We start from the raw sequence: 57671 nt of genomic DNA on the forward strand, positions 1-57671 counted from the left end.
CCACCGTGATGCCGTCGCGCTCCGACTTCAGCACGATCGGGCTCGCGACCAGCGGTGCCTTGTTCCGGTCGAGATAGCGCACGAAGGCCTCGACGCCGCCCTCGTAATAGAGTTCGACGGTCTTGTGCACGGCATGGCGCCGGTCGCTCAGGAGGATGCGGACGCCCGAATTGAGGAAGGCCAGCTCGCGCAGGCGATGCTCAAGCGTGGCGAAATCGTATTCGACATTGGTGAAGGTCTCGGTCGAGGCCAGGAACGTCACTTCCGTGCCGCGCTTGCCATCGGACGGTCCGAGATGCGCCAGCGGCGCCACCGGCTCACCATGACGGAACTCGACCGAATAGGCCTTGCCGCCGCGCCAGATTGACAATTTGAGCCAGGACGACAGCGCGTTGACGACGGACACGCCGACGCCGTGCAGACCACCGGAGACCTTGTAGGAGTTCTGGTCGAACTTACCGCCGGCGTGCAGCTGGGTCATGATGACCTCGGCCGCCGAAATGCCTTCGGTGGGGTGGATGTCGGTCGGAATGCCGCGCCCATTGTCGGTGACGGTCACCGATCCGTCGGCGTTCAGCGTCGCGGTCACCTCGGTCGCGTGGCCGGCCAGCGCCTCGTCGATGGCATTGTCGATGACCTCGTAGACCATGTGGTGCAGGCCGGAGCCATCATCCGTGTCACCGATATACATGCCGGGGCGCTTGCGGACGGCATCGAGGCCCTTCAGCACCTTGATGCTGTCGGCGCCATAATCGGTGTCGGACGTGTCGACGAGGGCAGGTTCGGCCATACGGGCTTCTTCTCCATGCAACCGGGCTGAGGGCACGTGCCGTGCCTCTGCGATTCGGTCGGGCATTGTAGCTGGAAGCCTCTATATAGTCGCTCGCACACGCACGCGCGAGCACAACCTTGTCGATCCCCAAGGCGGCTCCGCCACATCCGCGCTATCTTCGCCTGCGAATCAGGACATCTGCCGTCCTCACTGCCGGACCAGATCGGAGGCCCGACATGCCCATTCTCACCCGACGCCAGATTCTGCTCGCCGCCGGCGGCCTTGCGGCGCCAGCCCTCATCGGGCGGGCTGAAGCTGCGACCTTTGCCGGTTTCGTCGAGACCCTGTGGCCGGCCGCATCCGGCGCCGGCGTTTTGCGCGCAACCTTCAACCGTGCCTTCCAGGGCGTGGAGCCGAACCCGCGGGTCATCGAGCTTTCCCAGCGCCAGCCGGAGTTCCGCCGCACGTTGGGCGACTATGTCGACGTGCGCACCTCCAACAAACGCACCACCAATGGCCGCGCCGGGATTGCCGAGCACCGCGCGACATTCGCTGGGGTCGAGAGCCGCTATGGCGTGCCCGGCGACATCGTCTGCTCCATCTGGGGCAACGAGACATCTTATGGGACGGCGCGCGGCGAGCACTATGTCATCCAGGCCATGGCGACGCTTGCCCATGCTGGGAGGCGCGCCGACTTCTTCCGCCGCGAGTTGATCGCGGCCCTGCGCATCCTCCAGTCCGGCGACGTGCAGCCGCAAGCCATGACCGGCTCCTGGGCCGGCGCCATGGGTCACGTCCAGTTCATGCCGACCAGCTTCCATGCCTTTGCCATCGATTTCACCGGCGATGGGCGGCGCGACATCTGGAACTCGATCCCCGATGCCATGGGGTCGGCAGCCAATTATCTCCGCCGCAATGGCTGGACGCCGGGCGTGCCGTGGGGCTTCGAGGTCAATGCGCCGGGGATCGCCGGCGACAGGGGCTCGCGCCGTGCCATCAGTGCCTGGGCGTCAAGCGGCGTCACGCGGGTTGGCGGCGGCTCGATGGCGAGCGACGCCGGCGCGGTCTTGTGGAAACCGGCCGGAGAGGGCGGCCCCCATTTGCTGCTGACCAGCAATTTCAACGTGATCAAGCGCTACAACAACGCGGATTCCTATGCGCTCGCCATCGGCCACCTCGCCGACCGGATCAAGGGCGGCGGACGGTTCTCGAGGCCCTGGCCGCCAGGCGAAGGCGGCCTGACCCATGCCGACCGCGAGGACATCCAGCGGCGGCTGAATGCTCTGGGCTTCGATCTCGGCGATGTCGACGGCATTCTTGGCGACAAGTCGAAACAGGCAGTCCGCACCATGCAGGGCCGCTTCGGCATGCCGCAGACCGGCGAAGCAGACCGGGCGTTCCTCGAGCGGCTCCGGCGCGGCTGATGCGGTCCTTGGCATGGCGCTTGCCCTGTTGAGGCGCAGGGAGAAGGTCATGCCGCCGCCGCTTCACGTCACCTTTGCAGCAGGCTCAGCCGGCGCCTGGCGCATCGACCGGATCGACGCGGTGCGGGGTGAGCCCTTGCCGGTCGCCGAGCGCCTCGCTGTGATCGAGGCGGCCTCCGCAGCTGAAATGTCGACATGGACGCTTCGGGGCGTGGTCAGCAACACCCGGTACACGAACCGAGACGAGGTGTCCGATCTCACGACCCGCCAGGAGGGTCTCGGACGCCCGGCCTCAACCCGCGCGGCTCTGATCCCGATTTCCAAGAGCGAGGCCTGGTGGGCTTTGGCCCAGGACGAACGCCGCGCCATCATGGAAGAGCGCTCACACCACATTGCCATTGGGCTGGATTACCTGCCCGCCATCGCAAGGCGCCTTCACCACAGCCGCGATCTCGGCGAGCGCTTCGACTTTCTGACCTGGTTCGAGTTCGCGCCCGAGCACGAGGGCGACTTCAATAAACTCGTCGCGCGCCTGCGCCAGACCGAGGAATGGCGCTATGTTACGCGCGAGGTCGATATCCGGCTGACCATGGCCGCTGGCGGCCCGGCATCCTGATACTCATCGGGGTGGCCCTTCTGGAGATGCCTCGTGAGTATCGGACTTCTCGCACTGCTCGACGACGTTGCTGCTCTCGTCAAGATAAGTGCGTCGACGCTGGATGACGTCGCGGGACAGGCCGCGAAGGCTGGCGCCAAGGCCGCCGGCGTCGTCATCGATGATGCCGCCGTCACGCCGCGCTATGTCGTCGGCATGCGGGCGGACCGCGAATTGCCGGTCATCGCCAAGATCGCGCGGGGATCCCTGCGCAACAAGCTGCTCTATCTGCTGCCGGTGGCGCTTGCACTCAGCGCCTTTGCACCCTGGGCGATCCTGCCCCTCCTCATGATTGGCGGTGCTTTCCTTTGCTACGAGGGGGCCGAGAAGGTCTACGAGGCCGTCGTCCCCCACGATGCCAAGGCCCACGTGGCGGCTCTGGAGCCGCTGGCGCTTGGTGCTGCCTCGCTGGAGGACATCAAGGTTGCCAGCGCCATCAAGACCGATTTCATCCTGTCAGCCGAGATCATGGCGATCACGCTGGCCGCCATTCCGACCGGCAACATCTGGACGCAGGCGGCCGTCCTGGCGGCGGTCGGCATCGGCATCACGGTCTGGGTCTATGGCGGCGTGGCCCTGATCGTGAAGGCGGATGATGTCGGCATGGCGCTCGCCAGCACCACATCGTCCTCGCTGATGGGAACCGTCATCCGTGCCATCGGTCGCGGCCTTGTGCGCCTGATGCCATCGTTTCTCGCCGTACTGTCCGTGGTCGGCACGGCAGCGATGATCTGGGTCGGCGGCGGCATCGTGGTGCACGGGCTCGCCCATTTCGGACTGACTGGCGTCGAGCACGCGATCCAGACGATTGCCGACGGCGGTTCGCGCGCTCTGCCAGCCGTAGCGAGCGCCATCAACTGGCTCCTGTTCGCAGCCGGCTCAGGGCTCGTCGGCCTGCTGATCGGTTTTGCCCTGATCCCGGTCAGTGAAAGGCTGCTGTCACCGGCCTGGCGAGGCCTCAAATCCCTGGTCGCGACATGACGACGCTTTGAGGGCGCTTAAGCCTTCGTTCACCATGGAGGATGTTCCTCTAGGTCTTCGATAGGGCGTGGTCCCGCAACGGAGGCGTTGGCATGGTGTGCTCACGTTCATGGCGCCGATTGGCGCTCGCACTGGTCGGGATCGGCTCCCTCACACTGCCGGGCGGAGCTATCCACGCGCAGGATGGTGGCTTTGCGGCATGCCTTCAGTCGCTCCGCGGCCAGGCGGCGCAGCGCGGTGTGCTGCCCCAGGTCTTTGAGCAGGCGACGAACGGTCTGACGCCAGACTCGTCGATCCTGCAGCTGCTGGACCGCCAGCCCGAATTCTCCCGCCAGCCGTGGGATTACATCAACGGCATCGTCGCCCAGAACCGGATCACCGAGGGGCGCCGGATGATGGTGCAGCATCGTGCCGCCTTCGAGCGCGCCGAACAGGCGACCGGCGTCGATCGCTACATCATCGCGGCCATCTGGGGCATCGAGACGAGCTTCGGGCGCTCAAAGGGCAATACCAGCGTCGTGCGCGCGACAGCGACACTCGCCTGCTACGGTCGCCGGCAAGAGTTCTTCCGAGGTGAATTCGTCGCAGCGCTGCAGATCATCGGTCGCGGTCATGTGGCGCCGGGCGAGTTCCGCGGTTCATGGGCGGGGGCCTTCGGCCACACCCAGTTCATGCCGTCCACGTTCCTGCGCGCCGCGCGGTCGAGCTCCAATGCCCAGCGCATCGATCTTCTCGGCTCCATTCCCGACGCGATGATGTCGACCGGCAACCTGCTCCGTGAGGAAGGCTGGGTCCGCGGTCAGGGCTGGGGCTACGAAGTCACGATTCCGGCCAATCTCGACCTGACGCTCGCCGGTCGCGACCGGCCGATGCCGCTGTCGCAATGGTCCGCACGCGGCGTCCATCGCATCGGGGCCAGGGCGTTTCCGCGCGCCAGTGATCAGGCTTTCCTCCACCTTCCGGGAGGCGCCCGGGGGCCGGCTTTTCTCATGCTGCCCAATTTCCGCGTCATCATGAAATATAACAATTCCGAAAGCTACGCGATGGCGGTCGGCCACCTGGCGGATCGGCTGCGGGGCGGCGGTCCGTTCGCGCGGCCCTGGCCCGTCTCCGAGCGTGCGCTGTCGCGGGAGGAACGGCTCGAGATCCAGCAGCGGCTGACCCAGGTGGGGCTCTACACCGGCACCATCGACGGCCGGCTGGGCGCGGGCACACGCGAGGCGCTGCAGCGCTATCAGGCGCGCGTCGGCCTGGCGGCCGATGGGTTCCCGACCGCCGCCCTGCTCCAGCGGATGCGCCAGGGCGGCTGAGCCAAGCCATCGTCCCGGTTCTATGAGGACCCGTCATTGCCGTGCTAGAAGGCAACAAGCGGACAATGGACCCGAGGCTGCCTGGTGACACGGATCGGCATATGGCTGGCATTCCTCCTGCTGGCGGGGCTCGCACTCGCTCCGGTGCCTGCTGAAGCGCAATCCGGCTATACCGACGATCGCTATCCCCATCTCTTCGCGCCGCGAAACCAGCGTCCGAGGATCATTTCGATCCCCCAACGCACCCGGCCGACCGCCGCGCGGAGCCAGCAGACTTCGGAATCCCTGCGGCCCCCATCGGACCGCAGCCGTGCGGGCAGTGCGACTTCTGATCCAGCCAATCCGGAGGCAGCAACAGTCCCCGCCGCACCGACAACCTTCGTGCTGGTGCTGGGCGACAACCTCGCGGAATGGCTCGCCTACGGCATCGAGAATGCCTTCGAGGATGTGCCGGAGCTTGGAGTGAACGACCAGACGAAGATCTCGTCGGGTCTGGCGCGCGCCGAGTTCTACGACTGGGTGAAGGCAATCCCCGAATTGCTCGCCCGCGAAGCCAAGGTCGATTTCATCGTGATGATGATTGGCTCCAACGACCGCCAGGCTATCCGAGTCGACCGCGACACGTTCGAGCCTCGCACCGACCGCTGGCGGGAGCTCTACGTCCAGCGCATCGACCAGGCGATGCAGGCGATGAAGGCGCGCGGCGTGCCCGTCTACTGGGTCGGCCTGCCGCCGCTCCGCGGCCAGCGCATCTCGGCCGACATGGCCTATCTGAACGACCTCTACAAGGAGCGCGCCGCCCAGAACGGCGTCAACTATATCGATGTCTGGAACGGCTTCGTCGACGAACAGGGCCAGTACACCCAGTTCGGACCCGATTTCGCCGGCCAGATCCGCAGGCTGCGCACCGCCGACGGCGTGCATTTCACCAGTGCCGGCGCGCGCAAGCTTGCCCTCTTTCTCGAGCAGGACCTCCGCCGCGACCTGGTCGGCCGGATCGCGCCGGCCAATCCCGAGGCAACGCCCGGTCGGCTCCCCGATGGCGGCCTGCCGGTTCCACAGGCCGCCGTACCGGGCCTGGTTGCACCCGAGATCGTCCAGCCGCAACCACGCCCGCTCGCCGGTCCGGTCTTTCCGTTGGCGGGAAATCCGGCCCAAATTCGCACCCCACCGGGCAATGCGCCGCCTGAGGCGCTTCCCGCGCCGACCGCCGCACGCACGCTCGCCGGCGACCGGCCCGCCGGCGCTCTTCAGGGCACTGCGGCGGCGGTGCTTGTTCGCGGCGAAGCGCCCTCGGCACCTCGCGGGAGGGCCGACGATTTCAGCTGGCCTGGCAGCCCGCGGAGCCCGACGTCGGACCTCCCGACAGCCCGAGCGCCCTAACTGGCTTTCGTGAGCCCAAAAGGCGTTTCTGCAATTAAATGTCGCCTGGCAGGGTTCTGACTTTTCGTTTCTGACGATCAATACGGGTCAGGTGGCAACAAACCGCCTGACTTGGTCAATTTGCCCGTGCTTTGCCGCTTGTGCCCTTGTTTGAAATCTGTCAAATAACGGGAGAGAAAGGTCAGCATCACTGCCCTTTCCGACAGGCGCCCGCAAGGACGCTCCGGGGTCGATCAAAAACCTCGGCATGGCATGCCGGCCGGCGCAGGGATTTCCCAACGTCGTCGCCGGCTCGATGTGTCACAATGACAATATCGACAGCGGTGTGAGAACAGCGCACGGGGTGGACGATGAGCACGAAGCGGACAAGTGTGGATGCAGGTCTTGGTCACGAGGCGCGGTCGCTCCGCACCACGAAAACCAATGGGCTCGTCCGCACGAAAAACCGCCAGCGCGCCGTCACACATCCGGGTCTGCCCGCTGCCCAGGGCCTTTACAACCCGCTGAACGAGAAGGACTCGTGCGGCGTCGGCTTCATCGCCGACATGAAGGGTCGCAAGTCCCACAAGATCGTCCAGGACGCGATCCAGATCCTGCTGAACCTGGAGCATCGCGGTGCGACGGGCGCTGATCCGCGCGCCGGTGACGGCGCAGGCATCCTGGTGCAGATTCCGCACGCGTTCTTCGTGAAGAAGACCAGCGGACTCGGATTCGAACTCCCGGCGCCTGGCGAATATGCCGTCGGCTACTTCTTCTTCCCGCGCGACCCCGACGGACAGGCCATTGTCCGGGCGACAATCGAAAAGGTTGTTGCCGACGAGGGCCAGGTCCTGCTCGGCTGGCGTGAGGTTCCCACCGACAATTCGTCGCTCGGCTACAGCGTCAAGCCGACCGAGCCGAAGCACATGCAGATCTTCGTCGGGCGTGGCTCCGACATCACCTCCGAGGACGAGTTCGAGCGGCGCCTCTTCGTTCTCCGCAAGGTGATCTCCAACCTCGTCTATGATCGCAACGATCCGAAGACCCACGGCTATTACCCGGCGTCCCTGTCCTGCCGGACCATCGTCTACAAGGGCATGTTCCTGGCCGACCAGCTGGGCGCCTATTACCCGGACCTGCATGATCCGTCGTTCGAGAGCGCATTGGCTCTCGTCCACCAGCGCTTCTCCACCAACACGTTCCCGACCTGGACGCTTGCCCATCCCTACCGGATGGTGGCCCATAACGGCGAGATCAACACGCTGCGCGGCAACGTCAACTGGATGGCGGCCCGTCAGGCGAGCGTCGACAGCGAGCTGTTCGGCAACGACATCTCCAAGCTCTGGCCGATCTCCTACGAGGGCCAGTCGGACACGGCGTGCTTCGACAACGCGCTCGAATTTCTCGTCCAGGGCGGCTATTCGCTCGCTCATGCAGTGATGATGCTGGTGCCCGAAGCCTGGGCCGGCAACAAGCTGATGGATGAATCCCGGCGTGCCTTCTACGAGTACCACGCTGCGGTCATGGAGCCGTGGGACGGTCCGGCGGCAATCGCCTTCACCGATGGCCGCCAGATCGGCGCGACCCTCGACCGCAACGGTTTGAGGCCCGCCCGCTGGTTCGTCACCAAGGACGACCGCATCATCATGGCGTCCGAAATGGGCGTTCTGCCGGTGCCGGAAGACCAGATCGTCAGGAAGTGGCGCCTCCAGCCCGGCAAGATGCTGCTCGTCGATCTCGCCGAGGGCCGCATCATCTCGGATGAGGAGATCAAGGCCCAGCTTTCGGGGAAGAACCCCTACCGGGACTGGCTCGACAAGTCGCAGTTGATCCTCGAGGACCTGCCGCCGGTCGAGCCGCGCGCATCGCGCACCGACGTGCCGCTGCTCGATAAGCAGCAGGCCTTCGGCTACACCCAGGAAGACGTCAAGATCCTGCTAGCGCCCATGGCGGTGACCGGCCAGGAAGCCGTCGGCTCCATGGGCACGGACACCCCGATCTCGGCGCTCTCGTCGAAGTCGAAGCTGCTCTACACCTATTTCAAGCAGAACTTCGCCCAGGTGACGAACCCACCGATCGATCCGATCCGCGAGGAGCTCGTCATGAGCCTCGTGTCGTTCATCGGCCCGCGTCCGAACCTGTTCGACCACGATGGGCACGCGCGTCGTCGCCGCCTTGAGGTGCGTCAGCCGATCCTCACCAACGAGGACCTGGAGAAGATCCGCTGTATCGGCCACACCGAGGACAGCTTCGACACCAAGACCCTCGACATCACCTATCCGACCGCCAAGGGTGCGGCCGGCATGGCGGAGGCTCTGCAGCTGCTGTGCGACCGCGCGGAAGCAGCCGTCCACGGCCGCTACAACATCATCATCCTGTCCGACCGCATGGTCGGGCCGGACCGGATCCCGATCCCGTCACTGCTGGCGGTGGCCGCCGTTCACCATCACCTGATCCGCAAGGGTCTCCGCACGGCGGCCGGCCTCGTCATTGAGACCGGTGAGGCCCGCGAGATCCATCACTTCTGCTGCCTTGCCGGCTACGGCGCCGAGGCGATCAATCCCTATCTCGCCTTCGAGAGCATGGAAGAGCTTCACGCCCGCGGCGAGCTGCCGCCGGAGGTGGAGGCTGACGAGGTCGTCAAGCGCTACATCAAGTCGATCGGCAAGGGCATCATGAAGGTGATGTCCAAGATGGGCATCTCGACCTACCAGTCCTATTGCGGCGCGCAGATCTTCGACGCTGTCGGCCTGTCGAGCGAGTTCGTGAAGAGCTATTTCTTCGGGACCGCGACCACCATCGAGGGTGTCGGTTTGGCCGAGATCGCCGAGGAGACGGTTAGCCGTCACACCGGTGCCTTCTCCGACGATCCGACCCTGCGCTCGTCGCTTGAGGTGGGCGGCGAATATGCCTACCGCATCCGCGGCGAGGACCATGTCTGGAGCCCGGAGACCGTTGCGGCCCTGCAGCACGCGGTGCGCGGCAACAGCCAGGACCGCTATCGCGAATTCGCCCGCCTGATCAACGAGCAGACGAGCAAGCTGCAGACGATCCGCGGCCTGTTCAACATCCGCACCGCCGAGCAGGACGGTCGCAAGCCCGTGCCGCTCGACGAGGTGGAACCCGCCTCCTCCATCGTGAAGCGTTTCGCGACCGGTGCCATGTCCTATGGCTCGATCTCCCGCGAGGCCCATACGACGCTCGCTCTCGCCATGAACTCGATCGGCGCCAAATCGAACACCGGCGAGGGCGGCGAAGAGGCCGAGCGCTTCGTGCCGATGGCCGATGGGCGCTCCATGCGCTCGGCGATCAAGCAGGTCGCCTCGGGCCGCTTCGGTGTGACCACCGAATATCTGGTCAATGCCGACATGATCCAGATCAAGATGGCCCAGGGCGCCAAGCCCGGCGAGGGCGGACAGCTGCCCGGTCACAAGGTCGATGCGGTCATCGCCAAGGTGCGCCATTCGACACCGGGCGTCGGCCTGATCTCGCCGCCGCCGCACCACGACATCTATTCGATCGAAGATCTGGCTCAGCTGATCTACGACCTGAAGAACACCAACCCGGCCGCCGACATCTCGGTGAAGCTGGTGTCGGAAGTGGGTGTCGGCACGGTTGCGGCTGGCGTCGCCAAGGCGCGCGCCGACCATGTCACCATCTCTGGCTTCGAGGGCGGCACGGGCGCGTCCCCGCTGACCTCGATCAAGCACACGGGCAGCCCTTGGGAGATCGGCCTGGCCGAGACCCACCAGACCCTGGTGCTGAACCGTCTGCGTTCGCGCATCGCGGTCCAGGTCGACGGCGGCCTGCGTACCGGCCGCGACGTAGTGATCGGGGCGCTGCTCGGCGCCGATGAGTTCGGCTTCGCGACTGCGCCGCTGATCGCATCTGGCTGCATCATGATGCGCAAGTGCCATCTAAACACCTGCCCGGTTGGCGTCGCCACCCAGGACCCGGTGCTGCGCAAGCGCTTCAAGGGCCTGCCCGAGCATGTTGTAAACTACTTCTTCTTCGTCGCCGAGGAAGTGCGCGAGTACATGGCCTCCATGGGCTTCCGCACGCTGTCCGAGATGGTCGGCCAGATGCAGATGCTGGAAAAGCAGCAGGCCGTCACCCACTGGAAGGCCAAGGGGCTCGACTTCTCGCGGCTGTTCCACAAGCCGGACGTGCCGGCCGAAGTCGGCATCTTCCACAGCGAGCGCCAGGACCATCACCTGGAGAAGGTGCTCGACCGCAAGCTGATCGCCGAAGCGGCACCAGCCATCCACGAGGGCCGGCCGGTCGTCATCGAGACCAAGATCAGCAGCATGAACCGCGCTGCCGGTGCCATGCTGTCCGGCGAACTGGTCAAGCATCACGGCAATGCCGGCCTCACCGAGGACTCCATCCACGTGAAGCTCACCGGCACTGCCGGCCAGAGCTTCGGCGCCTGGCTTGCCCGTGGCGTGACGCTCGAGCTTGAGGGCGAGGCCAACGACTATGTCGGCAAGGGCCTCTCCGGTGGACGGATCATCGTCTATCCCTCGTCTGAGGCGAAGGATCTCGACGTCGACAACTCGATCATCGTCGGCAACACCGTGCTTTACGGCGCGATCGAGGGCGAGTGCTACTTCCGCGGCATCGCGGGCGAGCGCTTCGCGGTGCGCAATTCCGGCGCCATCACGGTTGTTGAAGGCACGGGCGACCACGGTTGCGAATATATGACCGGCGGCATCGTCGTCGTTCTCGGCCAGACCGGGCGCAACTTCGCGGCCGGCATGTCCGGCGGCATCGCCTATGTGCTGGACGAGGCGGGCGACTTCGCCAACCGCTGCAACATGTCGATGGTGGAACTGGAACACGTGCTGGAGGAGGAGGAACTCCTCGACCAGCACTACCACCAGTCGGGCGGGCTCGAGGGCCACGGCCGTGTCGACGTGAAGAGCGACATGACGCGCTTCGATGCCGAGCGCCTGCATCAGCTGATCGCCAATCACGCCCGCTATACCGGCTCCACCCGCGCCAAGGACATTCTCGACCGCTGGTCGGAGATGCTGCCGAAGTTCAGGAAGGTGATGCCGGTCGAATACCGTCGTGCGTTGGCCGAAATGGCCGCGCAAGAGCAGCGCCCGTTCGCGCTGGCAGGAGAATAAGACAATGGGGAAGGTAACAGGCTTTCTGGAGATCGACCGTCAGGACCGGCGCTATGCGCCGGCCGGCGACCGCATCCGGCACTACCGCGAATTCGTGCTGCCCCTGAGCGAGGAAAGCACCCGCAACCAGGCGGCGCGCTGCATGAATTGCGGCATTCCGTTCTGCCATAATGGCTGCCCGGTCAACAATCAGATCCCCGACTGGAACGACCTCGTCTATAACGGCGGCTGGCAGGAAGCGTCGATCAACCTGCATTCGACCAACAATTTCCCCGAGTTCACCGGCCGCGTCTGCCCCGCACCTTGCGAGGCCGCCTGCACGCTGAACATCGAGGACACGCCGGTCACCATCAAGACGATCGAATGCGCGATCGTGGATCGGGCCTGGACAGCCGGATGGATCAAGCCGGAGCCGGCCAAGACCAAGACCGGCAAGAAGGTCGCCGTCGTCGGCTCGGGTCCCGCAGGCCTCGCCGCTGCCCAGCAGCTCGCCCGTGCCGGCCACGAGGTCCATGTCTACGAGAAGTTCGCCAAGGCCGGCGGCCTGCTGCGCTATGGCATTCCCGACTTCAAGATGGAGAAGCGCCTGATCGACCGGCGCGTTTCCCAGATGGAAGGCGAAGGCGTGGTGTTCCACTACAATCAGCACATCGGCGTCTCGACGCCGGTGGACCAGATTGTCGCCGACCATGACGCCGTGCTGCTGACTGGCGGTTCGGAAAAGCCGCGCGATCTGCCGGTGCCCGGCCGCGACCTTGACGGCATCCATTTCGCGATGGATTTCCTGCCGCAGCAGAACCGGCGCGTCTCCAACGAGCCGATTGGCACCAACGAGCCGATCCTGGCAAGCGGCAAGCATGTCGTCGTCATCGGCGGCGGCGATACAGGCTCGGACTGCATCGGCACCTCGGTGCGTCAGGGTGCGGTCTCGGTGATCCAGCTCGAGATCATGCCGAAGCCTCCGACGAAGGAGAACAAGGACCTGACCTGGCCGCTCTGGCCGCTGAAACTCAGGACCTCCTCCAGCCACGAGGAAGGCGCCGAGCGCGACTTCGCCGTTCTGACGACTGGCTTCATCGGCGATTCCGGCAAGGTCAAGAAGCTGCGTTGCACCCGCGTCGACGACAAGATGCAGCCGATCGCCGGCTCGGAATTCGACATCCGCGCTGACCTCGTCCTGCTCGCCATGGGCTTCGTCAACCCGGTCCACGAGGGCATGATCGAAGGCCTCGGCCTGTCGCTCGATGCCCGCAAGAACGTCGCCGCCAACCAGCAGGACTATCGGACGTCGATGTCCAAGGTCTATGCCGCCGGCGACATGCGGCGCGGCCAGTCGCTCGTTGTCTGGGCGATCCGCGAGGGCCGTCAGGCTGCTCACGCCATCGACAAGGACCTGATGGGCACGACTACCCTGCCGCGCTGACGGATGACATCGCCTCCTCTCTCGGGCTAATCCATTGGCCCGAGGAGATCAGGCGATGTTTTTTGCAAGCGACAACGGGCTCGGTGCGTCCGACAAGGTCATGAAGGCAATCGTCGACGCCAATGCCGGGCCGACGCTCGGCTATGGCAATGACGAGGCGACCAAGCGCGTCGAACGCCAGATCTCCGACCTGTTTGAGCGCGAGGTCGGCGTCTACATGGTCGCCACCGGCACGGCCGCGAACGGCCTCGCACTCTCCACCCTGACCCCGCCCTGGGGCATCGTGCTGTGCCACGAGGAAAGCCACGTCATCGAGGACGAGTGCTGCGGACCGGAATTCTTCACCGGCGGCGCCAAGCTCGTCGGGATCGCCGGCGCCGGCGCCAAGATCACGCCCGACGGTCTCAATGGCGCGCTGGCGAAACTTGGGCGGCGCGTGCCGCACCACGCCCCCGTTCATGCCCTCTCGCTCACCCAATCGACCGAGCTTGGGCAGCTCTATTCTATCGACGAGGTCAAGGCGCTGACCGCCATCGCAAAAGCGAACAACCTCAACGTCCACATGGACGGGGCCCGTTTCGCCAATGCGGTCGCAGCACTTGGCTGCAAGCCTGCCGACATCACCTGGAAGGCTGGCGTCGACGTGCTCTGCTTCGGATCTACCAAGGGCGGCGCGCTCGCCTGCGAGGCGATCATCTATTTCGATCCCGCCAAGGGCACCGAGATGGTGCGCCGGCGCATGCGTGGCGGCCATCTCCTGTCCAAGCACCGCTTCCTGGCGGCCCAGATGGAGGCCTTCCTCGGCGACGGCCACTGGCTGGATCTCGCAGGCCATGCCAATGCCATGGCAACCCGGCTGGCCAAGGGGCTTGCGGCGGTGCCTGGCGTCCGTTTCCCCTATTCCGTCCAGTCGAACGGCCTCTTCCCGATCCTGCCGAAGCCGATTGAAGCGGCCCTCAAGGCCGAAGGCGCTGTGTTCTATCCCTGGCTCGACAAGAGCCTGCCGGCAGCCTTCACTATCGGGCCGAACGACGTCATGGTCCGCCTCGTCACCAGCTTCGCGACAACGGCCGACGATGTCGACCGGTTCGTCGATATCGCGACACGTGCCGCCGGTCTGATCGCAGCAGAGTGATACGAACGGGCGCATAGCGGACGCCTCCCTGCCTCGAATTCGCCGTTCTCCTTGCCGAAAGCTTGACGCTTGAAGTGGGTCGGGGACCGCTGGGGAACAAGGACGCTCATCGTGCGCCAAAGCCTATTCATAACCGCCGCCGCAACCGCGCTCGCCTCCGGGCTTTCGGTCGCGCACGCCATGCCACTGGCACCCATTGAGGGGGCCGCGCCCGCGCCGGCCCTTGAGCGGGTGCAATATTGGGGTGGCTGGGGCCCGCGGTACTATTACCGCGCGGAGCCGCGCTTCTATGAGCCTCCGGTCTATGCGCCTCAGCCGCGCTATGCCGACCCGGAGGAGCGTATCGCCGCTCACGAGGCGGCCACCATCATGCGCTCGATGGGCTATCGCCCCACCTCCGCCGCAAGCTTCGGCAATGGCGCCTGGGCGCTTGAGGGGCTCGACCGCGAGGGCCTCAGGGTCCGTGTCATCATCGACGCCTATTCGGGCCGCCCCATTCGGGTTCGCTATGTCGAGCGCCCCAATGGCGGCCAGAGGTTCGGCACGCCGCCGGTCTGGCCCGACGAGCGCCCGTCCTTCTATCCGCGCGACGGACGCCGGCCGGTACCGCAGCGCGAGACGGAACTCGATCCCGACTGGGACCAGCCCCGGCCGACCGAACGGCCAGTTCGACCGGCCAGGCCCGAGCGCGACCGCACGGCCCGCGCCATGCCTGTTCCAACCCCGAGGCCCTATATCGAGGCGCCGGCCGAGCCGCAGCCACGGGTCGTCCCGCCGAACGACATGCCGCCGGCCGCGGCGGCGCCCATCCCGCAGCCTCCCGCAGCGAGCCTTGCTCCCGATGCTCCGGCAGTGCCGGCAATCCGCGCCATCCCCTCGCCTCGTGTGGTGACGCCCCAGCCGGCCACCCCGCCGTTGTCGGTGGTACCCGAGCCGCCGGTCGCGGCCTTGCCCACGCGCCCGGATCCGGAACCGCCAACCCCGGTCGTACCACCAGTCGTGATAGAGCCCGACACCACGCCGCAGGCGGCCCCGATTGAGCCGCAACCAGCGCCGTCAGCGGCACTGCCGGTCGCGCCCGCTCCTGTTGAGGTCCAGCCCGCGGTTCCGCAGGTCCCTGCCGTCGTGCCGGAGCCGCCCGTCGTGGTCGCGCCGCTGTCCGTCCCCGAGGCCGCCGTTCCGCAGCCGGAACCCCAAGCGGCAGCAAAACCGGACGAAGGCGTGATGGTCGATGGCCGATTCCTCGGCCCCAACGGGGAGACCTTGCCGGGGGCGCCGGCTGACCGTCCGGCGGTTCGGCGCGTCACCCCGTAAGGCCCCCGCCGGCTGTCGAAGCCGCCCCTTGAAAGACGAAACGCCCCGGTGGGCACACCGGGGCGTTCGCATGTCAGGAGAGCCGGTTGGAGCCCGGCGATTCAGGTGGAGGTCAGGCGGCCTTCTTCGCCGCCCTGCCCTCGATCGCCCGCGGTGCATCGCCGCTCGCGTTGATGGCAATCTGCCGGGGCTTCATGGCTTCCGGAATTTCCCGGACGAGATCGACATGCAGCAGGCCGTGCTGAAGGGCGGCGCCCTTCACGAAGACATAGTCGGCCAGCTGGAACCGACGCTCGAAGGCCCGGGCAGCAATGCCCTGGTGGAGATATTCGGCTGTCCCGGCTTCGCGGGTCGCGACCTTTTCGCCACGGATGGTGAGCGTCTGCTCCTTCACCTCGATGGACAGGTCGTCCTCGGTGAAACCGGCCACCGCAACCGAGATCCGGTACGACGTGTCGCCGGTCTTCTCGATATTGTAGGGCGGATAGCTGGCAACCGGGCCGTCAGGGCCGGCGCCCTGGTCGAGCAGCGAAAACAGGCGGTCGAAACCGACGGTGGAGCGATAAAGCGGAGCAAGATCGAACGTACGCATGGATGTCCTCCTTCAAGCGACATCAGGGCCATGGCCCGCCGAAATGGCCGGGCCGGTTCTGGTCGTGCAGCCCTCTGGGCCTGCACTGATCAAGAGTTAGGAAGCGCTTCGGCGGTCCGCAAGTCCCCTCTGACCGGCTTGACGATGATGAAAACTGGCTGAACGGCCACTTCCGTATCGGTTCAGCCGGACGGGCTCATTGTCCTGGTCATGCTCGCCATTGTCCGCGGCATCGGCTCTCGCCGAAAGGTCTGTCCATGCGTTCCTTCGATCGCCGCGATGCGGCTCCTTCGCGTCTGTTCCTCGCGGCGATTGCCGGGACGTCGACACTCGCCATCGCCTTCCTGCTGGTTGTGGGGGCAGGATCGTTCGCGCGTGCCGACGAGCCGCGAGAAAGCCAGGTCGAGCTTCCGTCCAGGACGTCGGAACTCGCCGCGCGCCTTGCTGCAAAAGGCTTTGCCGTCACCGAACCGATCATTCGCCGCGGCCAGACCTATCTCACCCACGGAACCGACAAGCACGGCCAGCGTGTGCGTCTGGTTCTGGACGCCCGCAGCAGCGAGATCATTGGATTGCGCGTGGTGGAACCGCAAAGGACGGCCCGCGAGCGAACCGCCGCGCGCCCTTGAGGCTCTGACATTCAACCGTCTTTGCGCCATCATCCACCTGTGGAATGCTGTTCCCACGGGGCAAACGGAGATCAAGAATGATCAAGGCACTCATTCTCGCGACCACGACGGTGCCGCTGTCGGCTGCGGCCATGGCCATGCCCGTCCAACCTCTGCCGGCGATGCCGCCCCAGGTTCTCGCCGTCCAGTTCGTGCCGCCAGACTATCCCTACGACCCTTGCCAGCCAGGCGCTCCGCCGATCCGCATGACACAGCGTGACGAATGGGGCAGGCCCTACCCTGTCCTGGTACCCGCCTATCGGTTCTGCCGCGGCGGCCCGGTCTATGCGCCGCCCCCGCCGCCGGTCTACGCCCCGCCTCCACCGCAGGTCTATGCGCCGCCGCCCCGTGGCTATGACGAATATGGCCGGCCGATCTACCGTCGCCCGCCGCCGCCAGGTTGGGAGCGCGACCCCTATACCGGCCGGGATACCCGCATCCTGCGATGACCATGATGGCAGGGTCGTGCTAGGCGGTCTTTGGGCGCACCTCTGCGCTCATTGACCGATTCGCGGGACGCTGCCGCCAATGGATCTTGTCGAACTGCCAGGCAGGCCAGTCCCAGAGGGCGTGCGCGCCGGGACGATCACCACCCCCGACGGGGTGCCGCTGCGCTATGCACGCTGGGATGCCATCGGCGCGCCCCGAAAGGGCACAGTCGTGGTGTGCCAGGGCCGGTCGGAGTTCATCGAGAAATATTTCGAGGTCATCGACGAGCTGCGCGCACGGGGGTTCGGCGTTCTCGCCTTCGACTGGCGCGGCCAGGGCGGATCGGGACGCCTGCTCTCGGAAATCCGCAAAGGTCACGTCCGCCGCTTTTCCGACTACCAGATCGACCTGGAGACCATCATGTCCGTGGTGGCTCTGCCGGATTGCCGACCGCCCTTCTACGCCCTGGGGCATTCGATGGGTGGTTCGATCCTGATCGAAACGGCCCATGAGGGCCGAACCTGGTTTGACCGCATGGTGCTCACCGCACCGATGATCTCGCTGGCCCAGATCGCGTCCCCCGGCCTCTTGCGCGCCGTGATGACCGCGCTCTCGCTTGTCGGGCTCGGCGGATCGCTGATCCCCGGCGGATCGCTGAAGCCGACATCCAAGAAGCCATTCGAGGGCAACCCGGTGACCTCCGACGAGCAGCGCTACCGGCAGGCTGCCTCCTATTCGGATATCGACCCGCGGCTGGGCCTGGGTGCCCCGACGATCAGTTGGCTGCGCGAAGCGCTGAAGGTCACGGGCCGCTTCGCCGCCCCCTTCTATGCCGAGGACATCCGCCAGCCCATGCTGATCATCGCCTCGGCGAAGGACGGGCTCGTCTCGACCCCCAAGGTCGAGGCATTCGGCCGGCGCCTGAAGGGCGGCCATACCGTGGTCATTCCGGACGCGCGGCACGAGGTAATGATGGAGCGCGATGCGCTGCGCGCCGAGTTCTGGGGCGCCTTCGATGCCTTCGTTCCAGGCGAGCAGCCGTTTCTCTAGCCGTTGAGAACCGCCATGGCCTGTTCATGAACGCGCTTGTCGCCGGCTGCGAGGATGCGCCCGCCGGACGCGGCTGAACCGCCATCCCAACTCGTCACGATGCCGCCTGCTCCTTCGACGATCGGGATCAGCGCCATTATGTCATAGGGCTTGAGACCCGCCTCCACCACGAGATCCACCTGGCCCGCCGCGACCATGCAATAGGCATAGCAATCCGCGCCGTAGCGATAGGTGCGGCACTGGGATTCGAGCGCGTCGAAGCGCGGCTTCTCGCTGGTTCCGAACAATTTCGGGGATGTCGTCATGATGGTGGCCGCGGCGAGCGTTTCACACGGCCTGACGCGCAGCAGGCGATCGCCGGCCGGCCCGGAATAATGGGCCTTTGCCCCGTCGCCCCAGAATTTTTCACGGGTGAAGGGCTGGTGCATCATGCCGAAGGCCGGCGCTCCCCCCTTGGCCAGCCCGATCAGTGTGCCCCAGACCGGGATGCCGGCGATGAAGGCGCGGGTCCCATCGATCGGATCAAGCACCCAGACATGCTCGGCTTCTTCGTTTTCCGCACCATACTCTTCGCCGACGATCCCATGGGCAGGAAAGGTCCGCTTGATCATCTGGCGCATGACCGCCTCGCCGGCGCGGTCACCCTCGGTGACGGGGTCGAACGAGCCGGGCGCGGCCTTGTTGTCGACGCCGATCGCCGAGCGAAAGAACGGCAGGATGGCCTCGCCTGACAGACGGGCGAGATCGTGGACGAAGGCTTCGATATCGACAGCGCTCACGGGATGTCCTGTCAGGAAGGCACCAAGGTCGGCAAGGCGCGAGCTATAGCAGCGTCCGCGGGCGCCGCAACCATCCCTGCGCTACAGGGCGGACTGGGTGGCGGACGCCAGTCTTGTCGCAAGTGGAGCGAACAGGCAGGGTCCCGGCCGAGGAAACGATAACCAGAAAGTCAGGGCCGAGTGTCGGTGAAACCAGCCGCAATGGCGGCACTGGTGGGAGTGCTTGCCGCTGCCACCGCCATCAGCCAGTTCTTTCGAAATTCCGTCGGTGTCATTGCGACAACGCTGGCAGCCGAACTGCACCTGACCGCCGATCAGCTGGGCACGCTGACCTCCAGCTTCTTCCTGGTCTTCGCCATCTGCCAGATTCCCGTCGGCATTGTGATTGACCGCTACGGACCGCGGGCAGCGATGCTTGGTTCGGCCCTGTTCGTGGTGGCAGGATCCGCGACATTCGCGATGGCCAGCAGCAATGGCGGGCTGATTCTCGGGCGCCTTCTGCTTGGAATTGGCTGTTCGACACTGCTGATGGCACCGCTGGTCATCTATTCGCGCGTCTTCCCGCCCCAGACCTTCGCAACTCTGGCAGGCATCCAGATTTCGCTGTCGAGCATCGGCACGCTGGTGGCAACGGCTCCCCTCGCCATCGTGACGGCCCAGTTCGGCTGGCGCTCGGCCTTCCTGGCCACGACGGGGCTCGCCATCATCCTGACCATCGCCGTGGCCGTGGTGACCCGCGGCCCGTCCGCGGGGCCACGGAGCGACGGCCCCCGCGAAACCCTGCGCGCCACTCTCGATGGTGTCCGGCGTGCGATCCGGGTGAAGGGCGTCTGGCAGCTCTTTCTCATCCAGTTCGCAACCTATTCCACCTTCGGCCTGTTCATCGGCCTGTGGGGCGGCCCCTATCTCGCCCACATCCATGGCGCTGACCTCACGATGCAGGGTAACCTGCTGTTCGTCATGGCGGTCTGCCAGATCATCGGAACGCTGTTCTGGGGCCTGGCGGATCGACTGGTTGCGGCCTATCGCCCCGTGACCCTGACCGCGGGGTTCCTGAGCGTTGCCGCCATGGGCGTTCTGATCCTTGCCGGGCACCGCCTTGATCTGTTCGGCATTGGCCTGGTCGTTGCTGTCCTCGGCTTCGTCTGCGCCTTCACACCCGTGATCCTCGCACACGGCAAATCGCTGTTTCCGCCTGATATCACGGGGCGCGGTATGGCCCTGCTCAACATGGGCACGATGAGCGGCAGCTTCATCACGCAATGGGTGACGGGGCTGGCCGTCAAAGCCGTCGCCGGAGATGCGCTGGTCTACCCGCTCCAGGCCTTCCAACTGGCCTTCACGCTCCAGACCATGCTTCTGATCGCAGCCCTCTGTGCCTATGCCAGCGCACCCGATCCCCGGCGCGGTTTGGGCAGCTGAGGGCGACCTCGAAAAAAATGGGTCAGCCTTCTTGCCTTTTCCGGAGGAGCTAGGCATATTGTTGCAGCGCGGTATCGCCTTCGCGGTGCCCCGCAGCCCTCCTTGGGCGTTTCCTCCCTAGACTTGGGCCGCTCACGAAAGTGAGCGGCCTCTTTCTTTTCAGAACCTAAAATTCCCTATATATTTCAATTGTTTGGTCGCCGTATTCCGTGGCGCGTCAACCACCATCTTGCATACGTTCGTCATGCCGTCGGCGTCCGCCGAGCGTTGTGCGGTGCACCCTGTTCAATCGATCAGGACCGCGAAACATCTGACAAGTGGGAACTGGGAATCATCGTCGATTCGAAGAGCTATGCGCTCAGCGAATGGCTGACTGAGCTACTCTGCAGCAACCCGCCAGTCGCCTGGACGGTCGAGCGGGAGCCGCATCAAGGTCTCGGCGAGGACCATCAGATCGGCGCTGAGCGCGGCAAAGCCCGGTTGCCGGGCATAGGTCCGCTCGTCCATGTAGATCGCCCGGTTGATCTCGATCTGGATGGCGTGGATGCCGGTCTGGGGCTGCCCGTAATGCTCCGTGATGAAGCCACCGGCATAGGGCTTGTTGCGCAGGACATGATAGCCGCGGCCGCGCAGCACGGTCTCCACCACATCGCTCACGACGGGCGAGCAGCTGGTGCCATAGCGGTCGCCGATCACGATATCGGCCCGCGGCCGGTCTTCGCGCAGCGGTGCCGATGACGGCATGGAATGGCAATCAACCAGCAAAACCTCGCCGAATGCACGGTGGGCGCCGGCGATCAGTTTCCTCAAGGCACGATGATAGGGCTTGTAGAGTCCGTCGATGCGGCTCAGCGCTTCGTCGATCGGCATCCGGCGCGCATAGATTTCCTGAGCTTCTCCGACCACCCGCGGCACCGTCCCCAGCCCGCCGGCAACGCGCATCGAACGCGTATTGGCGAAGGTCGGCAGCCGCCCGTCGAACATCCGGGGATCGAGTTCATAGGGCTCGCGATTGACGTCGACCATCGAGCGCGGGAAATGCGCGCGCAGCAACGGCATGCCACGTGCGACCACGCCCTCGAACAGCGCATCGACGTCGGTATCTTCCGAGCGGCGCAGCGTCTGAAGATCGAGCCTGACCTGGGCGAGGAACCGCTCGGGGTAGACGCAGCCCGAATGAGGCGAGTTGAACACGACAGGCGCGATGAGCTGCGCGGGCTCCAGCGCCTCGAAGGCGGGATCGAAATCGCCAATCCCGGCATCATTCATCGCGGTCACACCCCTGCCTGGCCCGCCCGGTTCATCCAGGGCGGCCCCCCAATGTAGCGCTCAGCGCCCAGCTGTGAAGGGGCCGCAGCGCATCTTGGCCACGCCGCGCAAGGTTTTCGCATGGCTCAGCCGAACGTTCCAATTTTCACCGCATATTTACCCAACTCGGTCTTCATGAGGCACGAGTCGCGGCGCGCGTATAAACGAGCGCCGTCGACCATGGGATGAAGGACCGGACGCGCTGATGGGCAAGATCCTGCTCGCTGAAGACGACAACGACATGCGCCGGTTCCTGGTGAAGGCGCTTCATAACGCGGGCTACGACGTTGCGTCGTTCGACAATGGCCTGTCGGCATATCATCGGCTGCGCGAGGAGCCGTTCGAACTGCTGCTGACCGACATCGTCATGCCGGAAATGGACGGCATCGAACTGGCGCGCCGCGCAACCGAACTCGATCCCGACATCAAGGTCATGTTCATCACGGGCTTTGCAGCCGTGGCCCTGCAGCCGGATTCGCAGGCCCCGAAGGATGCCAAGATCCTGTCCAAGCCGTTCCACCTCCGCGACCTCGTCAACGAGGTCGAGAAGATGCTGCAGCAGGCGGCATAATTCCGCCTCCAACCGGTCTTGCACCGGCGAGCGTTCCCCACTATACGGAGCGCCTCGCATTCGCGGCCCCGGCCGCATCGGGCGCGTAGCTCAGCGGGAGAGCACCTCGTTGACATCGAGGGGGTCACTGGTTCAATCCCAGTCGTGCCCACCATTTGAAGACCCCGGCGAACCCACAGGTTCCGCCGGGGTTTTCGTTTGTGCCAGCCAATCTAGCCTTATGGTCCGGCTCCCCGCCCCGGAAGGGTCCGAGCCGAGAAGTCGCAGCACTGACTGGCGATGGTCGCCATGCGGCCACCGAGCGGCGACAGGTCCTGCGTGCGATAGACCGCGAAATAGCGGATGGGCGGGATGGCCGGCTCTGTCCGGATCACCCGCAGGACGCCAGCGCGGATTTCCGGTTCGAAGTAATTGGCCGTCAGAACGGTGACGCCGAGCCCCGCGGCGGCAAGCCCCGCCAGCACATTGAGGCTGTTGCACTGGACGATCTGGTTCGCCTGCATGCCGTTGGCCGCCGCCCAGTCGAGCACAAGGCGTTGAAGGCCCGACCCCTCCGCCTGGGTCAGGACCGGATATTGGGCGAGATCGATCAGAGGAATTAGGTCTTCTGCAGGTCCGAAGCCCGGCGCCGAAACCCATTCGAGCACCACGCTCTGAAGCGGAACCGCGGTCAGATCCGGCGACGCCGGCGGGTCGAGCGCGACCACAAGGTCGAGATCATTGGACACCAGCTTGGCGAACAGCTCGACACTTGGCGCCACTTCCGGCACCGGCACCAGATCCGGATGGGTCGACTTCATCGCCAGGATGAACGCCGGCAACCAGGTCAGCGCAACCAGTTCGGTCACGCCGAAGCGAAACGGACCGGAGAAGCCCGCCCCGCCGCCCGCCGCCTCCCGGAAGCGCAGCTCAAGCGCCAGGAGCTCCGAGCCCAGAGTGAGGCTCGCCCCGCCCGCCCGCGTCAGACGCAAGCTGCGGCTGGTCCGCTCGAACAATGGTCCGCCGATCACGTCCTCCAGTTCGAGGATGCGCTTAGACACCGTGGACTGCGCCAGGTTGAGCCGCTGGGCGGCTTCCACGAACCCGCCAAGCGTCGCCGTCCAGTAGAAGGCCTCGACCTGTTTGAGGGTGACGGGCATGGCACGGTCTCTCCACCAATCCGCAGGGCATCAATGAAGGAAAGCGATTGGCCGCGGGAATTTTATTCGCTTTCTCTCATTGAAGGGCAATCCCATATTTCACGTCGAGGCCATTCCGGGCAGCCGCAATCGGCGCCGGATCAGAAGAGCCCGTGACCCACAGGACAGGAAACCGACATGTCGCAGAAGGACGAGTTCCACAATCTCGACAACCCCGACGATGGCCTCTTCCGCGAGCTCGGCCCAGGCCTGACCACCCGCATCTTCGCAGGCGAGCACGCCATGCTGTCGGTGGTGACCATCGGGCCGAACGCCCAGGGCACTTTGCACCATCACCCTGAGGAACAATGGGGCGTCCTGCTCGACGGCAGTGCCGTGCGTATCCAGGGCGGCGAGGAGATCGCGGTCAAGAAGGGCGACTTCTGGCGCACCCCCGGCAATGTCCCGCACACCATGCGCGCAGGCCCGGACGGCGCCCGCGTGCTCGACATCTTCAGCCCGCCGCGGCCGGAATACCGCAAGCCCGGCTCCGGCTTCGCAAGTTCGTAATTGGCATCAAGACCAAGACGAAACGCCTCAGGAAACACCAAGGGAAACGCCATGACCACACTCACCAGACGCACCGTCCTCGCGACGGCCGCGACACTGCCGCTTGCCCCGGCAATGGCGCAGCAACAACCGGGGATGACCACCCTCGTCGTTCCGTTCCCGCCCGGCGGCTCCACGGATGCCCTGGCCCGTCAGCTGCAGGTTGGTCTGCAGGCCCGCCTCGGCCGCACCATCGTGGTGGAGAACAAGCCGGGCGCCGCGGGTGCCCTGGGAGCCGTCACGGTCGCCAAGAGCCCGGCGGACGGATCATCCCTGCTGGTCACCTTCGATTCCCACGCCGTCATCCCGGCCATCCTCCAGCGCCCGCCGCTTGACGTCGAGAAGGACCTCGCACCGGTCCTGCTGGTCGGCACGGCGCCCTATGTCATCGCCACCAACGCCCAGCGCCCCTACCGGACCTTCGCCGACGTGGTGGCGGCCGCCAAGGAGAAGCCGAACACGATCACCTATGCCTCCGTCGGCGTCGGTACGATCGGCCACCTCGCCATGACGCTGCTCGCCAAGCGCGCCGGCATCGAGATCACCCACGTGCCCTACCGGGGCGGCGGCCCTGCCATCAACGACATCGTCGGCGGCCATGTCGATCTCATCTGCGGATCGGCCGCGCTGATCACGCCGCAGATCGCCGGCAACACGATCCGCCCGATCATGCAGACCGGGCACCAACGCCTGGCGGTGCTGAAGGATACCCAGATCGCCGCCGAAGCCGGCTTCGCCGACTTCGAGGCACTGGCCTGGTGGGGTGTCTTCGCACCGGCCGGCACGCCTCAGCCGGTCGTCGACAGCCTGTCCAAGGCGATCAAGGACACGCTCTCGGAGCCGGCAGCGGTCAAGCACCTGCAGGAAACCCAGCAGATGACGCTGATCTTCGGCGGTCCACAGGACTTCTCGACGTTCTTCGCCCGACAGATCAAGCTCTGGGGTAGTGTCGTCCAGGACAACAACATCCGGGCCTGATGGTGACCGGTGCGGCGCCTGCTGCTCACCCGCGAGCAGGCGTCGCTCCCGGTGCCCTCACGCCCCCGCAACCCCAACCTCCAGACGCACAGAACCGGAACCCCATGTCCCTCATCGGCTCCCGCCTCAACGCCAGCGCGCCCACCGTCCCGGCGGCGACCCTCGACCTGTTCCGCGATGCGGCGGTTGCGATCATCTCCGACAACATGAACCGCCTGCACGGCACCAGGGGCCTCAAGCCCTATCATGGCTCGGCCAGGCTGCTGGGCACGGCGGTCACCATCAAGACCCGCCCCGGCGACAACCTGATGATCCACAAGGCCTATGACCTGCTGCGCCCAGGCGATGTGCTGGTGGTCGATGGCGGCGGCGACCTCATCCAGGCGCTGGTCGGCGAGATCATGATGACGCGCGCCAAGGTGATGGGCGTGGCCGGCTTCGTCATCGACGGGGCGATCCGCGACGTGCCAGCCTTCGCGGCGGCGAGCTTCCCCTGCTACGCCCGCGGCGTCACCCATCGCGGCCCCTACAAGTCGGGCCCCGGCGAGATCAACGTGCCCGTCGCCATCGACGGCATGGTGGTGATGCCGGGCGACATCGTGGTGGGCGACGATGACGGCGTCATTGCCTTCGCTCCGGCCCATGCCGAGGAACTGGCAGCCCTGGTTCGCAAGCAGGAGGCCCGCGAGGCCGAAGCGCTGGCCGCGATCATCGAGGGGCGCTTCGACAACTCCTACATTGGGGTCGGCAAGTCCTGAGGCAACAGCACAGGCGGAGCCGGGCCGGACGTCCGCGGATTCGGCCGGCTCCGTACGGTCACCACGGCCTGCCAGACCACGCCCGCCAAGTGCTTGTTCGAATGGTCGATTCCGGCGGACGGCGAGCCTTTCGCCGTCTCCGCCATCGCGACATGTCGTGGAACAGGAGCGACGTCTCGCTCTGCCGGGCCTGTCGCCAGATCCCGGCCCCGGCGCCGCTTTTCGGCGCCTTCCTGCCCGGTCAGCCCGGCCAGACTAGGCCAAAGCCATCACAAAAATCATGCCGACCGTGATGAGCACCAGACCGGCAACCAGCATGCGCACCAGGGTCTCACCCGGACGCAGGGCCACGGTCTCCGGCTTGCCGTCCCGATTGAGCGCCTCGACAATCATCATCTTGCTCCTCTGATATGGCCAGAGCGCGGCAAAGCCGCCTGGCCGGTGTCACGCCTGCGGACCAGCCGTCTGCGCCAGATCATGTGCGAAGGCCATCAGACAGGGTTTAAGAAACGCTCATATTGCGCTGCAACATTCATCATCTCCGGCTCTGCTGATTTTTCGGGCAAATCGCCTTGCTTTTGTGCATCGCAGCCAAGCACCAACTGCATGCATTTCCTGGCTTTTGAAACTTTCCTTCGCGCAGACACCGCGCTGCAACACGAATATTGCGTCGCACCATGGGAAATCGGCAATTTCCCGAAGCCCATGGCTTCAGTGATCCAAGGCTTCGATTATTTTGATGAGTTGAATCAAACACTTTTCACAATTCAGGCCTATCTCCCCCCTGACGCGGGCACCGAACAGGTCCCGGCCCACGCCACACCACCACTTTGGAGATTCCCATGACCTTTATGAACGCAGGCACAGCCACCTCTGCCCAAATGTCGGGCACCGGCTTCTTTGCTCATCTGATGAGCGCCCTCTCGCAGACCGTCGCCAACTACCGCGCCGCCCGCGCCATCGACCTCGCTGTCGCCGAACTGCACGGCATGAACGACCACATGCTGCGCGACATCGGTGTCAGCCGCTCCGAGATCAGCCACGCCGTCCGTTACGGCCGCTGAATGTCGACGCACAATCCCACCGGAGACGCGATCTAGCGTCACCGGTGGGCTGTCCCGCCCGCCGGATAGCCGGCGGCGCACGCCCTGATGGCGCGATGAACGCTCTCGCGCACAACGATCATGTCCCGGCGGCTCGCGCCGGAAGCCTTCGGCCCTGGAATACCAATCCCCTATAATGCCTTTCAGCCCGCCCGGCTGAGCACCCGCACGAGATCGGTGCGCACCACCTCGATATGCCGGGCAAGGAAGCGCCCGGCCTCCTCGAAGGCACCCTGGCGGCACAGCTCGATCAACTCACCATGTTCGCGCTCGGCGCGCTCCATCGCCTCGGGCCGCGACAGCTGCACGCGCGTGTAGCGGTCGCTCGTCTGCAACAGGCCGGCGACGATCGACAGCGTGCGCGGCAGGCGGGCGCGGGCATAGAGCGCCATGTGGAAATCGGCGTTCAGCACGCCCCAGCGGCTGACATCCCGGGCGGCGATCGCCGCCTCGAACTGGCCCTGAATCGCGTCGAGTTCGGCGAAATCCTCATTCGTGAAATGGGGCGCGGAACCCGCCAGCAGCCGCGGCTCCAGCAGCGCGCGCAGGTCGAACACATCGTGGATCTCGTCAAGCGACAGTTCCGAGACGATCGCGCCCTTGTGCGGCACGATGCGCACCAGGCCCTCGGCCTCCAGCTGGAACAGGGCCTCCCGGACCGGAATGCGGCTGACGCCATAGGTCTCGGCCAGCGCATCCTGGCGCAGCTGCGTGCCCGATGGCTGGCTGCCGTCGAGTATCGACTGGCGCAGCCGCTCGACGATGGCTGCCGACAGGGTCCGATGCTTGAGGGCGCTCATGCGGGCTCCAGAGGGGCGGCAGCGGGCTTGGTGGGGTCTGCGCGATGGAGGAGGTCCGTCGCCCATGCCCACTGGCTCGTCGCAAGAATGCTGACCTGCGCGCAAGGATCGATAGCCACAAAAGCGCGCAGCAAACCCTCTCCCCGCTCACGGGGAGAGGGAAGGGTGAGGGGCCACGCCCCGCTGGAACCACCGGTGATCGGACGAGCGGAACGATGCCCCTCACCCGTCCGAGGCTTGGCGTCGTCCGATCTCTCCCCGCAGGCGGGGAGAGGTGAGCGCGGCACCATCGCGCGTCGAGGACGGAGATGCGTCACGGGGCTGCCCTGCGCCGAACGCCCCGGCGCCCGGCCCACGTGCAGGCCCGCCTCACTCCATACTGCCTTGCAACCCGCCATATCCGCTCAATCCCGTATGGGAAATCCAGTTCCCTACGCTTGACTCCCAGATTGTATAAAATCTACGATCTGTGAAATCCAGAGCAGACTTCACCCCTCAGCGAGATTTCCGATGGTCGACCAGACCATAGCAACCCACACGCCCCTTGCCCGGCCGTACCGGCTGATCCTCGCCGCATCGACGCGGCTGCTGGCGGTCGAGCGTCTGCTGATCATGGGGTTCATGTACCTCCTGACCGCTCTGATCCTGCTCAACGTGGCGACCCGCTATGCCAGGGTGCCGATCTACTGGATCGACGAATCGGCGGTCTATTCGGTGGTCTGGCTCACCTTCATCGGAGCCTCCGCCATGACGCGCCTGAGGCTCGACTTCGCCGTCAGCATGCTGACCGAGCGGCTGTCGGAACGGGGGGCAATGATCGCGAAAGTGCTGTCGACCCTCGCGGTGATCATCTTCGGCCTGGCCCTGATGACCATGTGCTGGCTCTGGATGGACCCGGTCGGCCTCGCCCGCGCCGGCTTCGATGCCCGCGAGTTTGCCGGTCAGACCTTCAATTTCCTCTACACCGAACGCACCCAGACGCTGGGCTGGCCGACCTGGTCGCTCTACCTGATCATGCCGATCTTCGCGGTGTCGATGACCATTCACGGCCTTGCCAACCTCATCGAGGATCTCGAGCTGGCGCCGAAGGCATCGCATCCGAGCTTCGTGCTCTCGGCCGTCGACGGAGTGAACTGACATGCTGACCGGTGCGGCCTTCATGGTGGTGATGCTGGTCGGCGTGCCGATCGGCCTGTGCCTCTGCATTGCAGCGATCGTCTATGTCATGGCATCGGGCAATCCTCTGCTGTTCCAGTCCTATCCGCTGCAGATGTTCGGCGGCGTCGACAGCTATGGGCTGATCGCCATTCCGCTGTTCATCCTGATCGGCGAGATCATGAACGGCGGCGGCATCACCAAGCGCATCGTCGACCTCGCCATGGCCTTCGTCGGCTCACTGAAGGGCGGGCTGGCCTATGTGAACATCCTCGCCAATATGTTCGTCTCCTCCATCCTCGGCTCGGCCACCGCCCAGGTGGCGATCATGGCGCAGATCATGGTCCCGGAAATGGAGAAGAAGGGCTACGACAAGACCTTCGCCGCGGGGCTCACGGCGTACGGCGGCATGCTCGGGCCGATCATCCCGCCCTCGGTCATGTTCGTCGTCTATTCCGTGATGGCGCAGGTCTCGGTCTCGGACATGCTGATCGCCGGCATCGTGCCCGGCGTCATCCTCACAGTCCTGTTCTGCCTGGTCATCGCGCTGATGGGCTATATCTACAATTACCCCCGCGCCGACTATCAGACGCCGCGCCAGCGCATCGCCACCATCCTGTCGACCGCGCCCACAATGCTGATCCCGATCGTCATTGTCGGTTCGATCCTCGGCGGCCTCGCCAATGCGACAGAGGCCGCAGCTGTCGGCGCCATCGCCGCCATCATCGTCGGCAAATACTGGACCCGCGAGTTCCAGTTCGCCCAGCTGCCGCAGATGATGCTGCGCGCCGGCATCTATTCGGCCATCGTGCTGTTCCTGGTGGCGGCCGCCGCCGTGTTCTCCTGGGTGCTGATCTTCGGCAAGGTTCCGCAGGACACCGCCGCCTGGATCCAGACGGTCGCCAAGGATCCGGTCAGCTTCATGCTGCTCACCAACGTGATCCTGCTGATCATCGGCACCGTCATCGACGGCGTTCCCGGCCTGATCATGACCGTGCCGATCCTGCTGCCGATCGCCACCGAGATCTATGGCATCGACCCCCGCCAGTTCGGCGTGGTGGTGGTGGTGAACCTCGTGCTCGGCCTGCTCTCGCCGCCGGTTGGCCTCTGCTTCTTCGTCGCCGCCGCCGTCACCGGTGCCAAGCCCGGCAAGATGTTCGTGGTCACGCTGCCGTTCTTTGGCGTGTCCTGCATCCTCCTGATCCTGCTGTCGCTCTACCCTGCCCTGTCCCTCATCCTCATCAAGTAAGCCAACCCCTCAGTGAACCTCGGAGAGACCAAGATGACCCTCAGCCGCCGCCATCTGATCGCCGCAGGCGCCACCCTGCCGCTGGCCGCCCCCTCCCTCGCACTCGCCCAGGCCAAGGAATTCCGCCTCGGCCTGATCACGCCGAACGGCCATTCCTGGAACAAGGCCGCGCTCAAGCTCGCCGACCGGCTGAAGGCGGAGACGAACGGCCGCCTGACGATGACCGTGTTCCATTCCGGCCAGCTCGGCAACGAGCCGGCAATGATGCAGCAGCTGCAGTCGGGCGCACTCGACATGGGCTTCATCCAGGCCGCCGAGCTTGGCTCGCGCGTCGACTCGATCGCCGCCATCAACGCGCCCTACATCGTGCGCTCGACCGATGCGGTGGCAAAGTTCGTCCGTCACCCCGCTGCCGAAAAGCTCTTCGACGTGTTGCCGCGCGAAACGGGCACGATCGGCCTCGGTTGGGGCATCACGGGCATGCGCGCGATCTTCGCCGCGAAGGTGCTGAACGGCCTCGCCGACATCCGCGGCATGAAGCTGCGCATCAATCCGACGCCGGTCTATCGCGACTTCTATTCCTCGCTCGGCGCCGCCCCGACGCCGATCCCGACCCCGCAGGTCTTCGACGCCATGTCGAACGGCCAGGTCGACGGTCTGGAGGCCGATCTCGAATTCTCCTGGAACCAGCGCTTCGACAAGGTGTCGAAGTCGATCCTGCAGATGAACGCGGTCTTCATGCCGATGGCGGCGGTCGTCTCGGGACGGGTGTGGCAGACCCTCAGCCCGGCGGACCGTGAGCTTATCACCAAGGCGGTCAAGGCGATCCTCAATGACCAGATCAACGAGCTCGCAGCCGGCGAGCCGCAGCTGATCGAGAACCTCAAGGGCACGGGCTTGCCGATCCGGCAGGTCGCGGTTGCAGACACCGAGGCGGTCATTGCCGAATTCGACAAGATCTGGCTGCCGAAGGCGCCGATTCTGGCCGAGCTGCGCAAGGTCGGCGCGACGCTCTGACACCGGACACGTCACCGACAATCAGCCGCCGGGACAGCCCGGCGGCTCCGAGTCACGGCCGTCACCCCCGGCGAGCGAAGCGAGGGAAGGGATCCAGGAGCCACCGGATGAACGGCCCCTGGATCCCCTTCCCTCGGCGCTGTGCGCCTCGCCGGCGATGACGACAGAACGCGAACCGCGACCATCGCGCTTCACTTCAACATCCCCAGGGCGACACAACGCCCGCACCAGCCCATCTGGAGAAAACCCCATGGCACCCCGTATTTCCTGGGAAGGCGTCTTCCCGGCCGTCACCACCCAGTTCCACGACGACCTCTCGCTTGACATCGACGCCACCGCCAAGGTGATGGACAATCTGATCAAGGACGGCGTGTCCGGCCTCATCGTCTGCGGTTCGGTCGGTGAGAACACCTCGCTCGAGCGCCGCGAGAAGGTCCAGATCATGGAGACGGCCAAGGCTGTGTCCGCAGGCCGCGTGCCCGTGCTCTCGGGCATCGCCGAGTTCACCACTGCCTTCGCGGTCGAAACGGCGAAGGAAGCCGCTCGCGTCGGCATCGATGGCGTCATGGTCATGCCGGCGCTGGTCTATTCGTCCAAGCCGCACGAGACCGCCGCCCATTTCCGCGCCGTCGCCTCGGCCACCGACCTGCCGGTCATGCTCTACAACAACCCGCCGATCTACAAGAACGACGTGACGCCGGACATTCTCGTCACGCTGGCCGATGTCGACACGGTGGTCTGCTTCAAGGATTCCTCCGGCGACACCCGCCGCTTCATCGACACCCGCAACATGGTGGGTGACCGCTTCGTGCTGTTCGCAGGCCTTGACGACGTGATCGTCGAGAGCGTTGCCATGGGCGCGGTCGGCTGGGTCTCCGGCATGTCCAACGCCTTCCCGCGCGAGGGCGAGACGCTGTTCCGCCTTGCCAAGGCCGGCCGCTTCGCCGAGGCCATGCCGCTCTACGAATGGTTCATGCCGCTGCTCCATCTCGATGCCCGCCCGGACCTCGTCCAGTGCATCAAGCTCTGCGAGCACATCATGGGCCGCGGCACCGCCCTCACCCGCCCGCCGCGCCTGGCACTCCTGCCGCACGAGAAGGCCGAGGTCGAGGCCATGATGGCCAAGGCGCTGAAGAACCGGCCAATTCTGCCGGATGTCGGCCTGCGCGCCGCCGCCTGACGCAAGGCGAACTTACGCGCCCGGTCGGGAGGGCATCCCGCCCTCCCGGCTCTTTCCGCCAAGCGAATAGCGCCCGCAGCACAGGCGCCGGAAACCGTCGCATGTCCGACATCCGCCCCTTGCAAGCGCAGACGGTCCTCGGTGGTGAGGCCGCCGGCCCGATCGTCGCGACCGACGAGGCGCTGAGCTTCTGGGGTGGCATCGATCCCGCCACTGGCCTTGTCATCGACGTGCATCACCCCCTCCACGGGACGAGCATCACGGGGGCCATCCTCATGATGCCGACGAGCCGGGGATCCTGCACGGGCTCGGGCGTCCTTCTCGATCTGATCCTGAGCGGACGCGGCCCGGCGGCACTGATCTTCCGCGAGGCGGAGGATGTGCTCACCCTCGGGGCGATGATCGCGTCCGTGCTGTTCGACGCGCCGCTGCCGGTGGTGCGGGCGGATGCGGAAACGTTCCAGGCGCTGTCGACACGACCGGACCTCACAATCTCCGCCGAGGCCATCCGTGCCGGCGACCTCCATCTGCCGCTCGCCGCGGCTGCGGCCGGAGCGCTGGAACTCACCGACGAAGACCGCCGCCTGCTCGCCGGCGGATCGGGGCGGGCCGCCGCCCACGCCATGGACATCATCTGCCGGATGGCCGTGCAGCAGGGAGCGACTGAGCTCGTCGACGTCACGCGCGGACATATCGACGGCTGCATCTATGCGAGCCCAGCCAATCTGGTGTTCGCCGAGAAGATGGCCGATCTCGGCGCGAGGGTCACGATCCCCACCACGATGAACGCCATTTCCGTGGATTGGTCGAACTGGCGCGCACAGGGCGTGCCGGAGAGCTTCGGTCATCCCGCGGCGCGCCTTGCCGACGCCTATGTTCGCATGGGGTGCCGTCCGACCTTCACGTGCTCGCCCTATCTCTTGGCCGATGCACCGGGACCGGGCGAGGCGATCGCTTGGGCCGAATCCAACGCGGTGATCTTCGCCAACACGGTGCTCGCCGCGCGGACCGCGAAGCATCCAGACTTCCTCGATCTCTGCATCGCCCTCACCGGCCGGGCGCCACTCTCCGGCGTCTATCTCGACGCCCACCGCAAGGCCCAGCGCGTCATCGACTTCGCCCTGCCGGACGCTCCCGACGATTCCTTCTGGCCGCTCGTCGGCTATCTCGCCGGCAAGGCCTCGCCGGACCGCATTCCCCTTTTGCGCGGGCTCGCTGGCGGCCAGCCCGACCGCGACGACCTGAAGGCGCTCTGCGCCGCCTTCGGCACGACCTCGGCGGCACCCATGCTGCATATCGAGGGGGTCACGCCCGAAGCCGAAGGCTGTCTCGCGGTGGAGGCCGACCACGTCGCATTCGGGCTCGATGCGATGGCGGATGCCTGGCGGGCGCTCAATGCCGGCCCCGAAGAGGTCGAACTGGTGGCGATCGGCAGTCCGCACGCCTCGCTCGAGGAATGTCGGGCCCTGGCCGACCGCCTCGACGGCCGGCCGAAACACACTGTTGTCGAGGCCATCGTGACGGCCGGGCAGGCCGTCATCGCGGCGGCGGAACGGGAGGGAATTCTCGGGCGCCTCGCGGCGAGTGGCATCAGGGTGCTGCCGGATCTCTGCTGGTGCTCGATCTCCGAGCCGGTCTTCCCGACAAGGACGAAGGTGGTCCTGACCAATTCGGGCAAATATGCCCATTACGGCCCGGGCCTCTCGGGGCGAACGGTGCGCTTCGGCAGTCTGGCCGATTGCGTGATGGCCATCCTGACGGGCCGGGCTGCCCCTCGCGGGCCGGGCTGGCGCGTGGCCGCGCCGTCGAGCCCTTCGGCATGATCGACGTCGCGCTGTCCCTCAACGAACTGCGCGCCCTCTGTCTGGAGGTGCTGCTCGGCAACGGGTTCGAAGCGCAGCAGGCCGAGCCCATCGCCGACGTGATCGTCCGCGCCGAAGCCGATGCCTGCCGCTCGCACGGCCTCTACCGTCTGCCGGGCTATGTCGCCTCGGTATCGAGCGGGCGCGCCAACGGCCGGGCCGTGCCGAAAATCACGCAGCCCACCTCCGCCATCATCCGCGTGGATGCGGACAAGGGCTTCGGTCCGGCCGCCTCCGAGTCGGCCCGGCCCGCGCTGATCGCCGCGGCGCGCCGTCACGGAATCGCGGCCATGGCCATGGGCAACGGCCACCATTTCCACGCCCTCTGGGCCGATATCGAACCGCTGACGCAGGCCGGCCTCGCATGCTGGGCCTTCGTCATCGGCCAGCTCAGCGTCGCCCCGCATGGCGGGACACGCAAGCTGATGGGCACCAATCCCGTGAGCTTCGGCTGGCCGCGTCGGGACGCGCCGGCGTTCATCTTCGACTTTGCCACCAGCATGGCGGCACGCGGCGAGGTTGAGCTGAAGCGTCTGGCGGGCGAGGCTCTGCCGGCCGGCTGGGGCATCGACCCCGCAGGCCTGCCGACCACCGATCCCGCCATGGCTCTCGCCGGTGCCATGCTGCCGTTCGGCGGCCACAAGGGGTCGGCCTTGTCGATGATGGTCGAACTGATCGCCGGACCGCTGATCGGCGAAATGACCAGCCACTCGGTGGCCAACAAGGTCGCCATCGCCGATAGCGGCCCGCCGCCGGGTGGCCAGCTCGTCATCGCACTCGATCCGGCAGCCTTCGCGCCGCAGGCCGTGGGCGAGGCCGAGGCCGAGACATTCTTCGCCAATGCGCGGGCCCAGCCCGGCCTCCGGCTCGCCTCCGACCGCCGCCATGCCGCCCGCGAGGAGGCGCACCGGCACGGCGTGAACATCTCGCGCGACCTGATGGACAGGGTGCGCCGCCTGCTCCCGTGACCGCCTAGCCGCGTGTTGCTGCTGCATGAGAAGGCCGAGGTCGAGGCCATGATGGCCCGGGCGCTGAAGAACCGCCCAATTCTGCCGGATGTCGGCCTGCGCGCCGCTGCCTGACCCACCCTGCAACACGATCCACCGGCCTGATGGCGGCCGGATCAAGGTCCGCGCATGGGGCTTGTCCTGAAACAAGGCCGCGAGTGTCGAATAGGTCTAAAGAGGAGTGGCACAGTTGGGGAAACGGCGTGCGCAGCCTGGCCCAAATCGGCTATGCACCTTTCCCGAAGGAAAGGCGAACCAGTCATGGCACTTCAACTGGTCACCGACGACATGTCCCGCACGCAGATGCTCAAGGTCGCCTATGCGGCCTGGGCCAGGGGGGACGCCAGCAACCTGCTCTCGCTTGCCTCCGACGATTGCGAGTTCACGCTGATGGGCAATCTGGCCCTCAATCCGCATTCGGGAACCCGGCTGGGCGTTGGCGGCCTGACCCAGGCACTGAAGGATTTCCACAACGAGTTCACCATGCTCGACATGGTTGTCGAGAAGATCATCGTCGACGGCGATGATGCCGCGGTCCTCTGGCATGCCCGCATCGAGGTGAGGAGCACTGGCCGCGTGTTTGACGGCGAGCGGTTCGACTGTCTGGAATTTCGTGGCGACAAGGTCGTCAAGGTCCGCGGCTTCTTCGATTCCGCCACCATGGCCTTGCTGACCGGCCGGGCGAGCGTCGCCAAGCCGCCGGAACCCATCGAAAGAAAATCCCGCACCTGACCCGATGGCGCCCCGCCGCATCCCTTGCCAGCGGCCTTAGGGGTTCATGCGGATAGGCGGCTGATGGCTTTGGCCTACCGTGTCGGCAACCGGTCGTAGAACCGGCTCCACGACATGAGGGACCAGACGCACCATGATCAGCCGCCGCATCTTTGCCTCCTGCGCCATCTGCGCCGTCACCGGCTTCGCCGCAACCGAAGTCTCCGCGCAGGGCGCACCGCCCGCCGCCGCCACCGGCATCACCCGCAAGGTCCTCTCCCAGACCGATGGCCCGGCACCCGGCTATGTCACCATCATCGCCGAAGTGGAGATCGCGCCGGGCGTCGTTGCCGGTCGCCACACCCATCCCGGCATCGAGACCGGCTATGTGCTGGAAGGCTCTTTCGACCTGCCGATCGCGGGCCGTCCGACTGTCACGCTGAAGCCCGGCGATGCGTTCCAGGTGCCGCCCGAAACCGCCCATGCCGGTGGCCCGGCCAGCCCGTCCAAGATCCGCCTGATCAGCACATTCGTCGTCGAGAAGGCCAAGCCGCTCGCGACGCCGGCCTAATTATATCCGGGTAAAATTGACAAGCCCATGGTTCCGCCCTATGTCACCGGCGGCCGGCACATTCCGTGGCGGTCGCTGGAAGGCATGAGGACATGACGACATTGGACCGAAAGGCTGCGATTGCCGCCTACAAGGAGCGGAAAGCCAGCATTGGCATCTTTGCCGTGCGCTGCGCGTCGACCGGGCAGACCTGGGTTGGTGGCAGCCGCCATCTCGACAACCATCGCAACGGATTGTGGTTCTCGCTAAAGAGCGGCAGCTTCCCGAACCGCGCCCTGCAGGCGGAATGGAACCGGCACGGAGAAGCCGCATTCACCTTCGAAGCACTCGAGCAGTTCGGCGAGATCGACACCCCCTACCTCCAGCAGGCAAAGCTTCAAGAACGCGCCGAATTCTGGCGAAATCGGCTCTCCGCCGAGCGTACGTGAAATCTCTCCGCTGATTTTGACATTAAATTGAAGCAAATGCTGCATCAGCGTTAGCCATACCGCAGTGCAGCGCGGTGGTATTAACCTGCCGTTGACTCGCGATCGGTCTATTCCCCCCAACCGGGGATGAGACCCATGCATAGCGATTCCGCCGTTTACAGCCGGCCCAGCTGGCGGCTGACCAATTGGCTGGCCGAGGCCCCCGCCGGCACCCCCGACGACGTGCGCGTGGATCTTCTGTCCCAGATGTTCGGCAGCCTGCCGGTGTTCATCGGCGGGATCTGCGCCACCCTGCTCCTGCCTGTCGTCGTCAACATCGTCAGCCCGCGCCCCGCCTTCCTGGCCTGGCTGATCATCGAGCTCCTGATCAATATCAGCCGCCTGGTCGTCCTGGTCCACGCCCGCCGGGCCGCGGCGCTTGGCCGGCCGACCGCCTCGAACTTGCACGTCCTCCTGTCGCTGGCCTGGAGCGCCAGCGTCGGTCTCGGCGGGTTGCTGGCCATCATGTCGGGCGACTGGATGCTGGCGACGCTGGTCTGCGTACCCGCTGCCGCCATGGTGGGTGGCATCTGCTTCCGCAACTTCCCGACACCGCGCCTGGCTAGCGTCATGATGCTGATGAGCCTCGGCCCGATTTCTCTCGGTGCCGCCCTGTCCGGCCACGAGGTGATGATCGTCGTTGCCGCCCTGCTGCCGCTCTACATCATCAGCATGACGCTCGCTGCCTATCAGCTGAACCGGATGCTCGTCACCAGCATGGTGGCCGAGCGTGAGAACGGCCACAGGGCGCGCCACGACGACCTGACCGGCCTCGCCAACCGCGCCAATCTGACCAGCCAGATGAACGATCGGCTCAGGCGTGCGGGCCGGGATCAGTCCGGTCATGCCGTGCTCTATCTCGATCTCGACGGTTTCAAGCGGGTGAATGACACCCACGGCCACGCCACCGGCGACCGGGTGCTCCAGATGGTCGCCGACCGCCTCAATGCGTTGGTGCGCATCGGCGACGTGACCGCACGGCTCGGCGGCGACGAGTTCGTGGTTCTGATCGACAGCCTGACCGAGGCGAATGCGGTGGAGTTTGCCGAACGCCTGGTCACCAAGATCGCGCGGACCTACGATGTCGATGGCATCCCCTGCGAGATCGGTGTCAGCGTCGGCATCGCCTGTTCGCCCCAGCACGGCACCGATGTCCGCATGCTGCTGGCGGCCGCCGATGCCGCTCTCTATTCGGCCAAGGCGCTCGGCCGGTGCCGGGTCGCACTCGCAACCGTGCCGCAGACGGCCATCAATCCGCTGGCGCCTCCGCTTGCTCCCGACGACATGAGCGGCGATCTCGCCCCGCGCCAGCTTCGCGCCAGCACCTGATCGCCCGGCGGGTTGCGCATCTGAAAACTCCGCAGCATACCGGACAGGCTCAAGCTGTCTGGATCAGGCCCATGCCCCGCACCACCTTCTTCTGCATTGACGGCCACACCTGCGGCAATCCGGTGCGCGTCGTCACCGGCGGCTCGATCCCGCAGCTCGCCGGCGCCACCATGTTCGACCGGCGCCAGGATTTCCTCGCCCATCACGATTGGATCCGCACCGGCCTGATGTTCGAGCCGCGCGGCCACGACATGATGTCGGGCTCCATCCTCTATCCGCCGACACGGCCCGATTGCGATGTCGGCATCCTGTTCATCGAGACCTCGGGCTGCCTGCCCATGTGCGGCCACGGCACGATCGGCACGGTGACCACGATCATTGAGCACGGCCTGGTGACGCCAAAGGTGCCGGGGCTCCTGATGCTCGACACGCCGGCAGGTCTGGTGGAAGCGCGCTATGTCCAGAACGGTCCCTATGTGGAGAGCGTCAGGCTCACCAATGTGCCGTCCTTCCTGCTCGGGCGCGGCTATGAGGTGGACCTGCCCGGCTTTGGCAGCCTGACGGTCGACGTCGCCTATGGCGGCAATTTCTATGCGATCGTCGAGCCGCAGCCAGGCTATGGCGACCTCGACGACCTCCAGCCATCGGACGTGCTCAGGCTATCGCCGCTGCTGCGCAAGGCGTTCAACGCCCGCCACGCCATCGTGCACCCGGAAAATCCTGCCTTGAACAGCCTGACCCACGTGATGTGGACCGGCGCGCCCCGCAATGGCGGCACGGCGCGCAACGCCGTCTTCTATGGCGACAAGGCGATCGACCGCTCGCCCTGCGGCACGGGGACATCGGCCCGCATGGCGCAACTCGCCGCGACGGGCCGCCTGAAGCCCGGCGACGCCTTCGTGCATGAATCGATCATCGGCTCGAAATTCACCGGCAGGATCGAAGGCACGGCGAAAGTCGGCACCCTCGACGCCATCATCCCCTCGATCGAGGGCTGGGCGAGGGTGACCGGGACCTCGACCATCACGATCGACGATCGCGATCCCTATTGGGCGGGGTTCCAGGTGGCAGATCGCTGAGCCGCACTCAGGCGAAATAGACCGCCAGACCCGCGACCAGCAGGGCGATGATCGTTGCGATATCGATGCCGGGGCTCTGGGCCATCGGGAGAGGGCTGCCTGCGCTCAGTTCGGCGCCACGACCGGATGGACCGGCGTGAACGGCTCGATGCGCACGATACCCGCGGCGAACACGCCGATGCGCGCCACAGGCGCCATCACCAGAGCGCCATTGGCGCCGCGCTGAACCGAATATTGCCAGAGCGACAGCTGACCATCGGCGGCCACCTTGCGGGCGATCGCCTCGGCGGGCGCACCCTGGCCCATGGCGGCGAGATCGGCGGCCGGCACGCCGACGAAGATCTCGTCACGCGGGCTGATCACCTTGAACATGGTCACGGCATCGGCGGCCGAGGCCTTGGCGGCGAAACCAATCGCCATGGCGGCAAGGGTGGTCGCCATGATGAAGCGGCGCGGCAGGGACTTGTTGGACATGGGTCGGCTCCTTGGATCGGCATGCGCCGGGGCGTCCGGCGGTGTCAGTGGCGCAGCGTCTCCGGACGAGCCTTCATTGGCGCTCTCCAGCACTGCGGTTGACCGGACAATGTGCGGCAGGTGTTTCAATCGAACCCCTTGGCCTGCGCCTCGCGTTTCATGCTTTGCAGCCAGGCCCACCAGGGCTTTCTCCCGGGGTCCGGTCGCCGGAGAGGTTGACATCGGCACATCCAATTGATGTAACGTTATTACATCACTTATGCCGCCACTGGCGGACCGGAGCCTTTGCATGTCCCCTCGCCGTCTCGCGCGCCCCCGCCTTCTCGGGCTCGCCGCCCTGGTGCTTCTGCCCGCTTCCGCTTCGGCCCAGACCGCGCTTCCGGAAATCCTGATCGAGGCGCCCCGTCGCCCGGCCGATGCCGGTCCCGACCTTGCCCTCACCCCCGGCCAACTGCAGGTGATCGATCGCGCCTTCGTGCCGGTGACCGTGGTCAACGAGGCCGACATCCAGCGCAATGGCGGCTCCTCGCTCGGCGATCAGTTGTTCACCCTGCCGGGCATCACCGGCAACAGTTTCGCGCCCGGTTCCGCCAATCGCCCGGTGATCCGGGGCCTCGACAATGCCCGCGTGCGCATCCAGGAAAACGGCCTCGGCTCGGCCGATGTCTCCGATCTCTCGGAAGATCACGCGGTGCCGATCGACCCGCTCGCGGCCGAGCGGATCGAGGTCATCCGCGGGCCGGCCGCGCTGCGCTTCGGCTCGGCGGCGATCGGCGGCGTGGTCAATGTCACCAATGAGCGCATCCCGACCCGGCTTGGTCCGGAGGGCGTATCCGGCCAGATCCGCGGCTCGTTCAATTCGGGCGACAACGGCCACGACGGCGCGGCGCAGGTGCGCGGCCGCTCGGGCAACTGGGCCTATTCCGCCGACATCTACGCCCGCAGCGCCGGCGACTATGCGACCCCGCATGGCCGCCAAGCCAATTCCTATTCCCAGACCTATGGCGGCTCGTTCGGCGCCTCATACTTCTTCAACAACGGCTTCATCGGAGCCAGCATCTCGCAGTTCAATGCGCTCTACGGCATGCCGGGCGTCGAGCCCGCCGCAAACCGCACCCGCATCGACATGATCCAGACCCGGATCGCCTCCAAGGGCGAGTTCCGCTTCGACGGCGGCCCGCTCGATGCTGTCCGCTTCTGGCTCGGTGGCTCGCTCTACCGCCACAACGAGCAGAGCCTAGTCGGGTCCAGCTTCGAGACCGCCGCGACCTTCCGCAACCAGGAGCTGGAGGGCCGCGTCGAGACGGCGTTCAAGCCGCTGACGACCCCGATCGGCACGCTGTCGTCGGTCTTCGGCGTCCAGCTCGGGGCGCAGAATCTCGGAACCTCCGGCGAAGCTGGCGGCCTGCTGTCGCCTGCCAATACCCGCACCGCCGCGGCCTTCCTGTTCAACGAACTGGCCTTCACGCCGGAAACCCGCATGCAGGCGGCGTTCCGCATCGAGCAGGCCCGCATCACCGGGACGGCCTCGACCTTCCCGGCCGATTACCTCGGTCCGACCCTGCCGAATGAATTCGGCGCGACGCGCGCCTTCACCCCGATGAGCGCCAGCCTCGGCTTCCTGCAGAACCTGCCCTTCGGCTTTGTGGGCTCCATCACGGGCCAATATGTCGAGCGTGCGCCGCGCGCCCAGGAGCTGTTCTCCAAGGGACCGCACGAGGCTTCCGGCACGTTCGAGATCGGCAATCCGAACCTGCGCAAGGAGGCCGCCACCACTTTCGAGCTCGGACTGAGGCGCGCGCAGGGCCCCTGGCGGGTCGACGCCTCCGCCTATTACACGCGCTATTCCGGCTTCATCTACAAGCGCCTGACCGGCGTCACCTGCGACGACGACTTCGCCAGCTGCGGCACCGGCGGCACCGAACTGCAGCAGGTCGTCTTCGGCCAGCAGGATGCGACCTTCTATGGTGCCGAGCTGCGCTCGCAATATGACATCGGCCAGCTCGGCTCCGGCACAATCGGCGTCGAGGGCCAGTATGACTTCGTGCGCGCCCGGTTCGCCGACGGCACCAATGTGCCGCGCATTCCGCCGCATCGCCTGGGTGGCGGCGTCTACTGGCGCGATGCCAACTGGTTCGCCAGGATGACGCTGCTCCACGCCTTCTCCCACACCGAGACCGCGCCGAACGAAACGCGCACAGCCGGCTACAACCTGCTCAATGCCGAACTCAGCTACCGCATGGCCCTGCGCGGCTCGGCGTTCAAGGAGATGACTGTCGGCCTGACCGGCACCAACCTGCTCAACGAGGACATCCGCAACTCGGTCTCGTTCCGTAAGGACGAGGTCCTGATGCCCGGCCGCACGGTCCGGTTCTTCACCAGCGTCAAGTTCTGACCTGCGTGCCAAGAGTCGGAACGGTCTAGACCATCGGGCCGAATGTCTCTTGCTCCATACAAAGCCTAACCTGACTCTTGGGAAACCGGGCCATGGCGGACTGTGTCCGCAGTCCGGCGCCCAGGAGGACAGGGCCGATGCTCAGGATCGTCATCGTTTTCGGGCTTCTCGCCATTGTCGGCGGCATCGCCACCTGGCGGCCGGATCTCGCCGAACAGGCCTATGTGAAGGCACAGAGCCTGATCGGCGCCAGCAAGCCCGGTGGAACCCAGACGGCGGGAACGCCGCGCCCGGCCCCGGGCGCCCAGCCGCAGCGTGCTGCTCCCCCCGCCGTGCCGGTCAATCTCGCGCGTGTCGAAAAGCGCAGCATGCCGATCGTGGTCGACGCCGTCGGCACGGTCCAGGCGATGGCTTCGATCCAGATCAAGCCGCGCATCGACACCCAGGTGGCCCAGGTCCACGTCTCGGAAGGCGCTCAGGTCAAGCAGGGCGACCTCTTGTTCACCCTCGACGACCGGACCCTGAAGGCCCAGCTGGCCCAGCTTGAGGCCCAGATCGAGCGGACCAAGGCCCAGATCGAGCAGGCCACCCGCGACCGCGACCGCACCACTGACCTGTTCCGCCGCGGCGTCGGCACCGAAGTCGCCCGCGACAATGCGATTTCCTCGCTGCGCGCGCTCGAGGCCCAGCTGGTCGCCGACAACGCCAATCGCGACAATATCACAACCCAGATCAGCTTCACCGTCATCCGGGCGCCGGTCTCGGGCCGGATCGGCTCGATCTCGACCAAGCCGGGCGCGCTCGTGCGTTCTGCCGATGTCGCCGCCATGGCGACCGTCAACCAGATGGACCCGATCTACATCGCCTTCGCGGTGCCCCAGGCGACCTTCTACGAGCTCCGTTCGGCACTCGGCACCGATCCGACCCAGATCAAGGTCGATGCCAATGTTGGTGGCCAGACGGCCCATGGGACGGTCGCGTTCATCGAGAACCAGGTGGATCTCGCCACCGGCACGGTGACCGCCAAGGCCCGCATGGTGAACGGCACGGAAGTGCTGTGGCCGGGCGCCTATGTGCCCGTGAAGATCACGCTCGGCTTCCAGGCCGATGCCATCGTCATTCCGACCTCGGCGCTCCAGGTCGGGCAGAACGGCAGCTATGTGTTCACGGCCAGGGACGGCCGCGCGGCGGTGGCGAATGTCACGGTGGCGCGCACTCTGGGCGACCAGGCGATCATCGCCTCCGGACTGGTCGGCGGCGAGGACGTGATCACGTCCGGCCAGCTGCGGCTGACCAACGGCATCGCGGTGGTTCCGCGACCGACCGGGGCCGCGGCCAATGACACCCCGCCCCGCGGCCGGCAGAGCTGAGGGATCTGAACCATGCTCTCGGAACTCTGCATCCGCCGTCCCGTCATGACCATCCTGCTGATGGTCTCCTTCGTCGCCGCGGGACTGTTCGGCTACCGGCAATTGCCGGTCTCGGCCCTGCCGCGCGTCGAGTTCCCGACCATCCAGGTGACGGCGCAGCTGCCGGGCGCCAGCCCCGAGACCATGGCCTCGTCGGTGGCCCTCGTGCTCGAGAAGCAGTTCTCGACCATCGCGGGCATCGCCTCGATGACCTCGACCTCGTCCTACGGCAACACCTCGATCGTGCTGCAGTTCGATCTCGCCCGGAACATCGACGGCGCGGCGCTTGACGTTCAGTCGCAGATTTCCACCGCCATGCGCCGCCTGCCGGCCGATCTGACGACGCCGCCGAGCTTCCGGAAAGTGAACCCGGCTGACCAGCCGGTGATGTTCCTCGCCGTGTCGTCTGACCTGGCGCGCCTCTCCGACGTCGACCGCTTCGCCAACTCGTCGATCCTGCCCCGCATCGCGACCCTTCCCGGCATTGCCCAGGTGCTGATCTTCGGCACCCAGAAATATGCCGTCCGCATCCGCGCCGACCTCGACCAGTTGACCTCGCGCGGCATGACGCTGACCGACCTGCAGACGGCCCTGGCTGCTGCCAATTCCAACCGTCCGGTCGGCTCGGTCAACGAGGGGCCGCGCTCGGCGATCCTCGACGCCACCGGCCCGCTGATGCGGGCGGCCGACTATGCGCCGATCATCGTCTCCTACCAGAACGGCTCGCCGGTTCGCCTCAGCGATGTCGCCACCCCGACCGACAGCGTTGAGAACGACCGCATTGCCGCCTGGCTCGACGGCAAGCGCGCCATCGTGCTCGCGGTCTATCGCCAGCCGGACGCCAATACGGTCGAGGTCGTCGACCGCATCCGTGCCCTTCTGCCGCAGATCACCAGCGAAGCCCCGGCCGCCTACAACATCCAGGTGCTGAACGATCGCTCGCTGACGATCCGCGAATCGGTTGCCGATGTGCAGTTCACGCTGGCTCTGGCCGGCCTGCTGGTGATCATCGTCATCTGGTTCTTCCTGAAGAGCTGGCGCGCCACCCTCATTCCGGCCATCGCCCTGCCGATCTCGGTCATCGGCACCTTCGCCGGCATGTATGTGCTGGGCTATTCGATCGACAACATCTCCCTGCTCGCCCTGACGCTGGCGGTCGGCTTCGTCGTCGACGACGCCATCGTCATGCTCGAGAACATCATGCGCCATATCGAGGAGGGCATGGATCCGTTCCAGGCCGCCCTCGTCGGCTCGCGCGAGGTGGGCTTCACCATCGTGTCGATGACCATCTCGCTCTGCGCGGTGTTCATCCCCGTCCTGTTCATGGGCGGCGTCGTCGGACGCATGTTCGCCCAGTTCGGCGTCGTCATCTCCATGGCGATCCTGATCTCGGGCATCGTCTCGCTGACGCTGACGCCCATGCTGTGCTCGCGCACGCTCAAGCCCCATGACCCGCATCACCGCCCGTTCTTCCTGCTGCGCTGGTTCGAGAGCTTCTTCACCGGTCTGACCAAGAGCTATGCCTGGGCGGTCCGAAAGGTCGTCGGCATCCCGCTGATCATGCTCGGCGTCACGGCGGCAACCTTCGTCTTCACCTTCATCCTGTTCCGCGACATTCCCAAGGGCTTCTTCCCCCAGGAGGACAACGGCCTGATCACGGCGGCGACACTCGGGCCCGACGATGCGTCCTTCGAGGCCATGGTGGTGCGCTCGCGCGAGCTAGGCGCGGTCATCGGGCGCGATCCCGACGTCGTCTCGGTGATGGTCAATGTCGGCGGCGGCAATGCCGCCAACACGCAGAATTCCGGCCGCCTCTTCATCACGTTGCGCCAGAAGCCGGAGCGCACCGCGAGCGCCACGGAAGTGATCCAGCGCCTGCGTCGCGCCGCGGCCGGCGTGGTCGGCATCCAGGCCTTCTTCCAGGCGATCCAGACCATCAATGTCGGCGGCGTGCAGAGCCGCAGCCAGTACCAGTACACGCTGCAGTCACCCGATCTCGAGGGCCTGCGGACCTTCGCCCCGATCCTGGAGGCCAAGATCCGGACGCTTCCTGGCATTCTGGACGTCAATTCCGACCTGCAGATGCGCGCCCGCTCCACCATGGTGGATGTCGATCGCGATGCCGCCTCGAGGCTCGGCGTCAATGCCGACGCGATCCGCAACGTGCTCTACTCGGCCTTCGGCGTGCGTCAGGTCTCGACCATCTACGCACCGGAGGACACCTATCAGGTGATCCTCGAGGCCGATCCGAAATACAGCGACACCACCAACATGCTGCGGCGACTGTCGGTGCGCTCCAGCACGGGCATGATCGTGCCGCTCGATGCCGTGGCCAAGCTGCGCGAGACCCCGACCGCGCTCACCGTCGGCCATCTCGCCCAGCTGCCGGCCGTCACCATCTCGTTCAACCTGCCACCGGGCGTCGCCCTGTCACAGGCCGTCGAGCGGATCGAGGCGGCGGCCCGCGAGGTCGGCCTGCCGGCAACGGTCGCGACATCCTTCCAGGGCACCGCGCAGGTGTTCCAGCAGGCGGTGGCGAACCAGGGCTTGCTGCTGTTTGCCGCCGTGCTGGTGATCTACATCATCCTCGGCATTCTCTATGAAAGCTTCATCCACCCGCTGACCATTCTGTCAGGCCTGCCGTCGGCCGGCATCGGCGCGCTGCTCACCCTGCAGCTCACCGGCTTCGATCTCTCGGTCATCGCCATGATTGGCATCGTCATGCTGATCGGCATCGTGAAGAAGAACGCCATCATGATGGTCGACTTCGCAATCGAGCGGAAAAGCCACGGGGTCTCCGCCAAGGAGGCGATCATCGAAGCCTGCGTGCTGCGCTTCCGGCCGATCATGATGACGACGCTCTGCGCCATTCTGGGCGCCGTCCCGATCGCCATCGGCCATGGCGCCGGCGCCGAGCTCCGTCAGCCCCTCGGCATGGCGGTGGTCGGCGGCCTGATCGTCTCTCAGCTGCTCACCCTGTTCATCACGCCGGTCGTCTACCTGATGTTCGATCGGCTGAGCGAATGGATCGGCAGCCGCGGCTCGGTGAAGAAGACCGCCAACGAAACCGTGCCGCACGGCACGCCGGCCGAATGAAGAAAATTTAACCCGCTCTGACGCGGGTTTGACCGGTGGCGGCCCGGCCTGACGTTGACACTTGGCCGGGCGGGGCCTTACCCCTGTCGGTCATGTCTCGCCGTACCGCCGTGATTGCCGACGACCATGGAATGTACCGGATGGGCCTGGCCTTCACGTTGAAGGACAGGCTCGGCTTCGACGACGTCGAGGAGGCGGGATCGCTTGACGAGGCATTGGCCCGTCTCGGCGAGAATGGCGACATAGCCCTCGCCCTGTTCGATCTCTCCATGCCGGGAATGGCGAGCGCCGCGAGCCTCGCCGCCGTGCGCGAATGCTATCCCGATCTGCCGATCGCGGTTGTCAGTGCCTCCGAGAACCGCAACGACGTGCTGGAGGCGCTGGCCGCCGGCGTCAACGGCTTCGTGCCGAAGCGGCTGGTCGATGCCGACCTCGTGGCAGCGCTCCAGGCCATTGTCGATGGCGCGATCTTCGTGCCGTCCAGCATGGCGCTGGGAGCCGCCGGCCGAACCGCGCCGCCCGCCGCCCATGTCATCGACCTGACCCGCCTGACGCCGCGCCAGCGCGACGTGCTCGGCCTGTTGGTCCAGGGCAGATCCAACAAGGAAATCGCCCGCGCGCTCGACCTCGGCCACGGCACGGTGAAGATCCACCTCGCCGCCCTGTTCCGCCATCTGGGTGTGCACAACCGCGCTGCCGCCGTCGCCGCCGCAGCCCCCCTGCTCGCCAAGCTCTAGGCGATCAGGCGGCGACCATTTCGGCGACCTTGGCGCGCAAGGCCGGCACCGCCACCGGCTTGGTCATCCAGGCAATGCCGCTCGACTGAAGGCGGGCCAGCGTCGTCGGATCAGTCGACCCCGTGACGATCAGCATCGGCAGACCGCGGCCGCCCTCCGTCCGCCAGCCATGGGCAAGCTCAAGACCGTCGACACCATGGTCGAGCTGCAGATCGATCACCGCGAGATCAAAGGCGGCCCCGTCGGCGGCCAGCGCCCGGGTCGCCTCCTCGGCGCTGCCGGTTGCGGTGACATCGGCGCCATCATCGCGCAGGGTGCGGGCCAGCGCGTCGACGATCATTGGCTCGTCGTCCAGCACGAGGATCCGCCGACCGGCCAGCGACGGCTCGGCCGCCACCGCCGCGGGGGCCGGCAGCAGCACGACATCGGCCACCGGCAGCTCGACCCGGAACACGGTGCCATGGCCCTTGTGGCTGGCGACGCTGACCGGGTGGTCGAGCAGGTTGCACAGGCGCTTGACGATCGACAGGCCGAGACCGAGGCCGTCATTCTGGCCATGGGCCGCGTGTTTGGACCGCTCGAACTCCTCGAAGATGCGGTCGCGATCCTCCACCGCGACGCCGGGCCCCGTATCGTGGATTTCCAGGATGGCCGTGTCGCCGCGTCGCCGGACGCCGACCAAGACCCCACCCCGCTCGGTGAACTTCAGCGCATTGCCGACGAGATTGCGCAGCACCGTCTCGATCAGGATCGGATCGCTGACCACGGCGAGGCGCGAGGGCACAAGCCGGAACTCCAGGCCGTGCGCTCCGGCCTGGGCCCGGAACCCGGCCGCCACACGCTCCAGCAGGTCGCCGATGACGAAGACGCGCTTGTCCGCCTCCACGATGCCGGCATCGAGCCTGGACACGTCGAGCAGCGCGTTGAACATGTCCTGCAGCGAGCCGAGCGTCGTCTCCATATTGGCGACGAGGCGGCGCGGCTCGTCCCCGGAGACCCGGCGGGCCAGCGCATTGGCGAACAACGAGAGCGCATGCAGCGGCTGGCGCAGATCATGGCTGGCAGCCGCCAGGAAGCGCGACTTGGCGGCAGTCGCGGCAACCGCATCGTCGCGCGCAGCCGACAGCGCCCGGTTTGCCGCCTCGAGCTCGGCAGTGCGATCGACAACCCGGAGTTCCAGCGTATTGGCGAGATGCTTCAGCGCCTCCTCGTTATCCGCCAGGCGATCGATCATCCCCTGCAGCGAGGCCGCAAGCGACACCACTTCCTTTGACGAGGATTGCGGCACCTCGATCACCACGCCATCCAGCGCATCGGCGAGACCGACGCGGTCGGCGCGCGCGGCGATCGCCTGAAGCGGACTGGCGATGCGCCCGGCCACCCACCAGCCGGCGGCGAGCACCATCAGGCCGACAATGCCGCCGGCCGCGATGATCTGCCGGCGCAATGTATCGACTGGGGCGAAGGCCACGGCGGCGCTGGAGGCCACCACGATCTGCCAGCCCAAGCCCTCGATACCACGCCCGCCGGCGGCCCTGCTTGTGCCGATCAGCAGGGCGCGGCCATCGGCTGATTTCTCGATCTCGTAGCCGTCCGAACGCCGGGCAACGACGGCGGCAAGACTGCCGAGAATATTCGGATCGCCGATGACGATCCGCCCGTCTCGGTCGAGCACCAGCACCTCGAGATCGGATTGCCGGTCGCGCGAGCGGTCGATCAGCGAGCGCCGGAGATGGCCGAGCCAGTCCCAGTTGACCAGGAGGCCGAGCGTGCCGATCACCTCGCCATTGGCATCGCGCACATTGGTGCCGATCTCCACCACGCGCTCGCCCGCCGGTGCCTGCGACTGCCCCTGCAGATCGTTGGAACTGGACGAGCGCAAGCGCGCGGCGCGATACCACAGGCGGTTGCTGACATCGCTGCCTTCGCCCACCCCGCCAGATGCCGACACCACCCGGCCATTGGCATCGGCGAAGCCGATCCAGACCACCTCCTCCACATTCACCTTGAGGCGGTCGAGGATGGACCGTTGCTGCCGGTAGCTGCTGTTCGGATCGACGAAGGCCTGCAGCGTGGCAACGGTCCGCAGCTGGCGCCAGCGCTCGTAGACGTCGCTTTCCAGCGCCTCGCGCATATAGGCCGAGAGATCGGCCAGCGACCGGCCGATGGAGCGCTGCGCTTCGCGGGTGGCGGTCCACACCACCACCGCGGTCACCGAGAAGATCAGCGCCGCGATCAGCACCAGCAGCGTGCCGGTGAGGATGCCGCGCAGACCGGGCCGGGTGATCGATTTCGAGGACAGGACCATGCGCCAGTGTCGCGCGTTGGACGCTGTGCGTCAAAGCGGCATCGCTACGGATGGAGCGACAGGACGAGGCCGGCATGGGGCGGCACGCGGCCTTCCAGCGTGTCGCGATAGGCCGTCTCGACAGCAGAAGCCCCCTGCCCCTCGCGCACCTCCAGCCAGGTGCCGACCGAGCCGGTCAAGGCCTCCCAGGCGCCGGAAAAGCGCTGTTCCAGGCCACCCGGTCCCCAGTCACCGTGACGCTTCTGGATCTGGGCCGGCGCGAAGAAGAATTTCGGCCGCGCGCCCGGCAGGTCCATGCGACCGGCGAGCCCCTCCCAATGGGTGCCGCCGACGCGGCAGGAATGGACGAGGTTGTCGCCGAAATGCTGGTGCACCTTGGTCAGGATATCGGCGCTGCCGGCCATGTCGACATAGGCCGTCGGCACCGCCGGATCGAGGCTGGCTATGGCGTCGTAGGTCGCGACCGCGTCGAAATAGCCGACGCTCTCGACGAAGGCGCGATTGCCCGGCGAGGTCAGGCCGACCGAGCGGATCCCGTTCGCGCCAAGGCGGCCAAGGCAGAAGCCGAGGCCGAGCGAGGTCTTGGACGAGGCGCTCGACACCAGCACCTGGCGCGCGCCGAAGAAGCCGTTGTCGTCGAGGAAGTCCGCGATCAGGAACGAGGTCATGACCAGCGGCTTCAGGATCATCTGGGCGTTTTCGCGCGCCCGCGCATCGCCCGGATCGGCCGAGACGCGATCATAGGAATTGTAGACGGGCGGCAGCTCGCGCCGATGCGCCGCGCCATCGACGAAGCGCTTCGGCGACAGCTTCACCGGTTCGACGACGAGATGCGACGCCATCGGAAAATAGCCATAGATCCGCTCGCCGACAGCAAGGCCTTCAACGCCCGAGGCCACCACGTCGGCAAAGCCCCAAACGGGGATCCGCCCATAGCCGTCTCCGGCCGGGAAGAAGGCCCAATAGGACATCTGGTCGCCAAAGGCGGCATAGGTGATGTTGTTGGCGGTCAGCGCGAAACGGTCAATGGCGAGCACGGCCCTGCCGGCCGCAACCTCCGCCGCCTCATCGATCACGCCGGTCGCCATGCGGGTTTGCCGGAGGTCGTCGCGACGGACGTCGAATGCGATGTTCGTGATGCTCATGCCGCCACCCGCCCGACAATGGTTTCGATTGCCGCGCCACGCGGCAACACACCGTAGCTGCGGCCGCCTTCGCCGCCCAGCCGCGTCGCGATGAACATGTCGGCTACCTCGGCGGGCGCGTGCCGCACCAGCAGGCTCGCCTGCAGGGTCAGCGCCATGGTCTCGGCAATGCGGCGCGCATCGGCCTCCTGCGGCAGGGTCCGCACGGCGTTGCCAAGATCGTCGATCGCCTGATCGAGCAGGCGGTTGCCGCCGCGCGCAAGATTGAGCTCCGCCATGAAGATCGCCAGCGCAGCCGGTTCCCTGGACAGGGTGCGCAGCACGTCCAGCGCGATGACATTGCCCGAGCCCTCCCAGATCGCATTGAGCGGGCTCTCGCGGAACAGCCGCGGCAACGGGCTTTCCTCCACATAGCCGGCGCCGCCATGGCACTCCATGCACTCATAGACGAAGTTCGGATTGCGCTTGGTGAGCCAGTATTTGCCGACCGCCACCGCCAGCCGCGCAAAGGACCTCGCCTCCTCGCCCGCCTCGCCGAAAGCCCGCGCCACCCGCATGGTGAGTGCCGCAGCCGCCTCGTAGTCGAGGGCGAGATCGGCGATCACCGCCCGCATGGCCGGCTGGTCGATCAGCGTCTTCTGGAAGGCGCGCCGGTTCGACACGTGATGATGGGCCTGCGCCAGCGCCATGCGCATCATGCCGAGCGTGCCGGCCATGGTGTCGAGGCGGGTATGATGGACCATGTCGATGATGGTCGAAACGCCGCGCCCCTCCTCGCCAACGAGGCGGGCATAGGTGTCGTGATACTCGATCTCGCTGGAGGCGTTGGACTTGTTGCCGAGCTTGTCCTTCAGCCGCATTACATGGAAGCTGTTGCGCTCGCCGTCCGGCTTGATCCGCGGCACGAGGAAGCACGAAAGGCCCCGCTCGGTATTGGCGAGTGTCAGGAAGGCATCCGACATCGGCGCCGAGCAGAACCATTTGTGCCCGACGAGCCGGAACGCATCGCCTTCGGCATAGGCGCGTGTGGTGTTGGCGCGCACGTCGCTGCCGCCCTGCTTCTCCGTCATCGCCATGCCGACCGTGACGCCGGCCTTGTCCGCAATGGGCTTCAGCGCGGCTTCATAGGTGCCGTCGATGATCTTCGGCACCCACTCGGCTGAAATCTCCGGTGAATGGCGCAGCGCCGGCACGGCGGCATAGGTCATGGAGATCGGACACATCGTGCCCTGCTCGCATTCGGTGGCGAGCGCCAGCATCGCAGCATGGGCCACATGGGCGCCCGGACGGTTTTCCGCCCAAGCGATCGAATGGATGCGGTGGCGCATCGCCAGCTCCATCAGCCGGTGATAGCTCGGATGGAACCGCGCCTCGTCGATGCGCCGGCCATAGCGGTCGAAGACGGTGAGCTCCGGCGGGAAGCGATTGGCCTCCTCGCCCCAGGCGAGCGCCTCTTCGGACCCGACATCGGCGCCCAGCGCGGCGAGCGGCTGGTCCACCCAGTCACCGCCCTCGCGGCACGCCGCCTCGCGCAGCACGGGATCGGACAGATAGAGATTGCGCCCGGCAAAGTCGGGCGGCTGGTTGGTCACCTCATGGGTGAGGAGCTGGGTCGATGGCGCGTGGCGAGGCATCTCGTCTCTCCGCGGAAGCGTTTCCGCCGCCCAGAGTGACATGCACACGCCTCGCGGCAAGCCCGGCAATCGGCGGGTGGGGCGCTCATCACCCTTGCGATGCCCGCCAGTTCGCCTCCAGCAGATCGCGCGCTTCCGGGTGGTCGGCGAAATGGCGGGCGAAGAACGGGCAGAGCGGAATGACTTTCAGGCCCCGCTCGCGGGCAGCCGCCAGCCCGGCCTTCACCAGCGCCTTGCCGATCCCACGGCCGCCAAGCTCCGGCGGCACCAGCGTGTGGGTAAAGGTGATCGTGCCGTCGCCCAGGACATATTCGGCAACGGCCACCTGATCGCCGATCACCGCCTCGAACCTCTTGGCGCCCGGATTGTCCACCACCGTCACATCACCGCTCATCTGATCCACCCCTGTTCGTGAGACCGGCATATCGCCATCCGCACGGCATTCCGCCACGCATGGCGGCTTCCCGTTGCAAGGGCGTGCGCCGATCGCCACATTGAGTTCCAGTTACCGTCCCGATTCCCCATCACAAACGCACACGACGTCCGGCACTCGCCCGGAGACGCGCCGGCGTTCCGTCCGGATTTGCCATGCTCCGCTATTTCGAAAGCCGTATCGATCCCGTGGCCCTCCCCCCAGCTGGCGGCCCGCCGGCAGGGCTGCTCGCCTTCTACTGGTACTTCATCGCGCAGGCGAAGGGCCTGTTCGCGGCCCTGTTCGTCGTCGGCATGGTGGCGGCCCTGCTCGAAACCGCGATCCCCTATTTCATCGGCCGGCTGATGGCCATCCTGACCGAGGTCCCCCGCGAGCAGCTGCTGGCCACGGCCTGGCCGACCTTCGCCATGATGCTGTTCGTCGTCCTGGTCGCCCGGCCTCTCGTGATGTTCCTGCAGCGGGCGATCTCGAACCACGGCATTTCCGCAGGGCTGAACACGCTGACGCGCTGGCAGAGCCATCACCACGTCATCAGGCAGTCGCTCGGCTTCTTCCAGAACGACTTCGCCGGCCGCATCGCCAATCACGTGATGCAGGCGGGCAGCGCGGTGCGCGAGACGGCGCTGGCCCTCATGCGCTCGGTCCTGCACATCCTGTTCTACGGGGTCGCGGCCACCGGCCTGATGATGGCGCAGGACTGGCGCCTGGCCCTGCCGATCTTCGCCTGGTTCTGCCTCTATGTGGCGCTGCTCGCCGCCATGGTGCCGCGCATGCGCGAGCGGGCGCGGTACGCCTCTGCCAAACGCTCGGCGGTCACCGGTAAGGTGGTCGACAGCTACACCAACATCCTCACCGTCAAGCTGTTCGCCCGCACCAGCGACGAGGATCGCTATGTGCGCGACAGCATGATCGAGCAGCACGACGCCTTCCTGAAACAGCACCGGCTCAACACGCTGTTCACGGTGCTGCTCAACGGGCTCAACGCCGTGCTTCTCGCGGCCATCGGCAGCCTGTCGGTCATGCTGTGGCAGCAGGGAACGGTGGAAGTGGCGGCGGTCGCCATGGTGCTGCCGCTGACCATCCAGATCATCAGCATGTCCGGCTGGGTGGCGGCCGAGATCCAGGGCATCTTCGAGAATGTCGGCACGGTGCAGGAGAGCATGGGCTCGATCGCCCGGCCGCAGACCATGCAGGACGAACCGGGCGCGCTGCCGCTCACGGTGACCGGCGGCGCCATCCGCTTCGACGCCGTGCGCTTCGGCTATGGCCGCAGCGACCGGATGGTGGTCGATGATTTCAGCCTGACCATCCGCGCGGGCGAGAAAGTCGGCCTCGTCGGACGTTCGGGCGCCGGCAAGTCGACGCTGGTCAGCCTGCTGCTGCGCTTCCACGATGTCGAGGGCGGCGCGATCAGCATCGACGGACAGGACGTGCGCGCCGTCACCCAGGAGAGCCTGCGCCAGGCGATCTCGGTGGTGACGCAGGACACGTCCCTGCTGCATCGCTCGATCCGCGACAACATCCTCTATGGCCGGCGCGAGGCCAGCGACGAGATGGTGAAGGCCGCGGCCGAAAAGGCCCAGGCCGCCGCCTTCATTCCTGGCTTGCAGGATATTGCCGGCCGCAACGGCTACGACGCCCATGTCGGCGAGCGCGGCGTCAAGCTCTCCGGCGGCCAGCGCCAGCGCATCGCGATCGCCCGCGTGATCCTCAAGGATGCGCCGATCCTCGTTCTGGACGAAGCAACGGCAGCCCTCGACAGCGAGGTGGAGGCCGCCATCCAGGACAGCCTCGGCGACCTGATGGCCGGCAAGACCGTGATCGCCATCGCCCACCGCCTCTCCACGCTGAAGATCATGGACCGGCTGGTGGTGCTCGACGAGGGCCGCATCGTCGAGGAAGGCACCCACGACCAGCTGATCGCCTCCGGCGGTCTCTATGCCGAACTCTGGGCGCGCCAGTCCGGCGGGTTCATCGTGTCGCCCAAGGGCATGCCCCTGAATCAGCAGGCCGCCGAATAGGCGGCCTGCGATCGTCATCGAGGGATGGAGAGCCGCTCAGGCGCGACGCTCGATGTTCCACATCACCGGGAAGCCGAAGTCGATCACACCCTGCAGCTCGGTGCGCCAGACGGCCGGGCTGCGGAACTGGCCGGCGATCGGGAAGGTTGCCGCATCGATCGCCAGAGCCTGCAGCTCCTTGGCGAGTTCCTTGCGCTTGGCCGGATCGCTCTCGGCCTCGAACTGCGCGATGACCGGCGACATCTTCTGATCGCAATAGCCCCAGGGCTGATTGCCGGTGCAGTTGAAGCCGACGCCCAGATTGGACAGGGGGTCCGACATGTCGAAGCCGGTATAGACCACCGGCACGACGCTCCAGCCGCCCTGTTCCAGCGGGTTCTTCTGCACCCAGCGCTGGGCGATGGCCGACCATTCCAGGCCCTGCACATCGACATTGAAGCCAGCCTTCTTCATCCGGTCGATCAGCACGCTGCCGAACGGATTGAGCAGCGGGCTGTCAAGCGGATGCATGACGACGATCTTCTCGCCCTTGTAGCCGGCTTCCGCCAGCAGGGCCTTGGCCTTGTCGATGCTCGGCGCGGCAATCGCGGCGCTGCCGCCATTGTTCTCGAACGTGGCGCCGCACATGAACATGGACGTGCAGTCCGGACGGCCGAGTTCGCCGCCAAAGCCGGCGCCGCCGAGGATTTCCGCGCGGTCGAGGCACTGGGCCAGAGCCCGGCGCACCAGGACATTGTCCATCGGCGCCTGGAAATGGTTGATCGACACCCCATACATCAGCTCGGCCATGCCGGAGGCCTTGGCGAAGACGAGGTTGCGGTCGCGCTGCATGCGCGGGATGAGATCGACCGGGGCATATTCGAGATAATCGACCTCGCCGCGCGACAGCGCCGCGAAGCGCAGCGCGATGTCCGGCATGGTCAGCATCTCGATGCGCTCGATCTTGGCGATCTTGCCGCCGGCGAGACCGTCAGCCGGCTCGTTGCGCGGGACATATTTGGGATTGCGCCGGAAATGGGCGCGGTCTCCCGGCACCCATTCGTCGCGCAGGAAGATATAGGGGCCCGAGCCGACGACTTCCGGCACCTGCTGGGTCGGCGGGGTGGCATTGGCGATGCGCGCCGGCATGATCATCGGCACATGGACCGAGGGCTTGCCGAGCGCCTCGATGACGCCGCCGAAGGGACGCGACAGCTTCAGCGTGAAGGCATTGGCGCCGTCCGGCGTGAGTTCGGCGGTGGCGGCCATCAGGCGGCGACCGATCGAGTCGCGGCCGCCCCAGCGCTTCAGCGAGGCGATCACGTCCTCCGAAGTCACCGGCTTGCCGTCGTGGAATTCAAGGCCCGAGCGCAGGCGGAACTTCCAGGTCAGACGGTCGGGACTGATGTCCCAGCCTTCCAGCATCTGCGGGCGGTACTGGCCCTTGCTGTCGAGGGAGACCAGCGTGTCATAGACGAGATAGGCAAAGTTGCGCGTCACGAAGGACGGGCTGGCGACGGGGTCGAGGTTCTGCAGGCCCACATTGACCACGAAGCGCAACGGCCGGTCGCGCGACTGCGCGCGGGCAACCAGGGGCGCGGCCATGAGGGCGCCCGCAGCCAGCAGACCCTGTCGACGAGTGATGCGCATGACCGATACTCCCTGTTGGCCCGCCGGCTCGCTGCGGGATGCGCAGCCGAAACGCGGGCGTTGCCCAAACGGAACGTCAGTCTGCCCTGAACTTCCGTGGGAACAAGGCCTCTCACCGCATTCCATGGAAGATCAGATCTGCTACGCAAAACCCATGTATCGGAGAACGATACAGCCGGTTCGAGAAAGCTTGGCGGTCACCGCGCCCGCCCGCCCGCCTTCAAGGACCCGGCACCTCGGCCAGCCGCTTCTGCAAGGTGGCGAGGTCCCGGCGAAAAGCCTCGCCATCGCCGTAGTCGACAAAGTCCTGATAGCGCGCATGAGCCCCGAGCACGCGGCGCGCATGCTTGATCGGGCACCAATATTGTTCCGTACGGGCGGCGATCTCGCGGGCATAGGCGATCACCCCATTGCCATAGCTGCAATAGGCGCAGTTCACCTTTTCGATCAGGTTGAGATAGGGCAGGCGCGACCGGTCGAAGACGAGGTAGTCGGAGCGCCGGACCTTGGCGATGCCATAGACCGGAAAGCAGATCGCCTGGTAGATCGTCACGCCGAGGTCGAGGATCACGAAGGCGATGATCAGCGCATAGATCACCGGCGCGGTGATGATCATCAGGGGATGGGCGCCAACGATGTAACGGAGCGTCGAGCGCTTCAGGGCGCGCTGACGGGCCTTGAGCTCCTGGCGGAACTCCTCGGTGTGTTCCTGAAGCGCCAGCTGCATCTCGGCGAAGTGGCGCGCGCTCTCCACCTCCAGTTCGGCCTCCAACGCCTTGATCTTGTCGACCAGAGCCGTCAATCGCTCGTCCATCATGGGCTCCCTGGCCGCTGGGATGTGCATGGCACACCGCCTGGCCAGAAGGCGCCCCGACCTGTGCTTTGGCAAGCGCGCAGGGCGTGCATCGCACGCCGTCAGAGCGTCAGAACGGCCTTCTGCAGCGAGCTGTCGTCGGGATCCGTCGCCACCTTGAAGCCTAGCTCGCGGGCCAGCGCCAGCATCTTGACGTTCTCGTTGAGGATCTGCCCGTAGATGCGCTTGGTGCCCTGGGTCCGGCCGTAATCGATGA

General features: G+C 66.2%; 50 protein-coding genes and 1 tRNA gene (2 of these 51 cut by a window edge). 36 read left to right on the forward strand and 15 right to left on the reverse strand.

The window, feature by feature from the left end; genetic code table 11:
- A protein-coding gene (gene gyrB / locus E8L99_RS00705) for a DNA topoisomerase (ATP-hydrolyzing) subunit B (protein ID WP_137097752.1) crosses the window boundary here: on the reverse strand, nucleotides 1-790 show its beginning. It extends 1637 nt beyond the left edge of the window; 790 of the gene's 2427 nt are visible here — the first part of the coding sequence; it begins with the start codon at nucleotides 788-790; the stop codon falls past the left edge of the window.
- 218 nt (nucleotides 791-1008) lie between these two features.
- Here gyrB and E8L99_RS00710 point away from each other — a divergent pair, with 218 nt between their 5' ends.
- From E8L99_RS00710 to E8L99_RS00750, 9 genes are all read left to right on the forward strand, one after another.
- Entirely contained in the window at nucleotides 1009-2196 is a 1188-nt protein-coding gene (locus E8L99_RS00710; RefSeq protein WP_137097753.1) for a lytic murein transglycosylase, read from the forward strand.
- Between the two features lie 49 nt (nucleotides 2197-2245).
- On the forward strand, nucleotides 2246-2812 hold the full coding sequence (locus tag E8L99_RS00715) for a chlorite dismutase family protein (protein ID WP_137097754.1): 567 nt from the start codon (nucleotides 2246-2248) through the stop codon (nucleotides 2810-2812).
- 33 nt (nucleotides 2813-2845) lie between these two features.
- Complete coding sequence (locus E8L99_RS00720; RefSeq protein ID WP_137097755.1) at nucleotides 2846-3832, forward strand: DUF808 domain-containing protein; 987 nt, start codon at nucleotides 2846-2848, stop codon at nucleotides 3830-3832.
- Nucleotides 3833-3924: 92 nt separating this feature from the next.
- Nucleotides 3925-5142: a lytic murein transglycosylase gene (locus E8L99_RS00725; protein WP_137097756.1), complete on the forward strand. Its 1218-nt coding sequence runs from the start codon at nucleotides 3925-3927 to the stop codon at nucleotides 5140-5142.
- An 84-nt stretch (nucleotides 5143-5226) separates the two neighbouring features.
- Nucleotides 5227-6525 carry an SGNH/GDSL hydrolase family protein gene (locus E8L99_RS00730; RefSeq protein WP_168201515.1) on the forward strand — a complete coding sequence of 433 codons (1299 nt, stop codon included), beginning with the start codon at nucleotides 5227-5229 and terminating at the stop codon, nucleotides 6523-6525.
- A 350-nt stretch (nucleotides 6526-6875) separates the two neighbouring features.
- Complete coding sequence (gltB, locus tag E8L99_RS00735) at nucleotides 6876-11636, forward strand: glutamate synthase large subunit (RefSeq protein WP_137097758.1); 4761 nt, start codon at nucleotides 6876-6878, stop codon at nucleotides 11634-11636.
- Between the two features lie 4 nt (nucleotides 11637-11640).
- Nucleotides 11641-13059, forward strand: a complete 1419-nt coding sequence (locus tag E8L99_RS00740) for a glutamate synthase subunit beta (RefSeq protein WP_137097759.1) — start codon at nucleotides 11641-11643, stop codon at nucleotides 13057-13059.
- Between the two features lie 55 nt (nucleotides 13060-13114).
- Complete coding sequence (locus E8L99_RS00745) at nucleotides 13115-14194, forward strand: threonine aldolase family protein (RefSeq protein WP_137097760.1); 1080 nt, start codon at nucleotides 13115-13117, stop codon at nucleotides 14192-14194.
- 111 nt (nucleotides 14195-14305) lie between these two features.
- Nucleotides 14306-15508, forward strand: coding sequence for a hypothetical protein (locus E8L99_RS00750; protein ID WP_137097761.1), 1203 nt, complete (start codon nucleotides 14306-14308; stop codon nucleotides 15506-15508).
- A gap of 112 nt (nucleotides 15509-15620) precedes the next feature.
- Here E8L99_RS00750 and E8L99_RS00755 read toward each other — a convergent pair whose 3' ends face one another.
- On the reverse strand, nucleotides 15621-16100 hold the full coding sequence (locus tag E8L99_RS00755) for an Hsp20 family protein (RefSeq protein WP_137097762.1): 480 nt from the start codon (nucleotides 16098-16100) through the stop codon (nucleotides 15621-15623).
- A gap of 257 nt (nucleotides 16101-16357) precedes the next feature.
- Here E8L99_RS00755 and E8L99_RS00760 point away from each other — a divergent pair, with 257 nt between their 5' ends.
- The 3 genes from E8L99_RS00760 to E8L99_RS00770 all read left to right on the forward strand — a co-directional run bounded on the left by E8L99_RS00760 (nucleotide 16358) and on the right by E8L99_RS00770 (nucleotide 18247).
- A complete protein-coding gene (locus E8L99_RS00760) occupies nucleotides 16358-16729 on the forward strand; it encodes a PepSY domain-containing protein (protein WP_137097763.1) in 372 nt (123 codons plus the stop codon).
- Nucleotides 16730-16806: 77 nt separating this feature from the next.
- The gene (locus tag E8L99_RS00765; RefSeq protein ID WP_137097764.1) at nucleotides 16807-17217 is read left to right on the forward strand and encodes a hypothetical protein; all 411 of its coding nucleotides are present in this window, start codon (nucleotides 16807-16809) and stop codon (nucleotides 17215-17217) included.
- A 79-nt stretch (nucleotides 17218-17296) separates the two neighbouring features.
- Nucleotides 17297-18247 (forward strand): alpha/beta fold hydrolase, encoded by a 951-nt coding sequence (locus tag E8L99_RS00770; RefSeq protein WP_137097765.1) that lies wholly within the window; start codon nucleotides 17297-17299, stop codon nucleotides 18245-18247.
- Here E8L99_RS00770 and hisN read toward each other — a convergent pair.
- On the reverse strand, nucleotides 18244-19026 hold the full coding sequence (gene hisN / locus E8L99_RS00775; RefSeq protein WP_137097766.1) for a histidinol-phosphatase: 783 nt from the start codon (nucleotides 19024-19026) through the stop codon (nucleotides 18244-18246). The genes E8L99_RS00770 and hisN overlap by 4 nt on opposite strands.
- Nucleotides 19027-19212: 186 nt before the next feature.
- On the opposite strand from hisN, the gene E8L99_RS00780 reads away from it, so the two are divergent.
- Complete coding sequence (locus E8L99_RS00780; RefSeq protein WP_137097767.1) at nucleotides 19213-20448, forward strand: MFS transporter; 1236 nt, start codon at nucleotides 19213-19215, stop codon at nucleotides 20446-20448.
- A 378-nt stretch (nucleotides 20449-20826) separates the two neighbouring features.
- On the opposite strand, the gene E8L99_RS00785 is transcribed toward E8L99_RS00780, so the two are convergent.
- The gene (locus E8L99_RS00785) at nucleotides 20827-21717 is read right to left on the reverse strand and encodes an N-formylglutamate amidohydrolase (RefSeq protein ID WP_137101881.1); all 891 of its coding nucleotides are present in this window, start codon (nucleotides 21715-21717) and stop codon (nucleotides 20827-20829) included.
- Between the two features lie 241 nt (nucleotides 21718-21958).
- Here E8L99_RS00785 and cpdR point away from each other — a divergent pair, with 241 nt between their 5' ends.
- A complete protein-coding gene (gene cpdR / locus E8L99_RS00790; protein ID WP_305790894.1) occupies nucleotides 21959-22327 on the forward strand; it encodes a cell cycle two-component system response regulator CpdR in 369 nt (122 codons plus the stop codon).
- A gap of 79 nt (nucleotides 22328-22406) precedes the next feature.
- Nucleotides 22407-22481 (forward strand) — tRNA-Val (locus E8L99_RS00795).
- Between the two features lie 64 nt (nucleotides 22482-22545).
- Here E8L99_RS00795 and E8L99_RS00800 read toward each other — a convergent pair.
- Entirely contained in the window at nucleotides 22546-23466 is a 921-nt protein-coding gene (locus E8L99_RS00800) for a LysR family transcriptional regulator (protein ID WP_137097768.1), read from the reverse strand.
- 177 nt (nucleotides 23467-23643) lie between these two features.
- Between E8L99_RS00800 and E8L99_RS00805 the strand changes: the two genes are divergently transcribed.
- The 3 genes from E8L99_RS00805 to E8L99_RS00815 all read left to right on the forward strand — a co-directional run bounded on the left by E8L99_RS00805 (nucleotide 23644) and on the right by E8L99_RS00815 (nucleotide 25790).
- A complete protein-coding gene (locus tag E8L99_RS00805; RefSeq protein WP_137097769.1) occupies nucleotides 23644-24015 on the forward strand; it encodes a cupin domain-containing protein in 372 nt (123 codons plus the stop codon).
- Between the two features lie 51 nt (nucleotides 24016-24066).
- A complete protein-coding gene (locus E8L99_RS00810; RefSeq protein WP_137097770.1) occupies nucleotides 24067-25032 on the forward strand; it encodes a Bug family tripartite tricarboxylate transporter substrate binding protein in 966 nt (321 codons plus the stop codon).
- Between the two features lie 104 nt (nucleotides 25033-25136).
- Nucleotides 25137-25790 (forward strand): RraA family protein, encoded by a 654-nt coding sequence (locus E8L99_RS00815; protein ID WP_137097771.1) that lies wholly within the window; start codon nucleotides 25137-25139, stop codon nucleotides 25788-25790.
- A 255-nt stretch (nucleotides 25791-26045) separates the two neighbouring features.
- Here the strand turns inward: E8L99_RS00815 and E8L99_RS23670 are convergent, their stop codons facing one another.
- Nucleotides 26046-26186, reverse strand: a complete 141-nt coding sequence (locus tag E8L99_RS23670) for a hypothetical protein (RefSeq protein WP_168201516.1) — start codon at nucleotides 26184-26186, stop codon at nucleotides 26046-26048.
- Between the two features lie 210 nt (nucleotides 26187-26396).
- Between E8L99_RS23670 and E8L99_RS00820 the strand changes: the two genes are divergently transcribed.
- Together E8L99_RS00820 and E8L99_RS24025 are read left to right on the forward strand one after the other, a co-directional pair.
- On the forward strand, nucleotides 26397-26636 hold the full coding sequence (locus tag E8L99_RS00820; protein WP_137097772.1) for a hypothetical protein: 240 nt from the start codon (nucleotides 26397-26399) through the stop codon (nucleotides 26634-26636).
- Entirely contained in the window at nucleotides 26633-26854 is a 222-nt protein-coding gene (locus E8L99_RS24025) for a DUF1127 domain-containing protein (RefSeq protein ID WP_391527462.1), read from the forward strand. The genes E8L99_RS00820 and E8L99_RS24025 overlap by 4 nt, the downstream gene beginning before the upstream one ends.
- Before the next feature lie 182 nt (nucleotides 26855-27036).
- On the opposite strand, the gene E8L99_RS00830 is transcribed toward E8L99_RS24025, so the two are convergent.
- Nucleotides 27037-27693 carry a GntR family transcriptional regulator gene (locus tag E8L99_RS00830; RefSeq protein ID WP_137097773.1) on the reverse strand — a complete coding sequence of 219 codons (657 nt, stop codon included), beginning with the start codon at nucleotides 27691-27693 and terminating at the stop codon, nucleotides 27037-27039.
- Between the two features lie 510 nt (nucleotides 27694-28203).
- Here E8L99_RS00830 and E8L99_RS00835 point away from each other — a divergent pair.
- The 11 genes from E8L99_RS00835 to E8L99_RS00890 all read left to right on the forward strand — a co-directional run bounded on the left by E8L99_RS00835 (nucleotide 28204) and on the right by E8L99_RS00890 (nucleotide 39320).
- A complete protein-coding gene (locus E8L99_RS00835) occupies nucleotides 28204-28830 on the forward strand; it encodes a TRAP transporter small permease (protein ID WP_137097774.1) in 627 nt (208 codons plus the stop codon).
- A 1-nt stretch (nucleotide 28831) separates the two neighbouring features.
- Nucleotides 28832-30097, forward strand: a complete 1266-nt coding sequence (locus tag E8L99_RS00840) for a TRAP transporter large permease (protein WP_137097775.1) — start codon at nucleotides 28832-28834, stop codon at nucleotides 30095-30097.
- A gap of 33 nt (nucleotides 30098-30130) precedes the next feature.
- On the forward strand, nucleotides 30131-31114 hold the full coding sequence (locus E8L99_RS00845) for a TRAP transporter substrate-binding protein (protein WP_137097776.1): 984 nt from the start codon (nucleotides 30131-30133) through the stop codon (nucleotides 31112-31114).
- Between the two features lie 250 nt (nucleotides 31115-31364).
- Entirely contained in the window at nucleotides 31365-32294 is a 930-nt protein-coding gene (locus E8L99_RS00850) for a dihydrodipicolinate synthase family protein (protein WP_137097777.1), read from the forward strand.
- Between the two features lie 101 nt (nucleotides 32295-32395).
- Nucleotides 32396-34117, forward strand: coding sequence for a cis-3-hydroxy-L-proline dehydratase (lhpI, locus tag E8L99_RS00855; RefSeq protein WP_137097778.1), 1722 nt, complete (start codon nucleotides 32396-32398; stop codon nucleotides 34115-34117).
- Nucleotides 34114-35124: an Ldh family oxidoreductase gene (locus E8L99_RS00860; protein WP_137097779.1), complete on the forward strand. Its 1011-nt coding sequence runs from the start codon at nucleotides 34114-34116 to the stop codon at nucleotides 35122-35124. The genes lhpI and E8L99_RS00860 overlap by 4 nt, the downstream gene beginning before the upstream one ends.
- A gap of 300 nt (nucleotides 35125-35424) precedes the next feature.
- A complete protein-coding gene (locus tag E8L99_RS00870) occupies nucleotides 35425-35895 on the forward strand; it encodes a nuclear transport factor 2 family protein (protein WP_168201517.1) in 471 nt (156 codons plus the stop codon).
- A 133-nt stretch (nucleotides 35896-36028) separates the two neighbouring features.
- Nucleotides 36029-36445: a cupin domain-containing protein gene (locus E8L99_RS00875; RefSeq protein ID WP_137097781.1), complete on the forward strand. Its 417-nt coding sequence runs from the start codon at nucleotides 36029-36031 to the stop codon at nucleotides 36443-36445.
- Nucleotides 36446-36537: 92 nt separating this feature from the next.
- Nucleotides 36538-36873, forward strand: a complete 336-nt coding sequence (locus E8L99_RS00880; protein ID WP_137097782.1) for a GIY-YIG nuclease family protein — start codon at nucleotides 36538-36540, stop codon at nucleotides 36871-36873.
- A 135-nt stretch (nucleotides 36874-37008) separates the two neighbouring features.
- A complete protein-coding gene (locus tag E8L99_RS00885) occupies nucleotides 37009-38241 on the forward strand; it encodes a GGDEF domain-containing protein (protein ID WP_137097783.1) in 1233 nt (410 codons plus the stop codon).
- A 71-nt stretch (nucleotides 38242-38312) separates the two neighbouring features.
- The gene (locus tag E8L99_RS00890; protein ID WP_137097784.1) at nucleotides 38313-39320 is read left to right on the forward strand and encodes a 4-hydroxyproline epimerase; all 1008 of its coding nucleotides are present in this window, start codon (nucleotides 38313-38315) and stop codon (nucleotides 39318-39320) included.
- 105 nt (nucleotides 39321-39425) lie between these two features.
- Here the strand turns inward: E8L99_RS00890 and E8L99_RS00895 are convergent, their stop codons facing one another.
- Nucleotides 39426-39794 (reverse strand): hypothetical protein, encoded by a 369-nt coding sequence (locus E8L99_RS00895; protein WP_137097785.1) that lies wholly within the window; start codon nucleotides 39792-39794, stop codon nucleotides 39426-39428.
- Nucleotides 39795-40083: 289 nt separating this feature from the next.
- Here E8L99_RS00895 and E8L99_RS00900 point away from each other — a divergent pair, with 289 nt between their 5' ends.
- From E8L99_RS00900 to E8L99_RS00915, 4 genes are all read left to right on the forward strand, one after another.
- Complete coding sequence (locus E8L99_RS00900; RefSeq protein ID WP_137097786.1) at nucleotides 40084-42189, forward strand: TonB-dependent receptor; 2106 nt, start codon at nucleotides 40084-40086, stop codon at nucleotides 42187-42189.
- A gap of 137 nt (nucleotides 42190-42326) precedes the next feature.
- Nucleotides 42327-43559, forward strand: a complete 1233-nt coding sequence (locus tag E8L99_RS00905; protein ID WP_168201518.1) for an efflux RND transporter periplasmic adaptor subunit — start codon at nucleotides 42327-42329, stop codon at nucleotides 43557-43559.
- Between the two features lie 12 nt (nucleotides 43560-43571).
- Entirely contained in the window at nucleotides 43572-46694 is a 3123-nt protein-coding gene (locus E8L99_RS00910; protein WP_137097788.1) for an efflux RND transporter permease subunit, read from the forward strand.
- A gap of 92 nt (nucleotides 46695-46786) precedes the next feature.
- Complete coding sequence (locus E8L99_RS00915; protein ID WP_137097789.1) at nucleotides 46787-47431, forward strand: LuxR C-terminal-related transcriptional regulator; 645 nt, start codon at nucleotides 46787-46789, stop codon at nucleotides 47429-47431.
- A gap of 4 nt (nucleotides 47432-47435) precedes the next feature.
- Here the strand turns inward: E8L99_RS00915 and E8L99_RS00920 are convergent, their stop codons facing one another.
- The 4 genes from E8L99_RS00920 to E8L99_RS00935 form a co-directional block, all read right to left on the reverse strand.
- Nucleotides 47436-49739 carry a hybrid sensor histidine kinase/response regulator gene (locus E8L99_RS00920; protein ID WP_137097790.1) on the reverse strand — a complete coding sequence of 768 codons (2304 nt, stop codon included), beginning with the start codon at nucleotides 49737-49739 and terminating at the stop codon, nucleotides 47436-47438.
- A gap of 44 nt (nucleotides 49740-49783) precedes the next feature.
- Nucleotides 49784-50884, reverse strand: coding sequence for a DUF2855 family protein (locus E8L99_RS00925; protein ID WP_252511215.1), 1101 nt, complete (start codon nucleotides 50882-50884; stop codon nucleotides 49784-49786).
- Nucleotides 50881-52518, reverse strand: a complete 1638-nt coding sequence (locus E8L99_RS00930) for an acyl-CoA dehydrogenase family protein (protein WP_137097791.1) — start codon at nucleotides 52516-52518, stop codon at nucleotides 50881-50883. The genes E8L99_RS00925 and E8L99_RS00930 overlap by 4 nt, the downstream gene beginning before the upstream one ends.
- 88 nt (nucleotides 52519-52606) lie before the next feature.
- Nucleotides 52607-52912 carry a GNAT family N-acetyltransferase gene (locus E8L99_RS00935; protein ID WP_137097792.1) on the reverse strand — a complete coding sequence of 102 codons (306 nt, stop codon included), beginning with the start codon at nucleotides 52910-52912 and terminating at the stop codon, nucleotides 52607-52609.
- Nucleotides 52913-53106: 194 nt separating this feature from the next.
- On the opposite strand from E8L99_RS00935, the gene E8L99_RS00940 reads away from it, so the two are divergent.
- Nucleotides 53107-54972 carry an ABC transporter ATP-binding protein gene (locus tag E8L99_RS00940; protein WP_137097793.1) on the forward strand — a complete coding sequence of 622 codons (1866 nt, stop codon included), beginning with the start codon at nucleotides 53107-53109 and terminating at the stop codon, nucleotides 54970-54972.
- A 36-nt stretch (nucleotides 54973-55008) separates the two neighbouring features.
- Here E8L99_RS00940 and E8L99_RS00945 read toward each other — a convergent pair whose 3' ends face one another.
- The 3 genes from E8L99_RS00945 to E8L99_RS00955 all read right to left on the reverse strand — a co-directional run.
- A complete protein-coding gene (locus E8L99_RS00945) occupies nucleotides 55009-56601 on the reverse strand; it encodes an ABC transporter substrate-binding protein (RefSeq protein ID WP_137097794.1) in 1593 nt (530 codons plus the stop codon).
- A 220-nt stretch (nucleotides 56602-56821) separates the two neighbouring features.
- A complete protein-coding gene (locus E8L99_RS00950) occupies nucleotides 56822-57445 on the reverse strand; it encodes a hypothetical protein (RefSeq protein ID WP_252511216.1) in 624 nt (207 codons plus the stop codon).
- A gap of 71 nt (nucleotides 57446-57516) precedes the next feature.
- On the reverse strand, nucleotides 57517-57671 hold the end of the coding sequence (locus tag E8L99_RS00955; RefSeq protein WP_315862564.1) for a bifunctional acetate--CoA ligase family protein/GNAT family N-acetyltransferase. 2548 nt of this gene lie beyond the right edge of the window; only the last 155 of its 2703 coding nucleotides appear in the window; its start codon lies beyond the right edge, outside the window — the gene reads right to left on this strand; it ends in the stop codon at nucleotides 57517-57519.

The organism is Phreatobacter aquaticus (assembly GCF_005160265.1).
GTDB classification, from domain to species: domain Bacteria; phylum Pseudomonadota; class Alphaproteobacteria; order Rhizobiales; family Phreatobacteraceae; genus Phreatobacter; species Phreatobacter aquaticus.

Coding starts and splice junctions, on each gene's coding strand:
- E8L99_RS00925 (WP_252511215.1), bottom strand. CDS start 50,884: ATGAGCATCACGAACATCGCATTCGACGTCCGTCGCGACGACCTCCGG.
- E8L99_RS00815 (WP_137097771.1), top strand. CDS start 25,137: ATGTCCCTCATCGGCTCCCGCCTCAACGCCAGCGCGCCCACCGTCCCG.
- E8L99_RS00835 (WP_137097774.1), top strand. CDS start 28,204: ATGGTCGACCAGACCATAGCAACCCACACGCCCCTTGCCCGGCCGTAC.
- E8L99_RS00950 (WP_252511216.1), bottom strand. CDS start 57,445: ATGCACATCCCAGCGGCCAGGGAGCCCATGATGGACGAGCGATTGACG.
- lhpI (WP_137097778.1), top strand. CDS start 32,396: ATGTCCGACATCCGCCCCTTGCAAGCGCAGACGGTCCTCGGTGGTGAG.
- E8L99_RS00820 (WP_137097772.1), top strand. CDS start 26,397: ATGCATTTCCTGGCTTTTGAAACTTTCCTTCGCGCAGACACCGCGCTG.
- E8L99_RS00760 (WP_137097763.1), top strand. CDS start 16,358: ATGCGTTCCTTCGATCGCCGCGATGCGGCTCCTTCGCGTCTGTTCCTC.
- E8L99_RS00840 (WP_137097775.1), top strand. CDS start 28,832: ATGCTGACCGGTGCGGCCTTCATGGTGGTGATGCTGGTCGGCGTGCCG.
- E8L99_RS00885 (WP_137097783.1), top strand. CDS start 37,009: ATGCATAGCGATTCCGCCGTTTACAGCCGGCCCAGCTGGCGGCTGACC.
- E8L99_RS00785 (WP_137101881.1), bottom strand. CDS start 21,717: ATGAATGATGCCGGGATTGGCGATTTCGATCCCGCCTTCGAGGCGCTG.
- E8L99_RS00870 (WP_168201517.1), top strand. CDS start 35,425: ATGGCACTTCAACTGGTCACCGACGACATGTCCCGCACGCAGATGCTC.
- E8L99_RS00765 (WP_137097764.1), top strand. CDS start 16,807: ATGATCAAGGCACTCATTCTCGCGACCACGACGGTGCCGCTGTCGGCT.
- E8L99_RS00895 (WP_137097785.1), bottom strand. CDS start 39,794: ATGTCCAACAAGTCCCTGCCGCGCCGCTTCATCATGGCGACCACCCTT.
- E8L99_RS00740 (WP_137097759.1), top strand. CDS start 11,641: ATGGGGAAGGTAACAGGCTTTCTGGAGATCGACCGTCAGGACCGGCGC.
- E8L99_RS00715 (WP_137097754.1), top strand. CDS start 2,246: ATGCCGCCGCCGCTTCACGTCACCTTTGCAGCAGGCTCAGCCGGCGCC.
- E8L99_RS00875 (WP_137097781.1), top strand. CDS start 36,029: ATGATCAGCCGCCGCATCTTTGCCTCCTGCGCCATCTGCGCCGTCACC.
- E8L99_RS00900 (WP_137097786.1), top strand. CDS start 40,084: ATGTCCCCTCGCCGTCTCGCGCGCCCCCGCCTTCTCGGGCTCGCCGCC.
- E8L99_RS00920 (WP_137097790.1), bottom strand. CDS start 49,739: ATGGTCCTGTCCTCGAAATCGATCACCCGGCCCGGTCTGCGCGGCATC.
- E8L99_RS00910 (WP_137097788.1), top strand. CDS start 43,572: ATGCTCTCGGAACTCTGCATCCGCCGTCCCGTCATGACCATCCTGCTG.
- E8L99_RS00945 (WP_137097794.1), bottom strand. CDS start 56,601: ATGCGCATCACTCGTCGACAGGGTCTGCTGGCTGCGGGCGCCCTCATG.
- E8L99_RS00805 (WP_137097769.1), top strand. CDS start 23,644: ATGTCGCAGAAGGACGAGTTCCACAATCTCGACAACCCCGACGATGGC.
- gltB (WP_137097758.1), top strand. CDS start 6,876: ATGAGCACGAAGCGGACAAGTGTGGATGCAGGTCTTGGTCACGAGGCG.
- E8L99_RS00725 (WP_137097756.1), top strand. CDS start 3,925: ATGGTGTGCTCACGTTCATGGCGCCGATTGGCGCTCGCACTGGTCGGG.
- E8L99_RS00745 (WP_137097760.1), top strand. CDS start 13,115: ATGTTTTTTGCAAGCGACAACGGGCTCGGTGCGTCCGACAAGGTCATG.
- E8L99_RS00905 (WP_168201518.1), top strand. CDS start 42,327: ATGCTCAGGATCGTCATCGTTTTCGGGCTTCTCGCCATTGTCGGCGGC.
- E8L99_RS00845 (WP_137097776.1), top strand. CDS start 30,131: ATGACCCTCAGCCGCCGCCATCTGATCGCCGCAGGCGCCACCCTGCCG.
- E8L99_RS00915 (WP_137097789.1), top strand. CDS start 46,787: ATGTCTCGCCGTACCGCCGTGATTGCCGACGACCATGGAATGTACCGG.
- E8L99_RS00935 (WP_137097792.1), bottom strand. CDS start 52,912: ATGAGCGGTGATGTGACGGTGGTGGACAATCCGGGCGCCAAGAGGTTC.
- E8L99_RS00850 (WP_137097777.1), top strand. CDS start 31,365: ATGGCACCCCGTATTTCCTGGGAAGGCGTCTTCCCGGCCGTCACCACC.
- E8L99_RS24025 (WP_391527462.1), top strand. CDS start 26,633: ATGACCTTTATGAACGCAGGCACAGCCACCTCTGCCCAAATGTCGGGC.
- E8L99_RS00755 (WP_137097762.1), bottom strand. CDS start 16,100: ATGCGTACGTTCGATCTTGCTCCGCTTTATCGCTCCACCGTCGGTTTC.
- E8L99_RS00890 (WP_137097784.1), top strand. CDS start 38,313: ATGCCCCGCACCACCTTCTTCTGCATTGACGGCCACACCTGCGGCAAT.
- E8L99_RS00770 (WP_137097765.1), top strand. CDS start 17,297: ATGGATCTTGTCGAACTGCCAGGCAGGCCAGTCCCAGAGGGCGTGCGC.
- E8L99_RS23670 (WP_168201516.1), bottom strand. CDS start 26,186: ATGATGATTGTCGAGGCGCTCAATCGGGACGGCAAGCCGGAGACCGTG.
- E8L99_RS00940 (WP_137097793.1), top strand. CDS start 53,107: ATGCTCCGCTATTTCGAAAGCCGTATCGATCCCGTGGCCCTCCCCCCA.
- E8L99_RS00930 (WP_137097791.1), bottom strand. CDS start 52,518: ATGCCTCGCCACGCGCCATCGACCCAGCTCCTCACCCATGAGGTGACC.
- E8L99_RS00880 (WP_137097782.1), top strand. CDS start 36,538: ATGACGACATTGGACCGAAAGGCTGCGATTGCCGCCTACAAGGAGCGG.
- E8L99_RS00800 (WP_137097768.1), bottom strand. CDS start 23,466: ATGCCCGTCACCCTCAAACAGGTCGAGGCCTTCTACTGGACGGCGACG.
- E8L99_RS00860 (WP_137097779.1), top strand. CDS start 34,114: ATGATCGACGTCGCGCTGTCCCTCAACGAACTGCGCGCCCTCTGTCTG.
- E8L99_RS00810 (WP_137097770.1), top strand. CDS start 24,067: ATGACCACACTCACCAGACGCACCGTCCTCGCGACGGCCGCGACACTG.
- E8L99_RS00830 (WP_137097773.1), bottom strand. CDS start 27,693: ATGAGCGCCCTCAAGCATCGGACCCTGTCGGCAGCCATCGTCGAGCGG.
- E8L99_RS00710 (WP_137097753.1), top strand. CDS start 1,009: ATGCCCATTCTCACCCGACGCCAGATTCTGCTCGCCGCCGGCGGCCTT.